Source organism: Nonomuraea sp. NPDC049028 (assembly GCF_043197735.1).
GTDB lineage: Bacteria > Actinomycetota > Actinomycetes > Streptosporangiales > Streptosporangiaceae > Nonomuraea.
Genome location: NZ_JBICTR010000013.1, coordinates 342,242 through 398,379, shown reverse-complemented (window position 1 = coordinate 398,379; position 56,138 = coordinate 342,242). Strand labels below are relative to the sequence as shown.

General features: G+C 72.0%; 54 protein-coding genes and 2 riboswitches (2 of these 56 running past the window's edge). Of the genes, 29 read left to right on the top strand and 25 right to left on the bottom strand.

Features of this window, described 5'->3' with window-relative positions; genetic code table 11:
• Positions 1 to 170, bottom strand: partial view of a LacI family DNA-binding transcriptional regulator gene (locus ACGFJ2_RS45235; RefSeq protein WP_358183983.1) — the start only. 826 nt of this gene lie to the left of the window's left edge; the window shows 170 of its 996 coding nt (coding positions 1–170); its start codon is at positions 168 to 170; its stop codon lies off the left edge, out of view.
• Between the two features lie 68 nt (positions 171 to 238).
• On the opposite strand from ACGFJ2_RS45235, the gene ACGFJ2_RS45230 reads away from it, so the two are divergent.
• Together ACGFJ2_RS45230 and add are read left to right on the top strand one after the other, a co-directional pair.
• A complete protein-coding gene (locus ACGFJ2_RS45230; protein ID WP_393479171.1) occupies positions 239 to 1,213 on the top strand; it encodes a nucleoside hydrolase in 975 nt (324 codons plus the stop codon).
• The gene (gene add / locus ACGFJ2_RS45225) at positions 1,210 to 2,154 is read left to right on the top strand and encodes an adenosine deaminase (protein WP_393479168.1); all 945 of its coding nucleotides are present in this window, start codon (positions 1,210 to 1,212) and stop codon (positions 2,152 to 2,154) included. The genes ACGFJ2_RS45230 and add overlap by 4 nt, the downstream gene beginning before the upstream one ends.
• Before the next feature lie 13 nt (positions 2,155 to 2,167).
• Here the strand turns inward: add and ACGFJ2_RS45220 are convergent, their stop codons facing one another.
• Complete coding sequence (locus tag ACGFJ2_RS45220; RefSeq protein WP_393479166.1) at positions 2,168 to 3,313, bottom strand: FAD-dependent oxidoreductase; 1,146 nt, start codon at positions 3,311 to 3,313, stop codon at positions 2,168 to 2,170.
• Between the two features lie 115 nt (positions 3,314 to 3,428).
• Between ACGFJ2_RS45220 and ACGFJ2_RS45215 the strand changes: the two genes are divergently transcribed.
• Positions 3,429 to 4,115: a TetR/AcrR family transcriptional regulator gene (locus ACGFJ2_RS45215; RefSeq protein WP_393479163.1), complete on the top strand. Its 687-nt coding sequence runs from the start codon at positions 3,429 to 3,431 to the stop codon at positions 4,113 to 4,115.
• Positions 4,116 to 4,124: 9 nt separating this feature from the next.
• Here the strand turns inward: ACGFJ2_RS45215 and ACGFJ2_RS45210 are convergent, their stop codons facing one another.
• Positions 4,125 to 4,286, bottom strand: coding sequence for a hypothetical protein (locus ACGFJ2_RS45210; protein ID WP_393479161.1), 162 nt, complete (start codon positions 4,284 to 4,286; stop codon positions 4,125 to 4,127).
• Positions 4,287 to 4,415: 129 nt separating this feature from the next.
• Here ACGFJ2_RS45210 and ACGFJ2_RS45205 point away from each other — a divergent pair, with 129 nt between their 5' ends.
• Complete coding sequence (locus ACGFJ2_RS45205) at positions 4,416 to 5,081, top strand: ABC transporter permease (protein ID WP_393479158.1); 666 nt, start codon at positions 4,416 to 4,418, stop codon at positions 5,079 to 5,081.
• A 115-nt stretch (positions 5,082 to 5,196) separates the two neighbouring features.
• Here the strand turns inward: ACGFJ2_RS45205 and ACGFJ2_RS45200 are convergent, their stop codons facing one another.
• The 6 genes from ACGFJ2_RS45200 to crcB form a co-directional block, all read right to left on the bottom strand.
• Positions 5,197 to 5,625 (bottom strand): DUF1232 domain-containing protein, encoded by a 429-nt coding sequence (locus ACGFJ2_RS45200; RefSeq protein ID WP_357960458.1) that lies wholly within the window; start codon positions 5,623 to 5,625, stop codon positions 5,197 to 5,199.
• Positions 5,622 to 6,272, bottom strand: a complete 651-nt coding sequence (locus ACGFJ2_RS45195) for a Chromate resistance protein ChrB (protein ID WP_393479155.1) — start codon at positions 6,270 to 6,272, stop codon at positions 5,622 to 5,624. The genes ACGFJ2_RS45200 and ACGFJ2_RS45195 overlap by 4 nt, the downstream gene beginning before the upstream one ends.
• A gap of 151 nt (positions 6,273 to 6,423) precedes the next feature.
• Complete coding sequence (locus ACGFJ2_RS45190) at positions 6,424 to 7,245, bottom strand: sulfite exporter TauE/SafE family protein (protein WP_393479153.1); 822 nt, start codon at positions 7,243 to 7,245, stop codon at positions 6,424 to 6,426.
• Between the two features lie 5 nt (positions 7,246 to 7,250).
• Positions 7,251 to 7,613 (bottom strand): CrcB family protein, encoded by a 363-nt coding sequence (locus tag ACGFJ2_RS45185; protein ID WP_357960631.1) that lies wholly within the window; start codon positions 7,611 to 7,613, stop codon positions 7,251 to 7,253.
• An 11-nt stretch (positions 7,614 to 7,624) separates the two neighbouring features.
• On the bottom strand, positions 7,625 to 7,978 hold the full coding sequence (locus tag ACGFJ2_RS45180) for a DUF190 domain-containing protein (RefSeq protein WP_357960450.1): 354 nt from the start codon (positions 7,976 to 7,978) through the stop codon (positions 7,625 to 7,627).
• Positions 7,975 to 8,454, bottom strand: a complete 480-nt coding sequence (gene crcB, locus ACGFJ2_RS45175; protein ID WP_393479150.1) for a fluoride efflux transporter CrcB — start codon at positions 8,452 to 8,454, stop codon at positions 7,975 to 7,977. Before crcB ends, ACGFJ2_RS45180 begins: the two co-directional genes overlap by 4 nt.
• 170 nt (positions 8,455 to 8,624) lie before the next feature.
• Between crcB and ACGFJ2_RS45170 the strand changes: the two genes are divergently transcribed.
• From ACGFJ2_RS45170 to ACGFJ2_RS45135, 8 genes are all read left to right on the top strand, one after another.
• Positions 8,625 to 9,581, top strand: coding sequence for a hypothetical protein (locus tag ACGFJ2_RS45170; RefSeq protein WP_393479147.1), 957 nt, complete (start codon positions 8,625 to 8,627; stop codon positions 9,579 to 9,581).
• A gap of 240 nt (positions 9,582 to 9,821) precedes the next feature.
• Positions 9,822 to 11,372, top strand: coding sequence for a M28 family metallopeptidase (locus ACGFJ2_RS45165; protein WP_393479144.1), 1,551 nt, complete (start codon positions 9,822 to 9,824; stop codon positions 11,370 to 11,372).
• Positions 11,350 to 11,479: riboswitch (cobalamin riboswitch) on the top strand. It overlaps the preceding gene by 23 nt.
• 34 nt (positions 11,480 to 11,513) lie before the next feature.
• Complete coding sequence (locus ACGFJ2_RS45160) at positions 11,514 to 11,702, top strand: CbtB-domain containing protein (RefSeq protein ID WP_357960438.1); 189 nt, start codon at positions 11,514 to 11,516, stop codon at positions 11,700 to 11,702.
• Positions 11,703 to 11,710: 8 nt separating this feature from the next.
• A complete protein-coding gene (locus tag ACGFJ2_RS45155; protein WP_393479141.1) occupies positions 11,711 to 12,451 on the top strand; it encodes a CbtA family protein in 741 nt (246 codons plus the stop codon).
• Between the two features lie 6 nt (positions 12,452 to 12,457).
• Positions 12,458 to 13,060 (top strand): histidine phosphatase family protein, encoded by a 603-nt coding sequence (locus ACGFJ2_RS45150; protein ID WP_393479138.1) that lies wholly within the window; start codon positions 12,458 to 12,460, stop codon positions 13,058 to 13,060.
• A 19-nt stretch (positions 13,061 to 13,079) separates the two neighbouring features.
• Positions 13,080 to 15,221: a VWA domain-containing protein gene (locus tag ACGFJ2_RS45145; RefSeq protein WP_393479136.1), complete on the top strand. Its 2,142-nt coding sequence runs from the start codon at positions 13,080 to 13,082 to the stop codon at positions 15,219 to 15,221.
• Between the two features lie 2 nt (positions 15,222 to 15,223).
• Complete coding sequence (gene cobO, locus ACGFJ2_RS45140; protein ID WP_393479134.1) at positions 15,224 to 15,826, top strand: cob(I)yrinic acid a,c-diamide adenosyltransferase; 603 nt, start codon at positions 15,224 to 15,226, stop codon at positions 15,824 to 15,826.
• Positions 15,827 to 15,834: 8 nt separating this feature from the next.
• On the top strand, positions 15,835 to 17,214 hold the full coding sequence (locus tag ACGFJ2_RS45135) for a cobyrinate a,c-diamide synthase (protein WP_393479287.1): 1,380 nt from the start codon (positions 15,835 to 15,837) through the stop codon (positions 17,212 to 17,214).
• Here the strand turns inward: ACGFJ2_RS45135 and cobN are convergent.
• Positions 17,169 to 20,756 (bottom strand): cobaltochelatase subunit CobN, encoded by a 3,588-nt coding sequence (gene cobN / locus ACGFJ2_RS45130; RefSeq protein ID WP_393479131.1) that lies wholly within the window; start codon positions 20,754 to 20,756, stop codon positions 17,169 to 17,171. The two genes, ACGFJ2_RS45135 and cobN, sit on opposite strands and share 46 nt — an antisense overlap.
• Positions 20,757 to 20,790: 34 nt before the next feature.
• Positions 20,791 to 20,979, bottom strand: a riboswitch (cobalamin riboswitch).
• 28 nt (positions 20,980 to 21,007) lie between these two features.
• Between cobN and cobG the strand changes: the two genes are divergently transcribed.
• From cobG to cobJ, 3 genes are read left to right on the top strand one after another with little or no spacing between them, the layout of a single operon-like run.
• Positions 21,008 to 22,255, top strand: a complete 1,248-nt coding sequence (gene cobG, locus ACGFJ2_RS45125; RefSeq protein WP_393479129.1) for a precorrin-3B synthase — start codon at positions 21,008 to 21,010, stop codon at positions 22,253 to 22,255.
• 37 nt (positions 22,256 to 22,292) lie between these two features.
• Complete coding sequence (locus ACGFJ2_RS45120; protein WP_393479126.1) at positions 22,293 to 22,913, top strand: precorrin-8X methylmutase; 621 nt, start codon at positions 22,293 to 22,295, stop codon at positions 22,911 to 22,913.
• A gap of 5 nt (positions 22,914 to 22,918) precedes the next feature.
• Entirely contained in the window at positions 22,919 to 24,400 is a 1,482-nt protein-coding gene (gene cobJ, locus ACGFJ2_RS45115; protein WP_393479124.1) for a precorrin-3B C(17)-methyltransferase, read from the top strand.
• Here the strand turns inward: cobJ and ACGFJ2_RS45110 are convergent.
• From ACGFJ2_RS45110 to ACGFJ2_RS45095, 4 genes are all read right to left on the bottom strand, one after another.
• Entirely contained in the window at positions 24,391 to 25,131 is a 741-nt protein-coding gene (locus ACGFJ2_RS45110) for a cobalt-precorrin-6A reductase (RefSeq protein WP_357960412.1), read from the bottom strand. The two genes, cobJ and ACGFJ2_RS45110, sit on opposite strands and share 10 nt — an antisense overlap.
• Before the next feature lie 73 nt (positions 25,132 to 25,204).
• On the bottom strand, positions 25,205 to 25,960 hold the full coding sequence (gene cobM, locus ACGFJ2_RS45105) for a precorrin-4 C(11)-methyltransferase (protein WP_393479121.1): 756 nt from the start codon (positions 25,958 to 25,960) through the stop codon (positions 25,205 to 25,207).
• Positions 25,957 to 27,162 carry a precorrin-6y C5,15-methyltransferase (decarboxylating) subunit CbiE gene (cbiE, locus tag ACGFJ2_RS45100; RefSeq protein WP_393479119.1) on the bottom strand — a complete coding sequence of 402 codons (1,206 nt, stop codon included), beginning with the start codon at positions 27,160 to 27,162 and terminating at the stop codon, positions 25,957 to 25,959. Before cbiE ends, cobM begins: the two co-directional genes overlap by 4 nt.
• Positions 27,159 to 27,545 (bottom strand): pyridoxamine 5'-phosphate oxidase family protein, encoded by a 387-nt coding sequence (locus ACGFJ2_RS45095; protein WP_357960405.1) that lies wholly within the window; start codon positions 27,543 to 27,545, stop codon positions 27,159 to 27,161. The genes cbiE and ACGFJ2_RS45095 overlap by 4 nt, the downstream gene beginning before the upstream one ends.
• Before the next feature lie 63 nt (positions 27,546 to 27,608).
• Here ACGFJ2_RS45095 and cobF point away from each other — a divergent pair, with 63 nt between their 5' ends.
• Positions 27,609 to 28,367: a precorrin-6A synthase (deacetylating) gene (gene cobF, locus ACGFJ2_RS45090; RefSeq protein WP_357960403.1), complete on the top strand. Its 759-nt coding sequence runs from the start codon at positions 27,609 to 27,611 to the stop codon at positions 28,365 to 28,367.
• A gap of 1 nt (position 28,368) precedes the next feature.
• Here the strand turns inward: cobF and ACGFJ2_RS45085 are convergent, their stop codons facing one another.
• From ACGFJ2_RS45085 to ACGFJ2_RS45075, 3 genes are read right to left on the bottom strand one after another with little or no spacing between them, the layout of a single operon-like run.
• The gene (locus tag ACGFJ2_RS45085; RefSeq protein ID WP_393479115.1) at positions 28,369 to 30,552 is read right to left on the bottom strand and encodes a xanthine dehydrogenase family protein molybdopterin-binding subunit; all 2,184 of its coding nucleotides are present in this window, start codon (positions 30,550 to 30,552) and stop codon (positions 28,369 to 28,371) included.
• Positions 30,549 to 31,529: an FAD binding domain-containing protein gene (locus ACGFJ2_RS45080; RefSeq protein WP_393479113.1), complete on the bottom strand. Its 981-nt coding sequence runs from the start codon at positions 31,527 to 31,529 to the stop codon at positions 30,549 to 30,551. Before ACGFJ2_RS45080 ends, ACGFJ2_RS45085 begins: the two co-directional genes overlap by 4 nt.
• Entirely contained in the window at positions 31,529 to 31,981 is a 453-nt protein-coding gene (locus ACGFJ2_RS45075; protein WP_263655841.1) for a (2Fe-2S)-binding protein, read from the bottom strand. Before ACGFJ2_RS45075 ends, ACGFJ2_RS45080 begins: the two co-directional genes overlap by 1 nt.
• A 457-nt stretch (positions 31,982 to 32,438) precedes the next feature.
• Here ACGFJ2_RS45075 and ACGFJ2_RS45070 point away from each other — a divergent pair, with 457 nt between their 5' ends.
• The 3 genes from ACGFJ2_RS45070 to ACGFJ2_RS45060 all read left to right on the top strand — a co-directional run bounded on the left by ACGFJ2_RS45070 (position 32,439) and on the right by ACGFJ2_RS45060 (position 34,902).
• A complete protein-coding gene (locus ACGFJ2_RS45070; protein ID WP_393479110.1) occupies positions 32,439 to 32,921 on the top strand; it encodes a hypothetical protein in 483 nt (160 codons plus the stop codon).
• A gap of 282 nt (positions 32,922 to 33,203) precedes the next feature.
• On the top strand, positions 33,204 to 34,376 hold the full coding sequence (locus ACGFJ2_RS45065; protein WP_393479108.1) for an MFS transporter: 1,173 nt from the start codon (positions 33,204 to 33,206) through the stop codon (positions 34,374 to 34,376).
• Positions 34,377 to 34,734: 358 nt separating this feature from the next.
• Positions 34,735 to 34,902, top strand: coding sequence for a hypothetical protein (locus ACGFJ2_RS45060; protein ID WP_357960392.1), 168 nt, complete (start codon positions 34,735 to 34,737; stop codon positions 34,900 to 34,902).
• A gap of 234 nt (positions 34,903 to 35,136) precedes the next feature.
• Here ACGFJ2_RS45060 and ACGFJ2_RS45055 read toward each other — a convergent pair whose 3' ends face one another.
• The 6 genes from ACGFJ2_RS45055 to ACGFJ2_RS45030 form a co-directional block, all read right to left on the bottom strand.
• On the bottom strand, positions 35,137 to 35,454 hold the full coding sequence (locus ACGFJ2_RS45055; protein WP_393479105.1) for a glyoxalase/bleomycin resistance/dioxygenase family protein: 318 nt from the start codon (positions 35,452 to 35,454) through the stop codon (positions 35,137 to 35,139).
• A gap of 144 nt (positions 35,455 to 35,598) precedes the next feature.
• The gene (locus ACGFJ2_RS45050) at positions 35,599 to 36,843 is read right to left on the bottom strand and encodes an NAD(P)/FAD-dependent oxidoreductase (protein ID WP_393479103.1); all 1,245 of its coding nucleotides are present in this window, start codon (positions 36,841 to 36,843) and stop codon (positions 35,599 to 35,601) included.
• A gap of 187 nt (positions 36,844 to 37,030) precedes the next feature.
• On the bottom strand, positions 37,031 to 38,629 hold the full coding sequence (locus tag ACGFJ2_RS45045) for a PucR family transcriptional regulator (RefSeq protein ID WP_393479100.1): 1,599 nt from the start codon (positions 38,627 to 38,629) through the stop codon (positions 37,031 to 37,033).
• A 57-nt stretch (positions 38,630 to 38,686) separates the two neighbouring features.
• Positions 38,687 to 39,028 (bottom strand): TraR/DksA C4-type zinc finger protein, encoded by a 342-nt coding sequence (locus ACGFJ2_RS45040; RefSeq protein WP_357958594.1) that lies wholly within the window; start codon positions 39,026 to 39,028, stop codon positions 38,687 to 38,689.
• 32 nt (positions 39,029 to 39,060) lie between these two features.
• On the bottom strand, positions 39,061 to 39,834 hold the full coding sequence (locus ACGFJ2_RS45035; RefSeq protein WP_357958596.1) for a rod shape-determining protein: 774 nt from the start codon (positions 39,832 to 39,834) through the stop codon (positions 39,061 to 39,063).
• Between the two features lie 288 nt (positions 39,835 to 40,122).
• Positions 40,123 to 40,500 (bottom strand): hypothetical protein, encoded by a 378-nt coding sequence (locus ACGFJ2_RS45030; protein ID WP_393479097.1) that lies wholly within the window; start codon positions 40,498 to 40,500, stop codon positions 40,123 to 40,125.
• 122 nt (positions 40,501 to 40,622) lie between these two features.
• Here ACGFJ2_RS45030 and ACGFJ2_RS45025 point away from each other — a divergent pair, with 122 nt between their 5' ends.
• Together ACGFJ2_RS45025 and secD are read left to right on the top strand one after the other, a co-directional pair.
• Complete coding sequence (locus tag ACGFJ2_RS45025) at positions 40,623 to 40,955, top strand: hypothetical protein (protein WP_225302036.1); 333 nt, start codon at positions 40,623 to 40,625, stop codon at positions 40,953 to 40,955.
• 37 nt (positions 40,956 to 40,992) lie between these two features.
• Positions 40,993 to 43,284, top strand: coding sequence for a protein translocase subunit SecD (gene secD / locus ACGFJ2_RS45020; protein ID WP_393479093.1), 2,292 nt, complete (start codon positions 40,993 to 40,995; stop codon positions 43,282 to 43,284).
• A gap of 89 nt (positions 43,285 to 43,373) precedes the next feature.
• Here secD and ACGFJ2_RS45015 read toward each other — a convergent pair whose 3' ends face one another.
• Complete coding sequence (locus tag ACGFJ2_RS45015) at positions 43,374 to 43,517, bottom strand: hypothetical protein (RefSeq protein ID WP_357958607.1); 144 nt, start codon at positions 43,515 to 43,517, stop codon at positions 43,374 to 43,376.
• Between the two features lie 157 nt (positions 43,518 to 43,674).
• On the opposite strand from ACGFJ2_RS45015, the gene ACGFJ2_RS45010 reads away from it, so the two are divergent.
• The 6 genes from ACGFJ2_RS45010 to ACGFJ2_RS44985 all read left to right on the top strand — a co-directional run bounded on the left by ACGFJ2_RS45010 (position 43,675) and on the right by ACGFJ2_RS44985 (position 51,312).
• Positions 43,675 to 44,592: an ABC transporter ATP-binding protein gene (locus ACGFJ2_RS45010; RefSeq protein ID WP_393479090.1), complete on the top strand. Its 918-nt coding sequence runs from the start codon at positions 43,675 to 43,677 to the stop codon at positions 44,590 to 44,592.
• A 34-nt stretch (positions 44,593 to 44,626) separates the two neighbouring features.
• Positions 44,627 to 46,870, top strand: a complete 2,244-nt coding sequence (locus ACGFJ2_RS45005) for an alpha/beta fold hydrolase (protein WP_393479087.1) — start codon at positions 44,627 to 44,629, stop codon at positions 46,868 to 46,870.
• A gap of 371 nt (positions 46,871 to 47,241) precedes the next feature.
• Complete coding sequence (locus tag ACGFJ2_RS45000) at positions 47,242 to 48,663, top strand: alpha/beta hydrolase (RefSeq protein WP_393479084.1); 1,422 nt, start codon at positions 47,242 to 47,244, stop codon at positions 48,661 to 48,663.
• 1 nt (position 48,664) lies between these two features.
• A complete protein-coding gene (locus tag ACGFJ2_RS44995) occupies positions 48,665 to 49,738 on the top strand; it encodes a sensor histidine kinase (protein ID WP_393479081.1) in 1,074 nt (357 codons plus the stop codon).
• A complete protein-coding gene (locus ACGFJ2_RS44990; protein ID WP_357958622.1) occupies positions 49,735 to 50,391 on the top strand; it encodes a response regulator transcription factor in 657 nt (218 codons plus the stop codon). Before ACGFJ2_RS44995 ends, ACGFJ2_RS44990 begins: the two co-directional genes overlap by 4 nt.
• Before the next feature lie 204 nt (positions 50,392 to 50,595).
• Positions 50,596 to 51,312 carry an alpha/beta hydrolase gene (locus tag ACGFJ2_RS44985; protein ID WP_393479078.1) on the top strand — a complete coding sequence of 239 codons (717 nt, stop codon included), beginning with the start codon at positions 50,596 to 50,598 and terminating at the stop codon, positions 51,310 to 51,312.
• A 104-nt stretch (positions 51,313 to 51,416) separates the two neighbouring features.
• Here ACGFJ2_RS44985 and ACGFJ2_RS44980 read toward each other — a convergent pair whose 3' ends face one another.
• A complete protein-coding gene (locus tag ACGFJ2_RS44980; protein WP_393479075.1) occupies positions 51,417 to 54,287 on the bottom strand; it encodes a BTAD domain-containing putative transcriptional regulator in 2,871 nt (956 codons plus the stop codon).
• Between the two features lie 158 nt (positions 54,288 to 54,445).
• Here ACGFJ2_RS44980 and ACGFJ2_RS44975 point away from each other — a divergent pair, with 158 nt between their 5' ends.
• Together ACGFJ2_RS44975 and ACGFJ2_RS44970 are read left to right on the top strand one after the other, a co-directional pair.
• Positions 54,446 to 54,898, top strand: coding sequence for a carboxymuconolactone decarboxylase family protein (locus tag ACGFJ2_RS44975; RefSeq protein WP_357958631.1), 453 nt, complete (start codon positions 54,446 to 54,448; stop codon positions 54,896 to 54,898).
• A gap of 257 nt (positions 54,899 to 55,155) precedes the next feature.
• Positions 55,156 to 56,138: the 5' portion of an FAD-binding oxidoreductase gene (locus ACGFJ2_RS44970; RefSeq protein ID WP_393479072.1), read on the top strand. 322 nt of this gene lie beyond the right edge of the window; 983 of the gene's 1,305 nt are visible here — the first part of the coding sequence; it begins with the start codon at positions 55,156 to 55,158; the stop codon falls past the right edge of the window.

The following is a 56,138-nucleotide window of genomic DNA, read 5'->3' as shown; positions in this document are numbered from 1 at the left end:
CGGTTGGGCCGGTAGCGCAGCTCGGCCGCGGCCGCCAGGACGCGTTCGCGCGTCGCGGCGGCGACGGGACGCGGACCGTCGTTGATCACATAGCTGACCACCGCCGTGGAGGTCCCCGCCCGGCGGGCCACATCGGCGAGCGTGATGGGCTTGTCTGCGCGTTTCGTCATAGCGGTTTACATCCTGCCAGCTAATCGATTAGATAGCGTGGTCTAACCGATTAGATGAAAGGTGAGCAGTGCCGGCTCTTCCCTTGATCATCGACACCGACACCGGGTCGGACGACGCGGTGGCGCTGCTGCTGGCCGCCGCCGGCGGTCTGGGCGACATCCGCGCCGTGACCACGGTGGCGGGCAACGTACCCCTGGCGACGGGGACCCGCAACGCGCTCTTTTCCCTGCAGGTGGCCGGGCGCGTCGACGTCCCCGTCCATCCGGGATGCGAACGCCCGATGACACGTCCGCTGTCCACCGCCCAGCAGGTGCACGGCCAGGACGGAATGGGCGACATCGGCTTACCCGACCCCCTGCGGCCGGCCGAGGAGCGGCACGCCGTCGAGATCCTGCTGTCCTCCCCGCGCGGTCATCCGGGCGAGTTGACGCTGGTCACGCTCGGCCCGCTCACCAATCTCGCGGCCGCGCTGGTCCGCGACCGCGATCTGCTGACCCGCTACCGGCATGTGTACTGCATGGCCGGCGCCGCGGACCTGAGCGGCAACATCACGGCCACCGCCGAGTTCAACGCCTGGGCCGACCCCGAGGCGGCCCGGGTGGTGTTGGAGAGCGCCACGCCCGACAAGGTGACCTGGATCGGCTGGGACGTCTCCCGCCGGGACGCCGTCATGACGCCCGAGGACCAGTCCCGGCTGGAGCGGCTCGGTACTCCGATGGCCACCTTCGCCCACCGCGTGAACCGTACTCTCGCCGACTGGGCCCGCGACGTCACCGGCCTGGCCGGCTATGACCTCCCCGACCCCGTCGCCATGGCCGTGGCACTGCGACCCGAACTGATCACCGAACAGGAGCGGGCCCATGTGGACATCGCCCTCGGCGACGAGACCCGCGGCCAGCTGATCATCGACCGCCGCCGCTCCGCCCCGGCGCCCAATCTGACGCTGGTCCGCCGGGTCAATGAAGCCGGTTTCAAGGACCTGCTGTTCACCACCTGCGCCGGAATACGCCAAAGCCGACATGACGTGAAAGAGCACCAATGACCGCCGCTTCCGTACCGCGTCACGAACTGCACTGTCATCTCGACGGATCGGTACGCCCCGGCACTGTCGCCGACCTGGCACACCACCAGGGCATCGCCTTGACCGCCCCCGTCGAGCAACTGGTCACGGCACCCGCCTCCTGCGGCAGCCTGGCCCACTTCCTCACCTACATCGACCTGCCGCTACGCGTACTGCAGACCCCCGACGCCCTTCACCGGGCCGCCCGCGAGCTGGTCGAAGACTGGAGCGCCGATGGGGTGGTCTACGGCGAGGCGCGTTTCGCCCCGCAGTTGCACGGCCATCGCGGTATGACTCTGGACGAGGCGGTCCAAGCGGTCTCCGAGGGGCTGGCGGCGGGGCGGCAGGCCACCGGCGTACGCACCGGGCTGCTGTTGTGCTGCCTGCGGCACCAGACGCCCGAGGAGAGCCTCGCCGTCGCCGAGACGGCGCTGCGGCACCGCGACAAGGTGGCCGGACTCGATCTCGCGGGCGATGAGCGGCTGCACCCCGCGACCCCGCACCGGGCCGCCTTCGATCTCGCCCACGGGGCGGGGCTCCCCTGTACGGTCCATGCCGGTGAGGCGGCGGGCGCTGACAGCATGTGGGAGGCGATCGACGTGCTCGGCGCGCGCCGGATCGGCCATGGCGTCAGGTGCGTCGGCGAGCACGCGCTCCTCGAGCGGCTGCGGCGCGACGGTATCGCCTTGGAGATGTGCCCGACGAGCAATGTGCTCACCGGCGCGGTGTCCAGCCTCCAGGCGCATCCGGCGCCCCGGCTCCTGGCCGACGGGCTGGCCGTCACCATCAGCACCGACGCGCGCACCACCTCGGGGAGCACCCTGTCCCAGGAGTTCGACCAGCTGCGCGCGGCGACCGGGTGGACGGCTGAGCAGGACAGGCTCGCGCAGGATCACGCGGCCGCCGCGGCCTTCACCCCGTGATCGGCGCTGTGGCTCAGGGCTGCCCCTGGGAATCACCGTTGATGAGGTCGATGAGTCCGAACGGTGCCCGGTCGCCGAGGCAGAGGTCCAGCATTTCGTGGGCGTCGGCGTAGAAGGCCTCGGTACGCGGGAACAGCTCCTTCTCGTAGGCGGTGAGTGCCGCTTCGATGTCGCCGGGGTGTGCGGCGATCGCCTTGGCGAGTTCGGCGCCGTCGAACATCGCCAGGTTCGCGCCGTCGCCTGACGGCGGCATCAGGTGCGCGGCATCGCCGAGGAGCGTCACGCCGGGCACGCGATCCCATCGGTGTCCGTCCGGGAGTGTGTGGATCATGCGCGCGACCGGAGCGGTCTCGCCGTCGGTGATCAGCGCGGTGAGTTCCGGCGCCCACCCGTCGAACTCGGCCGCGACCCGAGCGGTCACGGCGGCGGCATCGGTGAAGTCGAGGTCGGCGATCCACTCGGCGGGGCGGTTCAGCTCGACGTAGGTGTGCAGGATGTTCCCCGCCTCGCGGTGCGCGATGATCCCCTTTCCCGGGGTCAGCGCGTACATCGCGCCGGCGCCGACCGCCTCGGCCGTCGCGGGGTGCCGCTCGTCGGCGTCGTACAGGTAGGTGTCGATGAACGTCGTGCCCGTGTACTCGGGCTCGGCGTCGGACAGCAGTGGGCGGATCTTCGACCAGGCGCCGTCGGCACCCACGAGCAGGCCGCTGGTCACGCTCGCGCCGTCGGCGAAGGTCAGCTCGTGCCGGCCGTCGCCGAGGGGCCGGACACCGGTGACCTTGCGCCCCCACTGGACCGTCTGGCCGGGCAGGGAGTCGAGCAGGATCCGGCGCAGGTCTCCGCGAAGCACTTCGGGACGCCGCGCCATGCCGTCGTCGGGGGCCTCGAACAGCGGCTTGCCGTGCTGGTCGAGCACGCGCAGCGCCTCAGCGCCCTCGTGGATGATCGCGCGGAACTCGGCGGTGAGACCGGCGTCGGCGAGCGCGCGCTGCCCGTCGTCCTCGTGGATGTCGAGCTGGCCGCCCTGCGTACGGGACTTCGCCGAGAGGTCGGCCTCGTAGACCGTCGCGGGGATGCCGTGGACGTGCAGGACCCGGGCGAGGGTCAAGCCGCCGAGGCCGGCGCCGACGATGGCGATCGGGTGGTGGCTGGTGTTCATGGGGCTTCCTCGTTCCCGTACGGGCGGAGCGCCGGGCGGCTGCCCGGACACCAATATGGATCGGCGTTCCATAAGTAATATGGAACGCCGATCCAGGATGTGTCAAAATGAGGTCATGCCACGGACCCGCGGAAGAGCACCCACCGGGGGACGCGCCGGCGCCCTTTCGCGAGAGGTGATCGTCGACGCGGCCGTCGCGCTGCTGGACGAGCACGGCGAGCGGGGACTCACCTTCCGGCTGCTGGCCAAACAGCTGAACACCGGACCCGGCGCGCTCTACTGGCACATGACGAACAAGGACGAGCTCGTCGCCCTGGCCGCCGACCAGGTGCTCGGCCACGCCTTCGCCGCGGTTCCGCGCCTCGAGGAAGGCGCCGGCGCCGGGCTGCGCGCGCTCGCCATCGCCGTCTTCGACGCCCTTGATCGGCACCCTTGGGCGGCCTCCCACGTCACCGCGCCGGCCACGCTGGCGAACGCGCTGCGCCTGCTCGACCGCATCGGCACCCTTGTCGCACGGACCGGGCTGCCCGCCGAACGGCATTTCGCGGTCGCCACCGCGATCTCCTACTACATCACCGGCGTCAGCGCCCAGATCATCACCCCACGCGCCACCCTCGACGCGGCCACCAGCCGCGACGCCTACCTCGCGCAGACCGCCGAAAGCTGGGCAGAACTCGACCCCGCCGACTACCCCTTCCTGACGCGCACCACCACGGACCTGCGCGAGCACGACGACCGCGACCAGTTCATCACCGGCCTCGACCTGCTCCTGGACGGCCTGAACACGACCGCGGACCCGTGATGCCGCGCTTCAGGCGGTGCGGAACCCCGAAGGATGTGCCCAGTGCGCGCCCACGACCTGCTCGCCGCCTTTCCCGTGGTCGGTCTCGACTGCCCACCAGCACGGCACCACCGTGTTCCTGTCCAGCCACCTGCTGGCCGAGGTCGCCCGCCTGGCCACCCGCATCGGCATCCTGCACCACGGCCGCCTGATCGGCGAGCACGACGCCGACCACCTGGACCGGCACCGCCGCCGCCACCTGCGCCTGGCCACCCGCGACGACCACGCCGCCCGCGCGGTGCTCCGCGCCGACGGATGTTCATGTTCATCCTGGCCGACCCCGCCCGCGCCCGGGCGTTCGGCCTGCTCGGCGACAAGGCCCAGCTGTCCGGCGCCGGCGCCGACTGGTCCGGCTATCTCGCCCTGCTCGCCCAGGCCGTCGCGGTGGGCGGCCTGGGCCTCTACGGGATGATCGCGATCTGGCTGTTCGGCCGCGAGTTCAGCGACCACACCGCCACCGACCTGCTGGCCCTGCCCACCTCCCGCACCGCCATTGTGGCCGCCAAGTACACCATCGCCGCCCTCTGGGCACTGCTGCTGGCCTTGCTACTCGCCGGACTCGGTCTGCTGATCGGCACCTTGCTCGCCCTGCCCGGCTGGTCAGGGCCGACCGTGGGAGACGGCGTCGCACGCGTCGTGGCCGCGGCCGCGCTGACCACCACGCCATTGGCCCTGGCCGCCAGCGTCGGCCGCGGCTACCTGGCCGCCGTCGGCGTCCTGCTCGCCATCGTCTTCACCGCTCAGGTGATCGCCGCGCTCGGTTATGGCGCCGCCTTCCCCTGGTCGGTGTCCGCCCTGTACGCCCGCATCGCCGACCCCGGCCAGGACCCGCCTGGCCTCGCCGGACTGCTCCTGGTCACGGCCACCGGCGCGGCCGGAGCCGTCACGACCGCCCTCTGGTGGAACCGCGCCGACCATACCCGATGACGAGCACGCAGCCTGCGGGACAGAAGAGTGCTGCCCATACCCGCTGACCGGCAGTCGGCAAGATGCCACAAAGCTGGCCAGCGGTCGGCAGGATGCCACCCGCTCTCAGCGAGACTCAGGACGCCGAGCCGCGCTCGGCCAGGCCGGTCAGGCGGCACAGCGCGGTGAATCCGTCCTCGGTGCCGGGCCAGTGGCGGCGCACAGCCTGCAGCCCGGCGCGGCGGACCACCGAGCGCAGCACCGCCGTGACGATGATCGCGTCGTCGGCGTAGCCCAGGACCGGGATGAAGTCGGGCACAAGGTCGAGAGGCATGGCCAGGTAAGCGAGCAGCAGCCCCAGACGTACCCGCACCCCACGTGGCAGCTCGCGGTCGGCGGCCAGGCGGCGCACCAGCCGCAGCACGTCGGGCAGCAGCCGCAACGCCTCGCGCAGCAGCCCGCCGCGCGGCCGGAGGACTGCCAGCGCCGCGATCAGCGCCAGCCAGGTGACCAGCAGCGCGACGGCGACCCCGATCAGCAGATCCCATCCCCACCAGCCGGTCATGCCCGCTCCCCCGTTCCGTTCTCCGTCACGGGGAGACCGCTCTCGGTGGCGGGCACTTCGGCCGCAACCCGCGCCGGCACAGTGAGACCGCTCTCCGTGGCCGGGGACTCGGCCGCGAGCGCGTCCTGCTCGAAGGCGGCCAGGTCGGCTGCGGCCTCCTCGACCCCGGCTCGCGCCGCCGCGCCGGCCGGAGCGGCGAAATAGTCGCGGGCGGCGATCTTGGCCAGCCAGGAGCGGAAGCGCTCCAGGTCGGCCTCCGACTCCTCGACCTCGGCGTAGGTGGCCCTGCCGCGCTCCCGCTCGCGCGCCAGTTCCTGCCGGAAGGCCGGCAGGCGCTCCAGCACCTCGGCGTACTCGGCGTCTCGGGCGGCGTTGAATTCGCCGATGACCTGCCGCTCCTCGGCCTGATCGGTCATCGCCACGTGCAGGAGGCGGCCGGTGCCGCCCTGCTGACGCACCCGGTCGAGCAAGCGGCGTACCTGCCGCAGGGTCTGCTCATGTTCGGGCAGCAGGCACACCGACTGCTGCAGATACAGCGCGCCCAGCGAGCGCAGCTTGCGCCACACCTGCACCCGCAGCGTGGGGGCGGCTCCCGCCGTGGACACGCTGATCAACAACCAGCCCTGCTCGTCCGCGCTCTCCGTCACGCGCCCATGTTACATCCGTAACAATCAACAGCAACGAATAGCTCCGGCGTCACGGCTGGCTCTCCCTGATCGCCGAGTCGCGTCGCCGCCGCCATTCGCGGCCAAGCCGACACCGGCCGTTGTAAGCCGCCACCACGGGAATCCGCCCGGGTCAGAGACCGATCAGCAATAACACGCCGGCCACCACCAGCCCGGCCTCCACCGCCACGACGAACACCCCGTCGCTGACCCGGGCGACGATCTTCTTGCCCAGCCAGGCGCCGGCCAGCGTGGCCGGGGTCAGGGCCGCGCCGTAGGTCAGCACGCGCCAGCCGAGCAGATCTCCGGCACCATAAGCGGCGATCTTGGCCAGGTGCATGACCAGGGCGCTGGCCGCTTCGGTGCCGATGTAAGCGGCTCGCGTCAGGCCGTACGCCAGGAAGAACGGCGCGGTGAGCGGTCCGACCGAGCCCAGCAGCGCCGAGCCGAGACCGGAGGCCGCGCCGACCGCCGCGAAGGCCGGGTCGGCCGGCGAGCGGGGATGGGGACGCAGGCGCCGCCAGGCGACCACGACCAGCAAGAAGACGCCCAGCAGCCGCTTGAGCGGCCCCAGCGGAGCGTGCGCCAGCAGCAGGCCGCCGGCCACGGCCAGTGGAACGGCGCCGAGGGCGAACCAGCCCACCAGCGACCAGCGCAGCTCACGCCGATTGAACACGACGCGGGAGCCGTTGCTGGCCAGTTGGGCCAGCGTCAGCATCGGCACCGCCACGCGTAACCCGAACAACGCGGTGAAGACCGGCAGCAACAGCACCCCACCACCGAACCCGGCCACCGCCGAGACCACCGCCAGCACGAACGCCGCCGCGCACGCGGCGGCAAGCGTCAGCGCGAACCTGGCATCGATCATCGACGTCAGCGCGAACGTGCCGTCGATCACCGACGTCGGCACGAACGCCGCATCCGAGGCCGACGCGTACACGGCATCGATCACCACCGGGCTCAGCCCGTTACGGCATGGGCCAGCGCGAACCCGAACACGCCCGCGCCCAGGCCGCCGGCCACGCTGGCCACCACATTGGCCCAGGCGACGAAGCGAGCGCCATCCTGGGCCAGCCGCAGGGTCTCATAGCTGAAGGTCGAGTAGGTGGTCAGCGCGCCACAGAACCCGGCGCCGGCGAAGGCCATCACCGCGCCGTCGGCGGGCAGTCCGGCCAGGAAGCCCAGCAGCGCCGAGCCGGCCAGGTTGACGGTGAAGGTGCCCCACGGGAACAGGGAATCGTGGCGCGCCTGGACGAACCGGTCGGCCAGGTAACGCAGCGGCGCGCCGATCGCCCCGCCGAGAACGACCAGCGCCACTGTCAGCGGGCCGCCGCTCACTGGGCCGGCCCGCTGCTGGGGCGGCCGACATAGCGGATCACCTCGACCTCGTCCAAGATGACCAGCCCCTCAGAGATCAGCTCGTCCAGCTGCGGCAGGAAGGCCCGGATCCGTTCGGCGGCGTCGACGATGACGACCGACACCGGCAAGTCCCCCGACAGCGACAGGATGCGCGAGGTGTGGATGTGGTTGGAGGCCCCGTAGCCCTCCATGCCGCGAAACACGCTCGCGCCGGCCAGCCCGGCCGCATGCGCGCGATGGACGATCTCGTGATACAGCGGCTTGTGGTGCCAGGTGTCGGTGTCGCCGACGTAGATGGTCAGCCGTAGCGCCGCTCCGGCCAGTTTCATGCCCGCCTGCTCTTTCCGACGCACCAGCGGACCACGGCGCTGCCCGCCCATACCGCGGTCAAGGCCAGCACGGGGGTCAGCGCCAGGTACGCCAGCGCCATGCGAGCCGCGTCGCCCGCCAGCAGCTGGCTGGTCTCCAGGATGTACGTGGAGAAGGTGGTGAACCCGCCCAGCACGCCGACGCCCAGCAGCGGGCGCACCCATCCGGGCGCGGACCAGACCTCGGTGATGGCCACCATGAGCACCCCGATCAGCAGACACCCGACGGTGTTGACGGCCAGCGTCGTCCACGGAAAGGCCCCGGCCTGGCGCGGAAAGGCCACGCCCAGGCCGTAGCGGGCCAGCGCACCCGCCGCGCCGCCGAGCGCGATCACCCCCAGCGTCGCCCACGGAGCCCGGCGCAGCTCGGCACGCTGGGCGGCCACGCGCAGGTCGACATCGGCGTCCACGGGACGCTCCGTTTCGGGACGGGACATGAAGATCCTCCTACCAGCAGCACAAAACAACCTCTGGTAGGGACCGTTGGCGGCTGGGTGCCACGGTTACCCGCCACCTGGTCGGCGGCGAGGCGGTGGGCCCCACCACCGCGACCTCCCCCGGGGAGGTTCCCCTCGACTATACCGATCGGCCGAAACAGGACCCGGTAGTGGCCTCTCCTGCCGGCGCCTCCGCAAGACGTCAGGCCGCGGTGATGGTGGAGTTCCTCAAGGCCGCCCGCGACATGCGGCAGAAGCCGCTGGTGATCGCGCACCACGCGGCGCGGTCGGCGACCGGGCTCGGCGTGTGGGGGCAGGACACTCCGCGCGAGTTCCGCAACGGCAACAACACCGCCCCCGACGTGTACGTGGGCTTCGAGGGCGCCCCCGGGCACCAGGCCGGCCCGCTGAACGGCGGCGCCCGCGGCGGGTACGGCAACCACCCCACCTACGGCGGCTTCGACCAGATGACCGCGCGGGTCGGCGGCCTGTGGGACTCGCTGCTGGGCGAGGGGCGGCACTGGTGGATCACGGCCACCTCCGACTCGCACGTGCACTGGACCCGCGGCGGTTCGGACTTCTGGCCGGGCGAGTACAGCAAGACGTACGTGATGGCCCGCCAGGACTACGGCGACATCATGGACGCCCTGCGCAACGGCCGCATCTTCGTCACCACCGGGGACCTGATCACCGCTCTCGACGTCACCGCCGGCAACCAGGGCCGCCAGGCCACCGTGGGCGAGACGCTGGTGGTCAACCGGCGCAACCGCACCGACGTCGAGGTCGAGATCCGGTTCCGGCCGCTGGAGGGCAAGAACGGCAACGGCGACCGCCCGGAGGTGCGGCGCGTCGATCTCATCACCGGGCAGGTGAGCGGCGTGAGCGCCAACCTGGACGCCGACACCAACCCCACCACCAAGGTCGTGGCGCGCTTCGGCCCGGGCGACTGGCGTCGGCAGGGCCGGGACTACGTCATCCGGCACACGCTGAGCGACGTGCAGACCGACAGCTACCTGCGGGTACGCGGCACCAGCACCGACGAGATGGAGCCGGCGGCCGACGGCAAGGAGAGCCCGTGGCAGGACCTGTGGTTCTACTCCAACCCCGTCTTCGTCCGCGTCCGCTAGCCCGCCGGCCTTGGGCGGTCCCGTTCATCCGCGTCCGCTGACCCGCTCACCCCGGCCGGCCCGCTGACCTGGGGCGGTCCCGCGTACCACGCGGGGCCGCCCTCTCTTCGCACCAATCGCGGCGCCGGGGGTCTTTCAACTGGGGGTCTTTTCAACGGCTACGGGGCCGGGTTACGTTCGCGTTCGGCGAGACTCGGGGATCGTCTGCCTTCCCGTTCCTGTCCCACAGGGGGAATCCGAATGCGCAGAGTCATCACCATCCTGGTCACCGCGCTCTCCGTGACCATCGCCATGGCCGTGCCCGCCAACGCCGACGGCCTGGACGACGTCTTCGCCAAGCTGCTGGTCAAGCAGGTCAAGGGGACGAACGTCGCCAAGCACCTGCAAGCCCTGCAGGACATCGCCACCGCCCACGGCGGCATCCGCGCGACCGGCACCAGCGGCTACGACGCCTCCCGCGACTACGTGGCGAACAAACTGCGCAAGGCCGGATACAAGGTCACGCGGCAGCCGATCAACTTCGTCGAGAGCTGGGCCGAGAACGCCCCGCCGACGCTGGCGCTCACCGCGCCGAGCGCGAAGACGTACCTACCGAACGAGGACTTCTTCACCTTCCAGCCCTCCCCGTCGGGCGAGGTGACCGCGCCGGTCCAGGGCGTGGACCTCACGCTGCCACCCACCCCCACGCCGACCTCGACCAGTGGCTGCGAAGCGGCGGACTTCGCCGGGTTCGTGGCCGGACGTATCGCGCTCGTCCAGCGCGGCACCTGCCCGTTCGTCACGAAGGTGCAGAACGCGGCCGCGGCGGGTGCGACCGGGCTCATCATCTTCAACGAAGGCCAGCCGGGTCGTACTGACGCGTTCCCGTTGGACATCGGCGAGTGGCGGGGCGGGATCCCCATGGTGTTCGCCGACTTCGCCGTGGGCAACGAACTCGCGAGCACGCCGGGCGCGACCGTACACCTCAAGGTCGACGCCAACCTCGTGCTCGGCAGCACGGACAACGTGATCGCCGAGACCCGCTTCGGCGACCCGCGCAATGTCGTCATGGTGGGCGCGCACCTCGACAGCGTGACGGCGGGGCCCGGCATCAACGACAACGGCTCGGGCAGCGCGGCGATCCTGGAGGTCGCCGAGGAGATGGCGCTCTACCCGGTCAGGAACAAGGTCCGCTTCGCCTTCTGGGCGGCCGAGGAGATCGGGCTGCTCGGTTCCGATCAGTACGTCGGGTCGTTGTCGCAGGCGCAGCGGGACCGCATCCGGGTGTACTTGAACTTCGACATGGTGGCCACGCCGAACTACGCCTACAAGCTGTACGACGGCGACAATTCCGACAACGTCGGCTCTCCCGCCGGTCCGCCCGGTTCGGCCGAGATCGAGCAGCAGCTGGCGGCGTTCTACGGCTCCCGCGGCCTGCCCACGGTGGGCACGGACTTCGACGGGCGCTCGGACTACGGGCCGTTCATCGCGGTCGGGATCCCGGCCGGCGGCATCTTCACCGGCGCCGAGGGGATCAAGACGGCCGCTGAGGCGGCGCTGTTCGGCGGGACGGCCGGGGTCGCCTACGACGCCTGCTACCACCAGGCGTGCGACACCATCGCCAACATCAACGCCACAGCGCTGGACGTGGACACGGACGCCATCGCCGACTCCGTCGCCCGTTACGCGTTCAACCTCCGCTCCATCCCGCCGCGAGTGGCACCCGCGACCAGCCGTGCGCGCTTCACCCCGCCAACGTCAGCCTTCCTCGATGTGTTGACGCGAACGGGAGGAAAGGATACGTTCCGGTAGATTTCACGGTTGTCCAAGGGAAATCCGGTGAGATGCCGGTGCGGACGCGCCACTGTATCCGGGACGTAGATCCCGGGAGCCAGGTCGCTTGGGCCTCCGTGACCTCATTTGTTGGGACGCGTCATCCCTGAGGAGGCACTGATGAGTGGCCTGTCCGCTCCTACCGTCATTCCGTTCCCCCGTCTGCGGCTGTGGTTGCTGGCCGTACCGGTACTGCTGCTGGTCGCCTACCTGGTGCTGATGGACAACGGCGCCATCTCGCAGACGGGTGCGTACCTGCACGAACTCATGCACGACGGGCGTCACCTGCTCGGCGTGCCCTGCCACTAGACCTCGGCATGGTACGCACCCTGCTGGTCAGGGGCCTGCTTCTGGGCCTGCTGGCCGGATTGATCGCGGGCGGCTTCGCCTTCGCCTTCGGGGAACCGCAGGTGGACAGTGCCATCGCACTGGAACAGGCGCACGCCGCGCAGGAACCTGGCCATGACCACGGCGAGGAGGAACTGGTCGGCAGGCCAGGCCAGAAGGCCGGGCTCTTCCTCGCCACCGGCCTGTACGGACTGGCCGTGGGAGGGGTCTTCGCCCTGGTGTACGCGGGTCTGCGGGGCCGGGTCGGTCCCCGGTCGGAGGGCGGGCTGGCGCTCGCCGCCGCCGGGTCGGCGTTCGGGGCGATGATCCTCGTACCGTTCGTGAAATATCCGGCCAATCCGCCGGCTGTCGGAGACCCGGAAACGATCAACAGCCGGACCGCCCTCTATATCGTGATGATCCTTGTCGGCCTGGCCGCGATCGCGATCGCGGTGGCGACCGCGCGCCGGGTGACCGCCGGGCCATGGGCGCGGTGGGTCGCGGCCGGGGTCGCGTACCTGGTCCCGGTGGTCGCCGCGTGGCTGCTGCTGCCGACCGTGGACGAGGTGCCCGAGGGCTTTCCTGCCACGTTGCTGTGGCAGTTCAGGCTCGTGTCGTTAGGGACGCAGCTCGTCTTCTGGACGGCCTTCGGTGTGCTGTTCGGGTGGGTGAGCGACAGGGCGGCGCGGCGGGCGGCGGCCGTACCCGCGACTGCCGTCTCGCCGGGCTGAGCCGGCGTGCTGTTCGTCCGGCACGCCAGCACGCCGGGGATGCGGACCGCCTGCTTTCCCCTGGCCGATGAGGACGCCGACGCGGCGAGCCTGGCCAGAGCACACGGCTTGGCTTCGGTGGTGGCCGACTCGGCGGCGACCGGCTCGGCGCTGACCGGCTCGGTGGTGGCCGACTCGGTGGCGTGGGTCGCTCCCAGTGTCGCGGCGCGGCAGACCGCCGCCGCGCTCGGCCGGGAAGTGTGCGTGGTCGCCGCGCTCGCCGAGGCGGATCACGGCCGGTGGCGCGGCCTGCCGTACGGGCGGGTCGCGCGGGAGGAGCCGGACGCGCTGGCGAGCTGGCTGGCGGATCCGGACGCGGCGCCGCACGGCGGGGAGAGCCTGGCCGTGCTGGCGGCGCGGGTGGCCGGCTGGCTCGACTCGGTACGCGCGGAGCCCGAGGCGGTCGCCGTCTGCGACGCGGGCGCCATCCGGGCGGCCCTCGGCCATGCGCTGGGGCTGGACCCCCTGCGCGCCGCCCGTTTCGATCTCGCGCCGCTGTCCGTCACCGAACTGACCGTCACGCGAGGCGGCTGGCGGGTCGCCCACGTCAACCGGAAGATCCTGTCTTGAACGTACGGAAGGTCCTGTCTTGATCGTCTCGTATCCATTCAGCGCCGTCGTCGGGCTCGACGACCTGAAGCTGGCGCTGGTGCTCAACGCCGTCTCGCCCCGGGTGGGCGGTGTGCTGGTACGAGGTGAGAAGGGCACCGCCAAGTCCACCATCGTGCGCGCGCTGGCCGCCCAGCTTCCCCCGGTGAACGTGGTGCCCGGCTGCCGGTTCGCCTGCGATCCGGCCGCGCCCGACGCCGAGTGCCCGGACGGCCCGCACGAGCCTGATGCCCAAGGGCTTCGCCGTCCGGCCGCGTTGGTGGAGCTGCCGGTCGGCGCGTCGGAGGACCGCCTGGCCGGCTCGCTCGACGTCGAGCGGGCGCTGACGGAGGGGGTGAAGGCGTTCGAGCCGGGCCTGCTGGCGGCCGCGCATCGCGGCGTCCTGTACGTGGACGAGGTGAACCTGCTGCACGACCACCTTGTCGACCTGCTGCTGGACGCGGCGGCCCTGGGGACCTGTTACGTGGAGCGGGAGTCGGTCTCGGTCCGGCATCCGGCCCGGTTCCTGCTGGTCGGGACCATGAACCCGGAGGAGGGTGAGCTGCGGCCGCAGTTGCTGGACCGGTTCGGGCTGACGGTGGAGGTGAAGGCGTCCAGGGATCCGGTGGAACGCGCCGAGGTGGTACGACGCCGGCTGGCCTTCGACGCGGACGCCGAGAAGTTCGCGGCCCGGTGGGCGGCCGAGGAATCGGCGCTCGCGGCCAGGATCGCCCGGGCTCGCGGCCGGGTGTCCGGCGTGCGGCTGCCCGACGCGCGCCTGCGGCAGATCGCGACGGTGTGCGCGGCGTTCGAGGTGGACGGATTGCGAGCCGACCTGGTCACGGCGAACGCCGCCATCGCCCATGCCGCCTGGCATGGGCGCGAGAGGGTGACGACCGAGGATGTACGGGCGGCGGCCCGCCTGTCGCTGCCGCATCGGCGGCGGCGCGACCCCTTCGACGCGCCGGGGCTGGACGAGTCGCTGCTCGACGAGCTGCTGGAAAGCACGTCGGAGGACGACGATCCGGACGGTCCGGAGGGTCCCGATGGCGGGAATCCTGGCGCCTCTGGGCCTCCTGACGTCTCCGGGCCTGCTGACCATTCCGGGCCTGGGGAGGACGGCGGCCCGGCGAGCGCCGCGCCACCGGCGGGTGACGGAGAAACGCCGATGCGCGATCAGCCGACCGGTCCCTCCGACGGCCGGATGATGAATGACAGCCGCGTCCCGGATGATGGCCGCCTACCGAATGACGGCATGCCGGATGGCAGGGGATCGGCGAAGCAGCCGGCCGACGCCGGGCAGCCATCGGACTCCGAGGGCACACGCGAGCAGGAGCCGCCGGGCCGGGTGGCCGGGCTGGCGGCGCCGTACCGGGTGCCGTTGCTTCAGGTGCCAGGGATCGGCGAGGGCGTGGCGGGGCGGCGCTCGCGCTCACGCACCACACGCGGCCGGGCCACCGCCTCGCGCCGCCCCGGCGGACGGGTCCGCGATCTCCACATGCTGGCGACGGTGCTGGCGGCGGCGCCGCACCAGGTGAGGCGCGGGCGTACCGGTCCCGGGCTGGTGCTGCGCCAGGACGACCTGCGCGAGGTGGTGCGTGAGGGCAGGGAGGGCAACCTCGTGCTGTTCGTGGTGGATGCCAGTGGCTCGATGGCGGCTCGCCGGCGGATGAGCGCCGTCAAGACGGCGGTGCTCAGTCTGCTGCTCGACGCCTACCAGCGGCGCGACAAGGTCGGCCTGGTCACCTTCCGTGGCGCGGGCGCCGTGCTGGCGCTGCCGCCGACCTCGTCGGTGGAGGCGGGCGCGGCCCGGCTGCGCTCGCTGCCGACCGGCGGCCGTACCCCGTTGGCGGCCGGGCTCGTGCGGGCGGCGGAGGTGCTGCGCGTGGAGCGGCTGCGCGACCCCGCACGGCGGCCGCTGCTGGTGCTGGTGACCGACGGGCGGGTGACGGCGGGCGGCGATGTGGAACGGGCCGCCACCCTGCTGGACGGCACGGCGAGCGTGGTCGTGGACTGCGAGAGCGGCCCGGTGCGGCTGGGCCTGGCGGTCCGGCTGGCGGCACGGCTGCGGGCGCGCCTCGTCCCGCTCGACGCGCTCTCCGACCTGAGTTCGGTCGTACGCGATCACCGGAAGGCGGTCTGATCATGCCGCAAGGGAAGCCCGCCACCGTCCCCGACGACGGTCTCACGACCCGGCAGCGCCGGACGCGGCCGCTGCTGATCGTGCACACCGGGCCGGGCAAGGGGAAGTCGACGGCCGCGTTCGGGATGGCGTTGCGCGCCTGGAACCAGGGGTGGCCGATCGGGGTGTTCCAGTTCGTGAAGTCGGCCAAGTGGCGCATCGGTGAGGAACGGGCGCTCAAGGTGCTCGGCGACACGGCCGAGGGGGGCTCGGTGACCTGGCACAAGATGGGCGAGGGCTGGTCGTGGATCCAGCGTCCCGGCACCGAGGAGGATCACGCGGCCGACGCCCGTGAGGGCTGGGCGCAGATCAAACGCGACCTGGCGGCCGAGACGTACCGGTTCTACGTGCTGGACGAGTTCACCTACCCGCTGAAGTGGGGGTGGCTCGATCTGGACGACGTGCTGGAGACGCTCGCCGGGCGGCCGGGCAGCCAGCACCTGGTGATCACCGGCAGGGACGCGCCCGAGCGGCTGGTCGAACTCGCCGATCTGGTGACGGAGATGGGCAAGGTACGTCATCCCATGGACGCCGGGCAGAAGGGTCAGAAAGGCATCGAGTGGTAGTGCCGCGGCTGGTGATCGCCGCGCCTGCCTCGGGCAGCGGCAAGACGACCGTGGCCACCGGGCTGATGGCGGCGCTGCGGGCGCGCGGGCTGGCGGTCTCGCCGCACAAGGTGGGCCCCGACTACATCGATCCGGGCTATCACGCGCTGGCCGCCGGGCGTCCCGGGCGCAACCTGGATCCGTGGCTGGTGGGCGAGGAGCTGGTGGCGCCGCTGTTCCTGCACGGTGCGGCCGGGTGCGACGTGGCGGTGGTCGAGGGCGTGATGGGGCTGTTCGACGGCAAGGGCGACGGCGACTTCGCCTCCACCGCGCACGTCGCCCGGCTGCTGGACGCGCCGGTGGTGCTGGTCGTGGACGCGGCCCGGCAGAGCCGGTCGGTGGCGGCCGTGGTGCACGGGTTCGCCACGTTCGACCCGCGCGTACGGGTGGGCGGGGTGGTGCTCAACCGGGTGGCCTCGGATCGGCACGAGGAGCTGTGCCGGGCCGCGCTGAACGCGGCGGGCGTGCCGGTGCTCGGCGCGATCCGCCGCGACGACGCCGTCTCCACGCCCTCCCGCCATCTGGGTCTGGTGCCCGCCGCCGAACGTGAAGCCGAGGCCGTACAGGCCGTGGAACGGCTCGGCGCCCTGGTGGCGCGCTCCTGCGACCTGGACGGGCTGATGCGGCTGGCGACGACGGCGCCCCCGCTGACCGCCACGGCATGGGACCCCGCGACGGCGTCTGCCCTCACTGGCCCGGTATGGGACCCGACGAAGGAGAGCGCCGGCGTCGAGGAGAGAGCGCGCGTCGGAGAGGGTGTCGTCGTGGCGGTGGCGGGCGGGGCGGCCTTCACGTTCGGGTACGCCGAGCACGTCGAGCTGCTGCGCGCGGCCGGTGCGGACGTGGCGACCTTCGACCCGTTGCGCGACGAGAAGCTGCCGGACGGCACCGCCGCGGTGGTGCTCGGCGGCGGCTTCCCCGAGGTGTACGCCGCCGAGCTGGCCGCCAACGAGCCGCTGCGTGAGCAGGTGGCCTCCTTCGGCGGCTCGATCGCCGCCGAGTGCGCGGGGCTGCTCTACCTGTGCGAGGAGCTGGACGGGCGGCGTATGTGCGGGCGGGTGCCGGGCCGGGCGCGGATGACCGGCAGGCTCACGCTCGGCTACCGGGACGCCGTGGCCCTGAAGGATTCACCCCTGACGCGGGCGGGCGAGCGCTTCCACGGGCACGAGTTCCACCGGACCACGGTCGAGCACGGGGGCGAGCCGCTGTTCCGGAACCGGGGTGGCGGCACGGACGGACACGGCGACCCGCTGGTCACCGCGTCCTACCTGCACCTTCACTGGGCCGGATCGCCGGCCCTCGCTCACCGGCTCGTGTCGTCCTCCAGGTCCCCTTCGGTCTTGAGATAGACCTCCTGCAGACCGCGCAGGATCTCCGGGTCCGGGTGCTCCCACATGCGACGTTCGGCGGCCTCCAGGAGCCGTTCGGCGATCCCGTGCAGCGCCCACGGGTTGGACCGGGCCATGAACTCCTGGTTCTCCCGGTCCAGCACGTACGTCTCGGCGAGCTTGTCGTACATCCAGTCCGCCACCACGCCCGTCGTGGCGTCGTAGCCGAACAGGTAGTCCATGGTCGCGGCCAGCTCGAAGGCGCCCTTGTAGCCGTGCCGCCGCATCGCCGCCAGCCAGCGCGGGTTGACCACCCTGGCGCGGAAGATCCGTGAGGTCTCCTCCGACAGGGTGCGGGTGCGCACAGCGTCGGGGCGGGTGCTGTCGCCCACGTACGCGGCCGGGGCCCGGCCGGTGAGCGCGCGGACGGTGGCGATCATGCCGCCGTGGTACTGGAAGTAGTCGTCGGAGTCGGCGATGTCGTGCTCGCGCGTGTCGACGTTCTTGGCGGCCACGGCGATCCTGCGGTAGGCGTCCTCCATCTGCGGGCGCGCGGCCACGCCGTCGAGGTCGCGGCCGTAGGCGTAGCCGCCCCACACCGCGTACACCTCGGCCAGGTCGGCGTCGTCGCGCCAGTTGCGGCTGTCGATCAGCGGCAGCAGCCCGGCCCCGTAGGCGCCCGGCGCGGAGCCGAAGATCCGCATCGTGGCGTGGCGTTCCTCGCCGCCGGTCGCGGTCACGTGGGCGCGTACGTAGTTGTGCTCGGGCGGCTCCTCCAGCCCGGCGGCCAGCCGTACGGCGTCGTCCAGCATGGCCACCACGTGCGGGAACGCGTCGCGGAAGAAGCCGCTGATGCGGACGGTCACGTCGACGCGCGGCCGGCCCAGCTCGGCGAGCGGGATCGGCTCCAGGTCCGTGACCCGGCGCGACGCCTCGTCCCATACGGGGCGGATGCCGAGCAGGGCCAGCACCTCGGCCACGTCGTCGCCGGCCGTACGCATGGCGCTGGTGCCCCAGACGGACAGTCCCACCGAGCGGGGCCAGTCGCCGGTGTCGGCGCGGTAGCGCTCCAGCAGAGATTCGGCCATCGCCTGGCCGGTCTCCCAGGCCAGGCGGCTGGGCACCGCCCGGGGATCGACGGAGTAGAAGTTACGGCCGGTCGGCAGCACGTTGATCAGGCCGCGCAGCGGCGATCCGCTCGGCCCGGCGGGCACGTAGCCGCCGTCGAGGGCGTGCAGGACGTGGTCGAGCTCGTCGGTCGTCCGGGCCAGGCGCGGGACCACCTCCGTGGCGGCGAACGCGAGCACCCGCGTGACGAGCTCGCGCCGATCGGCGGGCAGCGTGCGAGCGACCTCCTCGGCCGCCTCCGGTGCCCAGCCTCGCTCCTCCATCGCCTCGACCAGGGCACGAGCGGTCGCCTCGGCCCGGTCCGCCTCGGCCAGCCCCGCCGTGCCGTCCTCGGCCAGGCCGAGCGCCTCACGTAAGCCGGGCAGGGTCTCGCGGCCCGACCACATCTGCCTGGCGCGCAGCATGGCCAGCACCAGGTCCACCCTGACCTGCCCGGCCGGCGCCTGGCCGAGCACGTGCAGGCCGTCGCGGATCTGCGCGTCCTTCACCTCGCAGAGCCAGCCGTCCACGTGCAGGATGAAGTCGTCGAACTCGGTGTCGTGCGGCCGATCGGCCAGCCCGAGGTCGTGGTCGAGCCGGGCGGCCTGGATCAGTGTCCAGATCTGGGCGCGGATCGCCGGGAGCTTGGCCGGGTCCATGGCGGCGATGGTGGCGTGCTCGTCCAGGAGCTGTTCCAGCCGGGCGATGTCGCCGTATGTCTCCGCCCGCGCCATCGGCGGCACCATGTGGTCCACCAGCACCGCGTGCGCCCGCCGCTTGGCCTGGGTGCCCTCGCCCGGATCGTTGACCAGGAACGGGTAGATCAGCGGCAGGTCGCCGATGGCCGCGTCGGTGCCGCACGAGGCGGACATGCCGGCCGACTTGCCCGGCAGCCATTCCAGGTTGCCGTGCTTGCCCACGTGCACCATCGCGTGCGCGCCGAACTCGGCCGACAGCCAGCGGTAGGCGGCCAGGTAGTGGTGGCTGGGCGGCAGGTCGGGGTCGTGGTAGATGGCGATCGGGTTGTCGCCGAAGCCGCGTGGCGGCTGGACCATGACCACCACGTTCCCGGCGCGCAGCGCCGCCAGGACGATGTCGCCGTCATGGACGAAGAGCTCGCCGGGCGGGGGTCCCCAGTGCCGCTCGATCCCGGTGCGCAGGCCGGCGGGGAGTGTGCGGTACCAGCGTTCGTAGGAGGCGGCGGAGATGCGTACCGGGTTGCCCGCCAGGTGCTCCTCGGTCAGCCAGTCCTGGTCCTGGCCGCCCGCGGCGATGAGCGCGTGGATGAGCGCGTCGCCGTCCTGCTCGGCCACGCCGGGGAAGCCCTCGCCCAGGTCGTAGCCCGCTTCGGCGAGCCGGGCCAGCAGCCGTACGGTGCTGGCGGGGGTGTCCAGCCCGACGGCGTTGCCCACGCGCGAGTGCTTGGTCGGGTACGCCGACAGCATCACCACCAGCCGCCGCCCGCCGGGCGGGGTGTGGCGCAGCAGCCCGTGGCGTACGGCGATGCCCGCCACCCGCGCGGCCCGCTCCGGGTCGGCGACATAGACGGTCAGCCCGTCCGGATCGATCTCCTTGAAGGAGAACGGCACCGTGATGATCCGCCCGTCGAACTCGGGGATGGCCACCTGCGAGGCGGCGTCCAGCGGCGACAGGCCGTCGTCGTTGTCCTCCCACGCCTGCCTGGACGTGGTCAGGCACAGACCTTGCAGGATCGGCACGTCGAGCGCGGCCAGCGCGCCCACGTCCCACGCCTCGTCGTCCCCGCCCGCGCCCGCCGTCGCGGGACGCGAGCCGCCCGCCGCCAGCACGGTCACCACCAGCGCGTCGGCGGCCCGCAGGGTCTCCAGCAGCTCGGGTTCGGCGGTGCGCAACGAGGAGCAGAACACCGGCAGCGCCTGCCCGCCCGCCTCCTCGACGGCGGCGCAGAGCGTCTCGACGAAGGCCGTGTTGCCCGCCATGTGGTGCGCCCGGTAGTAGAGCACCCCGATCACGGGCCCCTCGTGTGACCGTGCCTCGCGCTCCAGCCGCCCCCAGGACGGCGTGGGCGCCGGCGGCGCGAACCCGCGCCCGGTCAGCAGGACGGTGTCGGACAGGAAGGCGTGCAGCTCGGTCAGGTTGGCGGGCCCGCCGTGCGCCAGGTACGCGTGCGCGTCGGCGCAGACGCCGCCGCTCACCGTGGACAGCTCCATCAGCTCGGCGTCCGGCGCCTGCTCGCCGCCCAGCACCACGACCGGACGGGGCCCGGCCAGCAGCGCGTCGAGCCCCTCCTGCCAGGCGCGGCGACCGCCGAGCAGCCGTACGACGACCAGGTCGGCCCCCTCCAGCAGGCCGGGCAGATCGTCGGGGTCGAGCCGGGCGGGGTTGCCCAGACGGTAGGCGGCGCCACAGGCACGCGCGCTCAGCAGGTCGGTGTCGGAGGTGGAGAGCAGCAGGACGGTATGGCTGTCGCCAGGCACGGCACGATCCTCCCTCGGGGTCCTCGCCCCGGTCGTGGGTGTCGCGACGGCAGGAGTCTCCTGGCTCCCGGATCAGCGCTCACCCCGGCCTTCCCACCCGTTGCCGGGCAGTGGCCTGCGGTGGGGTTCGCTCCCCGGTCACAGTGGCGGGACCGCGCCGGATTCGCACCGGCTTCCTCCCTTTGCCATCGCCTACCCAGGAGCCTACGGCAGGAGCAACCTCCACCAGAAGTGGCGTTACCATCCTCATCGTGTCCATAGCCGACTTTTCCGGACGGGTCCGGCCCGACGCCTGTCCGGGAGCGCTCCAGGTGCACGAGGCCGCCGACGGCCCGCTGGCCCGGGTCCGCCTGCCCGGCGGCGCGGTCTCCGGCGTCCAGCTCCGCGAGCTGGCGGCCTGCGCGGCGGAGCTGGGCTCCGGGGTGGTCGAGCTCACGTCGCGGGCGAACGTACAGGTGCGGGGCCTGCGCGCGCCGGCCGTCTTCGCCGAACGGATCGCCGGCGTCGGGCTGCTGCCCTCGGCCGCGCACGAACGGGTACGCAACATCGTCGCATCGCCGCTCGGCGGCCGCGGTCCTGCGGGTTTGGTGGACACGCAACCCCTGGTCGAGGCCCTGGACCTGGCGCTGTGCGCGCGGACCCGGCTGGCCGGGCTGCCAGGGCGCTTCCTGTTCGCGCTGGACGACGGCACAGGTGACACGCGGCCGCTGGCCGCCGATGTCACTCTCGTGCCTGCGGCAGTGAATGATGACGCCTGGGCGGCACTGCCCGACGGCGCGGTGGCGGGCGGTGACGCCTGGGTGTCACTGCTGCTGGCGGGCGTGGACACCGGGCTTGTCGTGCCTCGTGACGCGGCGGTCGGGCAGATGATCGCCGCCGCCGAGGCGTTCCTCGACGAACGGGAGCGCGGGCTTTCCGATCGTGACCGGGGCGCGTGGCGGATCGCGGAGTTAGCGGACGGTCCCGCCCGAATCGCCGCCCACCTCGGCGTTGCGGGCGAGCGTGCGACGACCGCTCTGGACGCATCCTCTCCCCGCTCGGCCCATCGTCCCGGACCTGTCGATCAGCGGGACGGCCGCGTGGCGCTGGAGGCCGTGGTGCCGCTCGGGCGGCTGTCCGCCGCTCAGGTACGCGCTGTCGCCGACACCGCCGACGACGGCGGGGCGGTTCCCGTACGGCTGACGCCGTGGCGGACGGTCGTCCTGCTGGACCTGTCCCCCGCCGCGGCCGAGACGGCGGTGCGGCAGCTGTCCGCGGCAGGGCTGGTGACCGATCCGGCGTCGCCCTGGGTCGGGGTGAGCGCCTGCACCGGACGTCCCGGCTGCGCCAAGTCGCTGGCGGACGTGCAGGAGGACGTACGGCGGTGGGTGGCGACCCTGGACGCGCCCGCTGCGACGCCGGTGCATTGGGCGGGTTGCGAGCGGCGCTGCGGGCTGCCCCGCGGCCGGGTGGTCCAAATGGTGGCCACCGCCGACGGCTACGAGGAACGACCGCTTTGATGGCGGTCAGCTTCGACCGATACGAGGAAAGGCAGCAGTGACCGACTACCTGCGCGACGGCGCCGAGATCTACCGGCGCTCATTCGCGACCATCCGTGCCGAGGCCGACCTCACCGGGATGCCCCCGGATGTGGCCCAGGTGGCGGTGCGGATGATCCACGCGTGTGGCATGACCGACCTCGTCGCCGACCTGGACTGGTCGCCTTCGGTGGTCGTCCGGGCCCGCGAGGCGCTGCGGCGCGGCGCGCCCGTGCTGTGCGACGCGCAGATGGTCGCCTCCGGCGTCACCAGGCGCAGGCTGCCCGCCGGCAACGACGTGGTGTGCACTCTGGGCGAGCCAGGCGTGCCGGAGCTGGCCGAACGCCTCGGCACCACACGCAGCGCCGCCGCCCTGGAGCTGTGGCGCGACCGGCTGGACGGCGCCGTGGTGGCGATCGGCAACGCCCCGACCGCCCTGTTCCGGCTGCTCGAACTGGTCGCCGACGGGGCCGGCAGGCCGGCGGCGGTGCTCGGCGTGCCGGTCGGCTTCATCGGCGCGGCCGAGTCCAAGCGGGCCCTGGCGGACAGCGACCTGGAATACCTGGTGGTGCACGGGCGCCGCGGCGGCAGTGCGATGACGGCGGCGGCGGTCAACGCCATCGCGAACGAGACGGAGTGACGGCGATGACGGGACGGCTGTACGGGGTCGGACTGGGCCCGGGAGACCCTGAGCTGGTCACGGTCAAGACGGCCCGGCTGATCGGCGAGGCGGACGTGATCGCGTACCACGCCGCCAGGCACGGCCGCAGCATCGCCCGCTCGATCGCGCTGCCGTACCTGCGGGAGGGGCAGATCGAGGAGTTGCTGCTGTACCCGCTGACCACGGAGACCACCGACCACCCCGGCGGCTACCAGGGCGCGCTGGACGACTTCTACGCCGACTGCGCCGAACGGCTGGCCGCGCACCTGGACGCGGGCCGGATAGTGGTCGTGCTGAGCGAGGGCGACCCGCTGTTCTACGGCTCCTACATGCACATGCACAAGCGGCTGGCCCACCGCTATCCGACCGAGGTGGTGCCGGGCGTGACCTCGGTCAGCGCCGCCTCCGCCGTGCTGGGGCGGCCGCTGGTGGAGCGGGACGAGGTGCTGACCGTACTGCCCGGCACGCTGCCCGCCGAGGTGCTGGCCGAGCGGCTGCGCGGCACCGACTCGGCGGCGGTGCTGAAGCTGGGCAGGACGTTCGAGAACGTCCGCGACGCCCTGGCCGAGGCCGGGCGGCTGGACGACGCCTGGTACGTCGAGCGCGCCACCATGGGCGCCGAACGCGTCGCGCCGCTCAAGGACGTGGACGCCGACGGCGTTCCGTACTTCTCGCTGGCCCTGCTCGCCAGCCCGGCCGAGCGCACCTTCGTCCCCGAGCCCTCATCGACCGAGGGGCGCGGCGAGGTGACCGTCATCGGTCTCGGCCCGGCCGGGCGGCCGTGGCTCACGCCGGAGGCACAGGAGGCCCTCGCCGCGGCCACCGACCTGGTCGGCTACGGCCCGTACGTGGACCGGGTGGCGCCCAACCCGCGCCAGCGCCGCCACCGAACCGACAACCGGGTCGAGGCCGAACGCGCCAGGCACGCGCTGGAGCTGGCCGCGGCGGGCGCGCGGGTGGCCGTGGTGTCCTCCGGCGATCCCGGGGTGTTCGCCATGGCCAGCGCGGTGCTGGAGGAGGCGGCGGCCGGGTTCCCCGACGTGCCGGTACGGATCGTGCCCGGCCTGACGGCCGCGCAGGCGGTGGCCAGCAGGGCGGGGGCGCCGCTCGGCCACGACTACTGCGTACTGTCGCTGTCGGACCTGCTCAAACCGTGGGAGGTGGTGGCCGACCGGCTGACCGCGGCCGCCAAGGCCGACCTGGTGCTGGCGCTGTACAACCCGGCCTCGCGCAGCCGTACGTGGCAGCTCGCCGCCGCGCGTGACCTGCTGCTGGAGCATCGCGACGCGGCCACTCCGGTGGTGATCGGCCGCGACGTCGGCGGCGCACAGGAGAGCGTCACCGTCACCACGCTCGGCGAGCTCGACCCGGCCCAGGTGGACATGCGCTGCCTGCTGATCGTCGGCTCCTCCACGACCCGGGTCACCGCTCGCGGCGTCGTCTACACCCCCCGCCGCTACCCCTGAGCCCAGAGCGCCGCCGCGTTCACGGTCTCCACCAGGCGGACACCCGTCGGCAGCGGCGGCCGGTCCACCATGATCACCGGTAGCCCCAGCTCGCGGGCCGCGACGAGCTTGGCGGCCGTGAGCCGGCCGCCGCTGTCCTTGGTGACCAGCACGTCCAGACGGTGCTCGCGGATGAGGGCCAGCTCGCCCTCGACCGTGTAGGGCCCACGGTCGAGCAGTACGTGTACGTGGGGCGGGACCGGCGATTCGGGCGGATCGACGGACCTGGCCAGCAGCCACACCCCGGCCAGCCCGGTGAAGACGGGCAGACTCCGGCGCCCGGTAGTGAGAAACACCCGCACCGGCCCGGCCGACTCGGCGAGGCGGGTGGCGGCGGCCTGCAGGGAGTCGACGCGCTGCCAGGTGTCGGCTGGTCCCTGCGGCCAGCCCGGTCGGCGCAGGACGAGGAGCGGCACGCCCGTGCGCGCCGACACCTCGGCCGCCGAAGCCGTCATCCGCGCCGCGAACGGGTGGGTGGCGTCCACCATGGCGTCGATCCGCTCGGCGGCCAGCCACGTGGCCAGCCCGTCCGGCCCGCCGAATCCGCCCGCGCGCACCTCGCCGACCGGCAGCCTCGGGTTCGTCACCCGCCCGGCCAGCGACGACACCACGTGCACGCTCGGGACGTCGGCCAGCTCGGCGGCCAACGCCCGCGCCTCCGCCGTGCCGCCCAGGATCAGAACCCGTCTCATGCCGCCATCCTGCGCGCCTGCGCTGTGCCGCTGCCCCTGCGGCACCGCCTGCCCTGCCGCAGGGGCAGCGCGATCAGGTCCCGTCGCATGATCGTTCCCGCTCCGCGCTGTACAGGTGGCTGTCGGGAAACTGTGTCGCCGACAGCGCCCGGCCGACGACGATCACCGCGGTGCGGCGGATCCCGGCCTCGTGGACCTGCTCGGCGATGTCCCTCAACGTGCCGCGCAGAACGACCTCATCGGCCCGGCTCGCCCGCGCCACCACCGCGACCGCGCAGTCGGCCCCGTAGGAGGGCAGCAGCTCCGCCACCACCGCGTCGATCCGCTGTACGGCCAGGTGCAGCACCATCGTGGCACGGCTGGCGCCCAGCGTGGTCAGGTCCTCGCCGTCGGGCATCGGCGTGGCCCGCGCCGACGTACGGGTCAGGATGACCGTCTGGCCGACACCGGGCACGGTCAGCTCCCTGCCCAGCGCGGCCGCCGCCGCCGCGAACGCCGGAACGCCCGGCACCACCTCGTACGGCACGCCGAGCACGTCCAGCCTGCGCATCTGCTCGGCCACCGCGCTGAACACCGACGGGTCCCCCGAGTGCAGCCGCGCCACGTCCATGCCCTTGGCGTGGGCGGCGGCCAGCTCCGCGACGATCTCGTCGAGCGTCAGGTTCGCGGTGTCCACCAGCCTGGCGTCTGCCGGGCAGGACTCCAGCAGTTCGCGGGGTACGAGCGAGCCCGCGTACAGGCAGACCGGCGACGATTCCAACCGCCGCAACCCCCGCACCGTGATCAGATCCGCGGCACCGGGGCCAGCCCCGATGAAGTACACGGTCACGACACGTCCTCCCTGACGATCGACCACACGGTCACCGGCATCGCGGCCCGCCAGCCGGTGAACCCGCCGACGGGCGCGGCCCGCTGCACGGACAGGCGCACCAGATCGCCGCCCAGCCGGGCGTACCATCCGGCGACGAGGGACTCCGACTCCAAGGTCACGGCGTTCACCACGAGCCTGCCGCCGGGCCGCAGCGCCGCCCAGCAGGTCTCCAGCATTCCGGGCGCGGTGGCGCCGCCGCCGACGAACACCGCGTCCGGCGCGGGCAGGCCCTCCAGCGCCACCGGCGCTCGCCCCTCCACGACGCGCAGGGCGGGAACCCCGAGCCGGTCGGCGTTGCGGCGGATGGCGGCGACGCGATCGGCCCTGCTCTCGACCGCCACGGCGGCGTTCGACGGGTGGGCGCGCAGCCATTCGACGGCGATGCTGCCCGCGCCCGCGCCCACGTCCCACAGCAGTTCGCCGGGCAGCGGCGCCAGCCGTGACAGGCTGACGGCCCGGACCTCGCGCTTGGTGAGCTGCCCGTCATGCTCGAAGGCCGTGTCCGGCAGTCCGGGCACGCGAGCGAACGGCTCGGCGCCGGGTCCGGCGACGCACTCGACCGCGATCACCTGCAACACCGATGTCGCTCCCGCCCATTTCTCGGCCGTTCCCGTCCGGATGGACTCCGACGCCGCGCCCAGGTCCGACAAGACCGTCATCGGGCTCGGACCGTACCCGAGCCCGGTCAGCAGCCCCGCCACCAGAGCCGGGGCGTCCCGACCGGCGCCCAGCACCAGGACCCGGCGCCCGGGAAGGATCGCGGCGTTCAGCGCGGCCAGCGGGCGGCCCACCAGGCTGACCACGTCCACCTGCTCGACCGGCCAGCCCAGCCGAGCGCACGCCAGCGACAGCGACGACAGATGCGGCAGCACCCTGACCCGGGCCGCGCCGAGCAGCCGCACCAGGGTGGAGCCGATGCCGTAGAACATCGGATCGCCGCTGGCCAGCACGCACACCTGGCGATCGGCGTACCGCTCCATGAGCTCGGGCAGCGCGGGCAGCAGCGGCGAGGGCCAGGCCACCCGCTCAGCACCGGACCGGGGCACGAGGCCGAGTTGGCGGGAGGCGCCCATGAGCACCTCCGCCGCCTCCAGTACGCGTCGCGACTCCGCCGGCAGGCCGTCCCAGCCGTCCGCGCCGATGCCGACGACGGTGATCACACGTTGCCCAGCACGCGCGTCACCTGGATCTCCACCACCACCCGCGCCGGATTGGGCCGGGGCGGCTTGTAGCGGGCGGTGTAACGGCGCTCGGCGTCGGCCACCTGCTCCGGTTCGGTACGCACCACGGCCCGCCCCTCCAGCGTCGACCACCGCCGGCCGTCCACCTGGCTGAGCGCGACCAGCGCGCCGTCCGCTCCGATGAGCCGGGCTTTGTACGAGGAACCGGAGGTGATCACCCGGGCGACGCCGGTCTCCAGATCCAGCGTCGCGCCGACCGGCACCGCGTGCGGCGGCCCGCCGGAACGCGCCGTTGAGAGCGTGCACAGGTGCCGTTCCTGCCAGAACGCGGCGAAAGCGGCGCCCTGCTCGACCAGATTCACGAGCCTCCTCGAGGGAATTGCGGAGGCATATCGTATATCCAGCTCTCTGGCAGACTCGTGCGGGTGAAGCGGCTACTCATCATCGGCATCGGCGCCGGAGATCCCGACCATCTCACTCTGCAGGCGGCCAAGGCCATCTCCGCCACGGACGTGTTCTTCATCGTCGACAAGGGCGAGGTCAAACAGGATCTCGTACGTCTCCGGCTGGACCTGATCGACCAGCACGGCCGCCCGCCGTACCGGATCGCCGAGGCCCGCGACCCCGAGCGCGACCGCACCACCCCCGCCTACACCGCCGCCGTCGAGGACTGGCGCTCCCGCCGCGCGCTGGCCTGCGAGGCGCTGATCCGTGAGGAGCTGAAGGAGGGCCAGACGGGGGCGTTCCTGGTGTGGGGCGACCCGGGCGTGTACGACAGCACGCTGACCATCGTCGAGGAGATCCTCCAACGCGGAAACGTCACGTTCGACTACGAGGTGATCCCAGGGGTCAGCAGCGTGGCCGCGCTCACCGCCCGCCACCGCACCAGCCTCACCCAGGTCGGCCGCCCCGTGCACCTGACCACCGGCCGCCGCCTGGCCGAGGACGGCCCGTCCGCCGACGATGTCGTGGTCATGCTGGACGCCCACTGCTCCTTCGCCGGCCTCGACGACTTCCACATCCACTGGGGCGCCTATCTGGGCAGCCCCGACGAGATCCTGGTGTCCGGCCCGGTGGCCGAGGTCGGCGACCGGATCCGCGAGCTTCGCGCCGAGGCCAGGGCCCGCAAGGGCTGGATCATGGACACCTACCTGCTGCGCCGCCTTCCTCGTACGGACAGTTGAGTCAAAGCAGCGCATCGGCGGTGATGGGCAGTTCGCGGACGCGGCGGCCGGTGGCGTGGAAGACGGCGTTGGCGATGGCGGGCGCCACGCCGGTGTACACGACCTCGCCGAGGCCCTTGACGCCGATGGGGTCGGCCTCGCGGTCGTCACCGTCGAGGTAGATCGCGCGCAGGGAGGGCACGTCGGCGTTGACGGGGACGAGGTAGTCGGCGAGGTTGGCGTTGACGATCCGGCCGTCGCGAGGATCGGTGACCGTGTGCTCCAGCAGGGCGGCGCCGATGCCGCCGACCATCCCGCCGATCGCCTGGCTGTCGGCGAGTTTGGGGCTGATGATGCGTCCCGCGTCGTAGACGCCGAGCATCCGCCGGATGCGGACCAGGCCGAGACGGTGGTCGACGGCGACCTCGGCGAACGTGGCGTTATAGGCATACATCGAGAAACGACTCTCTCCCGGGGTGAAGGAGCCGAGCGTTTCGAGGTGGGTGCGGTTGTTACGGGCAAGGAGCTGCTGGTACGTCTCCCCGCGCGCGGAATCGCCCTTCACGTGCAGCCGGCCGTCACCGGCCACGACGTCGCCCGCGTCGACGCCGTGCAGCGGCGACCGCTCATCCGCGACGGCCAGCTCGACGGCCTGACGGCGCAGCTTGTCGCAGGCGTCCTGGACGGCGGAGCCGACGCTGGCCATGGTCATGGAACCGCCGTGGGGCGGGGTCGGCGGCATGATGGAGTCGCCGAGCCGGAAGGTCACGGCGCTCACGCTCAGCCCGAGGGCGTCGGCGGCGACCTGGGTCATGGAGGTGTACGTGCCGGGTCCCATGTCGCTGGACGCGGCTTCGACCAGGGCGCTCCCCCGGGCGTCGAGCCTGGCCCGCGCCTGGGCCGCGCCGCGCTGGGTGTCATAGACGCCGGCGGCCATGCCCATGCCGATCAGCCAGTCGCCGTCGCGGGTGGAGCGCGGCTTGGGGTCACGCCGGTCCCAGCCGAATTCGCGGGCGCCGACGGTGTAGCACTCGCGCAGCCGCCGGGTGGAGAACGGCCGCCCCGTCGCGGGATCGTCGTCGGGTTCGTTGCGCCGGCGTAGCTCGATCGGGTCGAGGCCGAGCTCGTGGGCGAGTTCGTCCATCGCCGACTCGACGATGTAGGAGGTGGTCGAGTGGCCGGGGCCGCGCATGTACAGCGGAGTGTTCACATCCAGCGGCACCCTCTCATACGTCTGCGAGACGTTGGGCATGCTGTAAAGCATCTGCCCGGTCGTCAGGACGCCCTCCTGGTAATCCTCGTGCGTGGAGGTCTCGGCCCTGATGTCGTGCGTCATGGCGAGCAGGCGCCCCCGCCGGTCGCCGCCCAGCCGCACCTTGTACTCATAGGCGGGCCGGTAGCCCGTCCCGAAGTACTGCTGCCTGCGGGCCAGGACGAGTTTGACCGGGCGGCCGGTCTCGCGGGCGGCCAGGGCCGCGATGGTGACGTGCGGCCAGGCCCGCAGGCCGCTGCCGAACGCGCCGCCGACGAACGGCGAGATGACCCGCACCGACTCCTTCGGCATGCCGAACACGGCGGCGAGCTCTTCCTGGGTGCCGTTCACCCACTGGGTCTTGTCCCATACCGTGAGCCGATGGCCGTTCCAGCGGGCGATGGTGGCGTGCGGCTCCATCGCGTTGTGATGGTTGCGGGCGGTACGGTACGTCATCTCCATCCGTACGTCCGCCGAGCGCAGGGCCTGCTCCGCGTCACCCCGCGCGTAGGTCACGGGCTTGTTCGTCCGGTGACCGGCCAGGCCGGTCGACGGTTTCTCGGCGGCGTAGCGGACCTCGACCAGGTGGGCCGCGTGCTGCGCGGCCTCGAGCGTGGTGGCCACCACGACGGCGACCGGCTGACCGAAGAAGCGCACCCGATCGTCCTGGAAGACGTGCAGCCGCTCACCGCCCTCCGGGTTGTTCGATCCCGCGTTGGGACGGTAGGCGAGCTTGGGCGCGTTGAGGTGACTGATCACCTTCAGGACGCCGGACTGACCGAGGGCGGCGCGCGCGTCGAGGCCGGTGATGCGGCCTCGCCCGACGCCGCTGTCGACGATGGCGGCGTACACCACGCCCTTGATGTCATGCTCGGCGGCGTACGTCGCCCGCCCGGTCACTTTCAGCCGCCCATCCACCCGGGACAGCGGCGCCCCCACGGCTCGCCGGCTCATTCGCTTCCTCCCACGATGCGCAGTTGCCGTTCGACGGTACGTTTCAGCAGTTCGACCTTGAAGCGGTTGTGCGCGAGCGGGCGGGCCCCATCCGCCGCGTGCTCGGCCGCCTCAGTCCACAGCGCCGGCGACGGCCGCTCACCGATGAGGCGGCGTTCGACGGCGGGCAGCTTCCACGGCACGGTGCCCACGCCTCCGGCGGCGACCTTCGCCTCCCGGATCACCCCGCCCTTGACGTGCAGCGCGACCGCCGCCGAGGTCAGCGCGAACTCGTACGACTGCCGGTCACGCACCTTGAGGTAGCCGGACCTGAGCGGACGCGGCAGGGCAGGAAGCTCCACGGCGGTGATCAGCTCGCCGGGCCGCAGGCCCTGTTCCCGGTCCGGGGTGCCGCCCGGCCGCAGCAGGAAGTCGGCGAAGGCGACGCCGCGCTCCCCGTCCGGGCCCCGCAGGCGCACACTCGCCTCCAGCGCCGCGAACGCCACGGCGACGTCGGAAGGGTGGGTGGCCACGCACTGGTCGGAGCCGCCCATGATCGCGTGAGCGCGGTTGAACCCCTCCAGCGCCGCGCATCCCGAGCCGGGCTCGCGCTTGTTGCAGGGCGCTGTCACGTCACGGAAGTACGTACACCGGGTGCGCTGCATGATGTTGCCGCCGATGGTGGCCATGTTGCGCAGCTGAGCCGACGCGCTCAGCTCCAGCGCCTGCGACACGACCGGGAAGGTGGCCCGCACCTTGGCGTCGGCGGCGGCCTCGGCCATCGAGACCAGCGCGCCGATGCGCAGGCCCCCGCCCGCGGTGGCGGTGACCTCCCCCAGAGGCAGGGCGCTGATGTCGACCAGCGCGCCGGGGCGCTCGACGCTCTCGCGCATCAGGTCGACCAGGGTGGTGCCGCCGGCGATGTAGCGCCCGCCCCGCCGCCCGGCGGCAAGGGCTCCCTCGAGGTCGGAGACCTTGGTGTAGGAGAAGGGATGCATCAGGTCCTCCGCGCCGCTTGCTCAACCGCTCTGACGATCTTCACGTAACAGCCGCAGCGGCAGATGTTGCCGCTCATCCACTCCCGGATCTCCGCCGGCGACCCGGCGTGACCCTCCCGGATGCAGCCGATCCCGGACATGATCTGACCCGGGGTGCAGTAGCCGCACTGGAAGGCGTCCTGCTCGACGAACGCCTCCTGCAACGGATGCAGCTCGTCACCCTCTCCCGGGGCGAGCCCCTCGATGGTGGTGACCTCCGCGCCCTCCAGCCGTACCGCCAGCGTCAGGCACGCATTGACCCGGCGACCGCCGACCAGAACCGTGCACGCTCCGCAGGCCCCGGCGTCGCAGCCCTTCTTGGTGCCCGTCAGCCCGAACCGCTCGCGCAGCAGGTCCAGCAGCGAGGTCCGATTGTCGATCATCGCGGCGTGCCGCTCACCGTTGACGGTCAGCGAGACGCGCCCGCTGAGCGGCGCCTCGGCGGCGCCCGCCGCCTCCGCGACCGCCGTCTCCGCGCTCACCAGGTCGCCCGCGACGACGACCGCCGCGGTGGTCGTGGCGATGAACGTACGCCGAGACACCGTCGAGGCGGGCCCCGGAACACATGAGTCAGGAAGTTCGGAAGACATAGGCACCCTCTCGGTTGGGCGAAGGACCGGCGTACACACTCATCCGCGCGCCGGAGGCATGGCCGCGCCACGCGATTCAAGGATTGCGGCGCCGCGGCCGTAGCCGTATCCGCGCCCGGCGGCCAGCGGCAAGAGGCGGCGACGCCAGCCGTCTCTCTGGGCCGCTCCCCATGAAAGCACTGGTCAGCGGCCTGAGGGAGACCCTGCTGAGACATGTACTGACAGGGCACCTTTGAGTCTGGCCATGCGGCGACGTCGGATGGACACGACGTAGACGATCATGGCGAGGACGACCGTGGAGGTGACCGGTCAGCGGCCGTTGGGCTTCATCACCGAGGCCGACGTCGTACTCCTCGGCAGCGGCATCAAGACCCGTGATGTCGTGGCCGATGACACCCTGCTGACGCGTCTCCCCCTTGATCCCGCACGTCAGTTGATCGGCTCGCAGTGCTCCGGAGCCCTGGTGCTCGCGCACCTCGGCCTCCTCACCGGACGACCCGCCTGCACCGACGCCATCACCCGGCCTTGGCTCGAAGAGCGCGGAGTGACGGTCCTGGACGCGCCGTTCCACGCGGAGGGCGCGATCGCGACCGCGGGCGGATGCCTGGCCTCTGTCTATCTGGCGGCGTGGACACTCCTCCACACGGTCGGCGAGTCCGCCGCCCGGGCCGCGATCGAGTACGCGGCGCCTGTAGGTGAGAAGCAGGAGATCGTTCAGCGCGTCATGTCCAGGGTGCGTACGGTCGAAGCGGCGCTGCGCTGACCGGTCTCACGAGGACCGCAACGGGATAGGGGCGGGGTCGGCTTACGCGGCTCGGGCGGGCTCTCCGTGCCAGACGCTGCCGCCATCACCGAAGTAGTACGCCACCCATGACGAGGCCGGCCGTCGGGCCTGCCGCCGCCCGACCGGCGAACGCCGAGCCTGGCCGACCAGCCGAGCCGCAGATCGCCGAGCTCTCACGGTGCCGCCGGGCTCCAGGAGGGCGCTGGAATCGTCGGTGGCGTCTGTGAGGATGGCGTATTTGTCGGCGTCTCTGGGGGTTCCATGTGGAGGTCGCTGCCGGTGGCGGCGCGGGTGCTGTTGTGGGTCCGGATTCTCAACGCGCTCGGCGCCTACGCACTGTCGTTCCTGGCGGTGCTGGCCGGGCCGGAGCTGGCCGCGGCGGCGCTGGCCCTGTTCGGGGTGGCCGCGCTGCTCTCACGCTGGGCGGGGGCGCTGCTGCTGGAGCGGTTCTCGCCGCGCGGTGTACTGAGTGCCGGGCTGGCCGCGACCGGCCTGGCCCTGTTCACGCTCGTCCTGGCCCAGGGCCCGGCGCAGGTGCTGATCGCCATCGCGTTGGTCGGACTGGCCTTCGAGGTGTACGAGCCGCCCTCGCAGGAACTGCTGGCGCGGGCGAGCGAGGGTGAGCAGCGTCATGCCACCTTCGCCGTCCTGGGAGTGGCACTGTCGGCCGCCGGGGCCGCGGCGGGACTGCTGGCGGCGGTGCTCCTGCCGCTGGGAGTGCGCTGGCTGGTGGCCGCCGACGCGCTCACCTGCCTGGTCGCGGCGGCCGTCGCTGTGTCGTTCCTACCACGCGATGATGCCCGATCCGGCGGGCGCCGCGCCGCGCGGCAGACTGGGAAGAGCGACCGCCGCACCGAGCGGCCCGCCGGGCTGAGCGGGCGCTTCCGGCCACCCGCCGTCTTGATGCGGCTGACCGTGGCGGGCACCGCGTTCGCGATCGGCTCTCTGGCGGTGATGATGTACGTGCCGCTGGCGCTGCTGGAGCGGGGCGCCGCATCGTGGCTGCCCGGCCTGACGCTGGCGAGCGCCGCCGCGCTGGCCCCCCTCACGCTGTGGGCCGCCCGCCGGCTGCCGGCCGGGCGCTCGCACGGGCTGATCCTCGGGATGGGCGCACTGCTGCTCGGGGCGCTCGCGCTGGTAATGGCCGCCACCACCAGTGTGCCGCTCACCATCGCCGCCTACCTGGGCTGTACCGCGACCAACAGCGTCCTGCTCGGCCGCTGGCAAGCGGCGGTCGCCGATGCCGCGCCGGAAGACGACCGGCCGCGCTGGTTCGCCGTACAAGGATCGTCGTGGGGCGTGGCGCAGCCCATGGTCCCACCGCTGGCCGCGGCCGCCGCAACCATCGCCGGCGCTGTCGGAGCCGGTGCTTTCCTGGCTGCCGGCTTAGCGTTCCTGCTGGTGCCATTGATGCTGCGGCGCCTGCCAGGTTGACGGCGAAGATCTGCCTGACGGTTGTCGTGCTCGTTGATGGGTTGGCGCGTCGCGGCCCGGGCCGGTTGCCGGCGGATGCCGTGGCCGAACGTTAGGTGGCCCGTGGCGGGCCGGGCCAGGTCGAGGGCGTCGGATGACGTCCGGCAGAGCGGTGTAGTTTTTGACGCGCTCAGCCCTGTTCGCCTACGTAGGAAACACAACAAGATCGTTGATCCACCATGGGGTGGTACACAACTGGGCGTCGTCGTTGTCCGGGGGGTTTGTGATGAGTGAAATCCTTCAGACCTAGCCCTTTACATTGTAGATTTATTTGACTTGCGCCGCGCAGGGCTGCGCGGTCACGCGATCGCAGACGACCGTGCTTCTCGACGCCTTCGCCAGTGATCCGATCGGCATCATCGACCCGCTCGATATTTCCTGGGAGTCTGAACCCCTTGAAGTCGGTGGCCGAGTCTCCGCCGAGGTGATCGCCGTTGATCTCCGAGGGCAGCATGCACCTGGGAATCCGGGCGATCCCGCAGGCTGATCTGTCTCCCAGCCGCCATCTATGGGTGGTGGTCACAACGCAGTTTCGTTCCGGACGAGAAGCCCGCTCCAGGGGGTTCTGAAGCGGGCCGACCTCTTGGCTGGGTGCCGGGGGTCGAGCAAGCCCAGGAGACGTTGTTGGGCCTGCAGCACGGCTAGACGGGCGGGACTGCTCGCGATGACGGGCCTTTTGAACGTCCCCGCCGAGGGTGGCGGCGACGGCTTGCCGGGCGCGCTACTCGTTGATGTTCGTCTCCTTGATGATCTCCAGCTCTACCATGCGGCCGTCTGGGTCGGTGAGAAGGTGCCTGCCGGTCGGGAGCCCGCGGACGACCGCGTGCGCGGGGACGCGGAAACCCAGACGCAGGCTGCCTGTGGGGGGTCGGCGGTCGGAGGCCGGGTAGACCTCGAAGACCGTCCCGCCAAGCTCGGCGGCGTAATGCTCGGGGCCGTTGCCGTGCTGTTCGAGCTGTAAGGGCAGACCAAGGCCGATGTAGAAGTCGGCGCACTCCCGCAGGTGGCCGGTGTACAGGACGATCAAGCTGGTGTGCATGGTGCTCCTTGTGCGCGCCGGTGCCTGACCTGCCCAGCCGACCGATCAGGGTATTTCCTTTGACGATCTCTCGGCTCCGGCGCTCGGCAGCGAAACTTCGACACAGTGGCCGGCCCGCGTGCTCGGCCGGACAGGAGAAGCCCGTCAGCGCAGGGGGGCGAAGTCGGCAAGGGCGGTGGGCTGCTTGCCGGTGGTGATGTGCTCGGCGAGCAGCCGTCCCGTAATGGGGCCGTGGGCCAGACCCCACATGCCGTGACCGCCGGCCACGTAGATACCGGGGGCTTTGGTCGCGCCGATGAGCGGCCGGCCGTCCGGGGTGATCGGGCGAGGGCCCACCCAGACATCCGTGCGTTCGTCCCAGTGCACACCGCGCAGCAGGGGCTGGGCGGAGGCGACGATGGCCGCCAGCCGGGCGGGCACCTGAGGGGCGTCCGGGTCGCGGAATTCCATGGTGCCGGCCACGCGCAGCCCGTTGCGATACGGCGTGCACGCCACCCGTACGTCGGGCAGGTAGATCGGGCCGGGGACGGGGTGGTCCACCGGCACGGTGAAGGAGTAGCCCCGGCCGGCCCGGACCGGGACGCGCACGCCCCACTGCCGGGCCAGGCGGGGCAGCCACGCGCCGGTGGCCAGCACCACCGCGTCGGCCGACAGGACGGTGCCCTTGCCCGAGCGCACGATCACCTTCCTGCCGTCGGTGCGCACCTCGTCGACCTCGAAGGCGTACACGGTCGCGCCGCGGCTCATCACGGCCTTGCCCAGGGCGTGCGCGAACGCGCCCGGGTCGACGTAGCGCTGCCCGTCGATGCGCACCCCCACGCCCAGCGCCTGACCGGCGAGCGGCACGTGCTCGGCCAGTCGCCGGGCGTCCAGCACGGTATGGTCGACCCGCTGCCCGGCCGCTTCCAGTCGGCGCAGCTCGCGCAGCAGGCTCTCGGCATGGCGTGGTGTGCGGAACGCGGCGGTGATCGGCGCCGCGATGACCGGGGCGGACACGCCGTTGGCGGCCAGTACCTCGTAAGCCTCTACGCATTCCTCGTTGAGCGGCAGGTTGGCGCGCACGGCGCGCATCCACGATCGCCAGCGGCAGTTGGCGGCGAACCGGGCCAGAAACGCCCACAGCCCCGCATCGAGGCTCGCCGGCACGTGCAGCGGCGCGTCCGTGTTCAGCAGCGAGCGCAGGCCGTAGCGCAGGACCGCGGGCTCGTTCAGCGGGATGGCCAGGCCTGGGGCGACCCATCCGGCGTTGCCCCAGGATGCGCCGGCCGCCACGCCGCCACGGTCGACCACCTTGACCTCGACGCCGCGCTCCTGCAGGAACCACGCGGTCGACAGGCCCACGATGCCCGCGCCCACCACGATCACCGATCGCGGCCAGTTGCCGACCATGCCCAACCTCCAACGGGTACGAATGCCGATGTCCAAGCCAGCATGGCGCGCGCGGCAGCCGGCGGCGTTGTGGGCGGCCGACAATCACTTCGCGGCCGTTGTGCCATCGTCACAACGCCCGGCCCCCAGCCACGCCTCGACGGCGTTGACCGGCCGCGTCGGCGTCAGTGACAGGCCTGGTACAAGATCATCGGCGGGGGTCGTCCTCGGCGTCGGAGGCGGCCAGCATGATGATCATGGCGAGGCGTTTACGGGGGTCGTCCAGGTCCAGGAGAGTGACCTCGCTCATCTTGCGCAGCCGGTTGCGGACGGTGTTGGGATGCACCTGCAGTCGTTCGGCGGCCAAAGCGGGGTCGCCCTGGGTTTCCAGCCAGGCCCGCAACGTGGGCACGTAGCGTGTGCCGTGGCGGGCGTCATGTCGCAGCAGCGTGCTCAGCGGCCCGCGGGCCGGGACACGGCCGGTGCGCGAGGCCGCGCGTAGCCGCCGCAGCAAGATGTCGTCCCACGACTCGTCATAGGCGGGCGCGACAGTGCCGGGCCGGCCGGTCTCGGGCAAAGCCAGGCACTCGTCGGCCTCCTGGCGGCCGGCGGGCAGTTCCTCGGTCGCGGCGGGCGCGCCGATTCCGGCCGCGATGCGTACCCGGGCGGGCAGTTCGACCCGCAGCGCGGTGATCCAGTGGCGGGCCATGTCCGCCTGCTCGGCGGGCAGGATCGTGTACAGCGTGTCGCCGAGCAGGGTGCTGCGGCCGGGTCTGGACCAGCCGAAGCCGGTGGTGGCCTGTTCGAAGGCCAGCAGCAGCGCGGCATGGGGCTCCTCGCCGTCGGTGTGGGCGCGGATCGCGATGACCCGCAGCGCCTGCGACGGCAGGCCCAGCCGGCTGATCACCGTCTCCGCGTCGACGCTGCCCTCCAGTAGCCGGATGACCAGGTCGGACTCCACCTGCCGCTCCAGGTCGGCGCTGGCCCGCGAGCGCAGCAGGTGCAGCGCCACCGTGCGTGCGCCGTGCGCCAGCGCGCGCCGGCGGGCGCCGGTCAGCGGGCGCTCGCAGCTCACCCAGACCGAACCGAGCAACTCGCGGCCGGCCCGCACCGCCACCGCCATCCGCCCGGTCAGGCCGTGCCCGGGATCGGCGGGGACGAACACCGGCTCGTCCGTCGCCGCCAGCTGGGCGAACACCCCCCGCTGCTGGAACAGCTCGCGTAGCCGGTCCGGGACGCGCCGGCCGAGGATCGTCTCCACCCGGGCCGGATCCCCCGCCTGCTGGGAGCGGGAGTAGGCCAGCACCCGCGAGTGCCGGTCCTCGATGGTCACCGCCCCGCTGATCGTGTCGGCCAGGCTGTCGGCCAGGGCGAACAGGTCGGTCGGGCCGCGTCCCGAAGCGGTCTCGCGGCTCTCCAGCACCAGCCCGTACACCACGCCGGCGAGCTGGCTCCAGGAGACCGCGGAATCGGCCACCAGCACAGCCACCCCGAACTGGTCGCCGAGCGCGGCGGCCGCGCGCTCGGCCGCCGCGCTCGGCGAGGCGCACGGGGAGTCAGCGCCGGTCCCGGTCGCGGTCTCGACGGGGCGGACCAGGACCGCCGCGGCGCGGGCGGCGGCCGCCCACCGCACCGCCTCGGCGATCGAGGAGGTGCCGACGGCCAGGAGCAGATCACCGGTGACGTGGCGGTCGGTGGCATCCGGCACCGCCACGCTGCGCAGCCAGGCCGAGCGGGTCTCGGGACGGCCACACAACCGTACGCCGTACCCGCCGAGCACGTTCACCAGGCGGTCCAATGTGATCATGTGCGGCTCCGGATGCCAAGAGGGGGCGGGGCGACCCCGCTCCCCTCTCACTGGTTGTCAGGCGGCCTCGTGCCGCCGCTGGCAGTCGATGCAATTGCGGGCCAGCGGCCGGATCTTGAGCCGTTCGAACGGAATGGCCGCCTGGCAGTGGCCGCAACGGCCGTAGGTGCCGGCCTCAAGCCTGTCGTAGGCCTGAGCGAGTTCGGCGACGGCGCGCTCGGCGGCGGTGATCGAGGCGAGGAGCTCCTGCCAGGTGCCGTCGGCGCCGCTACCGTCCTGCTCCTGTGCCCTCAGCCTATCCAGGTACCGGCTGCGCTGCTCCCGTTGCTGGGTCAGCTCCTGGCGCAGCGACTCAAGCTGCACGCTGCTGAGGTGTGAGGTCGCGTGGCTGTCGGTCATGATCGAAGGTCCTTTCTTGCGAAGCGAAGACGTCAGCGGACGCGCGGGGCGAGGGCGGCCGTCAGAGCCGGCTGCAGGCACAGGCGCATCAGGCCGCGGATGGTGGCGTGCTGCGGCTGGTGCGTCGCTGTGACCGGCAGGCGAAGCGCGGCGCGGAGGCGGGCCAGCAGCTGCTCTTGGTGAGCGCCCCCGCCGGTGACCGTCAGACCCCGCTCGCGCGCGGCCGGACGCGAAGCGGCGGGCAGGCGACGCACCAGGCCCGCCGTCATCTCGATGACGCCCTCCAGCGCATACGACACCAGCCCCTCGCCGGTGGTGGCGTTGAGCTGGAGGGCGACCGCGTCGGTGACGGCCCCGTCCGCGATGGCGACGGCCTCGACAATGCCCGCCCCCACGTCCAGGACCAGGCAGGGCCGGGAATCGAGGATGTCCAGGCCGGCGCCGACGGCTGCGGCCAGCGGCTCCTCCATCAGGCCCACTTCGCATCCGGCGGCCTCGGCGACCGCGGCGCGGACCGCCCGGCGATCGCCCGGCGAGGCCGCCACCGGCACGCCGGCCAGCACCCATCGCGGCCGGCTCCCCGATACCTGGGCGTCCTGCAGCAGCCGCTGCACCAGCCGCCGGCAGGCGTCCGGGTCGGCCACCATGCCGTGCCGGACGGGCCACAGCGCGGCCGCCAGGCCGGAGCCGGCCGGCGGCCGGGTGACCGACGACGGCCGGTCCACGATGGCGAACCCGCTCAATGACAGCGACCGGGTACGCGCGGTACCCAGGTCGAGCGCCACGAAGCGCTGCGCGGTGCTCACCTCGCACCTCCCGGCGATGCCGGATGTGGCCGCTCCGGCCGCGGCCAGGCGTGAACTGATTCGACAACGGACATGACGATGATCGGCTCCTTGCTGAGGCCAAAGGAAGGCAGTACAGGAACAAGGCAGTACAGGAACACGGCCCTGCTGCAGGGACCGCGAGAGGGCTCCGAAGGCGACGGCGAGCATGGACCAGCCCCACCAGGGCGCGGTCCATGGGCTCGGGACATGCGGCGTCAGGATCCACGGCACGAGCGGCCGCAGCCCTTCGGAGAGAGGTAGCGTCAGCTAGATGAGCGGCGGGCTGCGCGATCCCGCAGTGCGGTGCGCGAGCTGTTGCGGATCGCGGAGCTCATCGACCTTCGAGCCAGGCGACGCCGACAGCGCCAGATAAGCGGGCTCATCGTGACGCTCGCCGCGCAACGGCGGCCACAGCGCCAGCACGTGGTGCTCACGGGCGCTACCCGCCTGCGGGGGCAGACCGGGCAGGTCACCGCCCCCACCGTCCGGGCTCCATGCCAGGCCGGACAGCGAATTCTCAGGTGCGATCGGGCCTTCGGCGCTCGCACTGCCGGTGGCGCCGGCCAGCACCAAGCACAGCAGGACCAGACCCATCACGCCGGCGAACGCGATGGACCCTCGTGGTGTTCTCCACGGTCCCGTCATAGGGCAGACCATAGCCCAGACGGCGCGAAAAAGGGCATGCCGTTCCATCGCAGGTGCGATCCGCGCCGGGGCCGGGGTACGGTGACCGCCAAGAGCCGACCCGTGACCTGTCAGGAGGAGACGTGCGCAGCAGACTGCCCGCCGTCCTGCTCCTGCTGCTGTCGGCCTTCCTGCTGGGCCCCGCGCCTGGCAGCGCCCAGCTGCCCGTCACCGCAACGCCTGCGACCTGGTGGAGCGGCCCGTCCGAGCACGCCGTGCAGGACGCGGCCCTGCCCCGGCTGCATCCCGCCCGCAGCGCGCCCGCGCTGCCGATGTGGCCGGCCGTACTGCCGTCCACCGAACGGCCCGGGCCACGGGCGCGGCCCCTGACGACCCTCGCCCGGCCTTTCACCGCGGCACCTCAGCCGCCCGCCCGTCAGGCGCCGGCCCGAGCGCCACCCTCCACGACGCGCTGACGTCCCCTTTCCTTCTTCGACAGCCCGTGGAGGCTTCATGTCCCGCGCGCCCTTTTGGCGCGCGGTGGCGGCGTGCGCCATCGCCGCCACCGCACTGCTGTTCACCGTCACCACACCGCCACGTCTAGGGCTGGACCTGCGCGGTGGCACTCAACTCGTCTTCGAAACCCGAGACGCCTCAACAGTCAAGGCCGACGCCGAGGCCACTGACCGTGCCCTGGACGTGCTGCGCCGGCGCGCCGACGCGCTCGGCGTGGTCGACCCCACCCTGTTGCGCTCCGGCGATCGGCGCATCATCGTCGAGCTGCCCGGGGTGCTCGACCCTCGCCAGGCCGCCGAAGTCATCGGCAAGACCGCCCAGCTCACTTTCCACCCGGTCCTGGAACAAGCCGACGACACCAGCGCCGATCAAGGCACCCCCACCAGCAGAGACATCGGCGCATCCGGGCAAGTCCTGGCCGACGAAGGCGGGCAACGCCTGCGGCTCGGCCCTGCCGCGATCACCGGCGACGGGGTGAGCGACGCCACCGCACGCAACGACCCGCAGCAGGGGCCGGGCTGGTTCGCCACCGTCGACTTCCGCGACGCCGCCGCCTGGCAGCGGCTGACCGGCGAGGCCGCCTGCCACAGCCCGAGCAACCCCCAGCGGCGGCTCGCCATCGTCTTGGACAACGAGATCATCTCTTCGCCCCAAGTCGATCCGAGCGTGCCCTGCCAGATCGGCATCCCCGGCGGATCCACCCAGATCAGCGGCTCCTTCACCCACCAGGAGGCACAAGACCTGGCCGTGCTGATCAAGGGCGGCGCCCTGCCCGTCCCGCTCACCTTGATCGAGCAGCGCACCGTCGGCCCCACGCTCGGCGCGCAGGCCATCGAGGCCAGCGCCAAGGCAGGCATCGCCGGTGTCCTGCTCACCGCGTTGTTCATCATCCTCACCTACCGGCTGTCGGGGCTGCTGGCCACCCTCGCGCTGGCCGCCTACGGGCTCATCTCCTACGCCGCCCTGCTCGCCCTCGGCGCGACGCTCACCCTGCCCGGCCTAGCCGGGTTCGTTCTGGCCATCGGCATGGCGGTCGACGCCAACGTGCTGGTCTTCGAGCGAGCGCGTGAAGAGTACGGCCGCGCGCCGCGCCGCGGCCTGCGCGCCGCCCTCGACCGAGGCTTCGCCAACGCCTGGAGCGCCATCGCCGACTCCAACATCACCACGCTCCTGGCTGCCGGATTGCTGTTCTGGCTGGCCTCAGGGCCGGTGCGCGGATTCGGTGTGACGCTGGCCGTCGGCGTCCTTGCCTCACTCGTCTCCGCCATGCTCATCACCCGTGTCCTGACCCACCTCATCCTCAGCGGGACCAGCCCCCGGCTGGCCCGGCTGTCCGGGCTGGCGGTGCACGGCCGGGTCAGGGCCTGGATCACCCGGCGCAACCCGTCCCTGATGGCCGGGCGCCGACGGTGGCTGGCCGCGGCCGCCACCCTGGTCGCCGCAGCCGTGACCGGGCTGGCCCTGCACGGGCTCAACCTCGGCATCGAGTTCACCGGCGGTCGGATGCTCGAGTACACAGCCGCGCAACCGGTGAGCGCCGAGACCGCGCGGCAGGCGGTGGCCGAGGCCGGCCACCCGGCGGCCAACGTGCAAAGCTCCGGCACCAGCGTGTCCGTGCGTGCCGGCCAGATCAGCGCCGACGACACCTCCGCCATCGAGCGGGCACTCGATACCCACCTCGGCGAAGTGACCAAGCAACGCGACGAGCTCATCGGCCCCAGCCTGGGCGACGAACTGCGCCGCAACGCGCTCATCGCGCTCGCCGTGGCGCTGGCGGCACAACTGCTGTACCTGGCCGTCAGATTCCGCTGGACGTTCGGCGCCGCCGCCGTGATGGCCCTCGTCGTGGACACCCTCGCTGTGCTCGGCCTGTTCGCCTGGCTGGGCAAACCCATCGACGGGGTCTTCCTGGCAGCCATGCTGACCATCATCGGCTACTCAATCAACGACAAGGTGGTGGTTTTCGACCGCGTCCGCGAACTATGGCAGGCCTCGCGGCAGGCACGCTTCCCCGGCATCGTCAACGCGGCGATCCTGCAGACCGTGCCGCGTACCGTCAACACCGGCCTGGGCGCCCTGTTCATCCTCACCGCGCTGGCCGTCTTCGGCGGTGACACGCTGCGCGACTTCGCCATCGCGCTCATCTTCGGCATCGTGGTGGGGACCGCGTCGTCATCGTTCGTGGCCGGCCCCCTCGCGATCGAGCTCGAACGCCTCAGCAAGCAACCCCCACCCCAGCCGCCCCAGCCGCGCAAACGCCGCCGGCAGGGCACGGGCGCGGTCCTGTAGCACCGCGCGGGGCGCCCGGTGGAACCATGCAGAGGAGTCATCCACGCCACAGGAGCGCCCCGCCCTCCGCCCCCGTCACCAGCGCCGGCTCAGCGGGGCGGCAGCCGCACATCGACCACGGCGACATCCGGACGACCATGAACGAGCGCGTCGAGCAGCGAGCAGCACCAACGCGGCCACACGTTGAGCAGCAGCCCACCACCTGCGGCGATGAGGTGTCGAATGCCGGTCACGCCAGAAGTCTGCCCGATGCGCGGCGCGCGGTCGGTAGGTCTAGGCCTACCTCCGGAGGTGGGAATCTTCGCCCCGGCCGGTGGGCGCACGCCCATCGAGATCGACGGCCCGAGCCGGAAAGCTGGCGGCCGTCAATCGACGAAGGGAGGCCAGGCCGTGATCGAAGTGAGCGGGCTGACCATGAGATATGGCGACAAGGTCGCCGTGGACGACCTGACGTTCAGCGTGAAGCCGGGACTGGTAACCGGTTTCCTCGGCCCGAACGGCGCGGGCAAATCCACCACCATGCGCGTCGTGCTCGGCCTGGAGGTGCCCCTCGCGGGCAAGGCCCTGGTGAACGCCCGTCCATACGCGTCAATGTCCAGGCCCATGCGCTCAATGGGAGCGCTGCTCGACGCCGGGGCGGTGCACGGGGGCCGCAGCGCGCGGGCGCATCTCGCCTGCCTGGCCCGCAGCAACGGCATCGGCCGGGCCCGGGTGGCCGCCGTGCTCGAGCAGGTCGGCCTGACCGGCGTCGCCGACGAGCGGATCGGCGGCTTCTCGCTGGGCATGCGGCAACGCCTGGGGATCGGGGCTGCGCTCCTCGGGGATCCGGGGGTGCTGATGTTCGACGAGCCGCTGAACGGCCTCGACCCGGAGGGCATCCGCTGGCTGCGCGACCTGCTGCGCTCGCTGGCCGACGAGGGCCGCACCGTGCTGTTGTCCAGCCACTTGATGAACGAGATGGCGCTCACCGCCGACCATGTCATCGTCATCGGACGGGGCCGGTTGATCGCCGACACCCCCCTCGATGCGCTGGCCGGCCACTTCCAGCGCGACGTGCTGGTCCGCACGCCCGACCCGGCCCGCCTGACCGCCCTTCTGGACACGCACGGTGCGACAGTGATCCCCGAGGACGACGGCGCCCTGTCCGTACGGAATCTCGACGCGGCCAGAATCGGCGCACTGGCGCTCTCCGGCGGCATCGCGCTGGCGGAGCTGTCCCCGCGCGGCGCCTCCCTGGAGGAGGCCTTCATGCGGCTCACCGAGGACAGCACGGAATACCGGGCCGGTGCCGGGGAGGCCATCCGATGACGGAATACAAGGCCGGTGGCAGGAAGGCCGTCCGATGATCGATGTGATCGCTTCCGAGTGGCTCAAGCTCCGCTCGCTCCGCTCGAACCTCTACCTGCTGGCCTGCTCGGTGGCGGCCGTCCTGGCCTGCGCCGGCGTGGCGTTCATGATCGGCCGCGGGTTCGACAACCAGTCGCCTGACGAGCGAATGGCCTTCACCGGCAACGGCGACGGCCTCGGCAACGGGATCGCGGTCGCCTACTTCGTGTTCGCCACGCTGGGCGCCCTCACGATCACCTCCGAGTACAGCACCAAGATGATCCAGACGAGCCTGGTAGCCGTGCCGCGCCGGCACGCGTTATTGCTGGCCAAGATCCCGGGTCTGGCCGCGGTCGCGCTGGTGGCGGGTCAGATTCTGGCGTTCGCCATGCACGCGGCCGCCATGGTGGTGCTCGGCGGCCGAGCCGGCCAGTTGCTCCGCGACGGCCAGACGCTGGGCACGCCGCTGTCGGAGCCGGGCGTGCTCGCCTCGGTGATCACCGCTGGGTTGTCGATGGCGGCGTTCGCCTTGATCGGGCTGGGCGTCGGGGCCGCCGTCCGCTCCACCCCTGGCGCCCTCGTCGTGCTGACCGTGATCATCGTGGTGCTGCCGGTGGTGGCCAAGACATTGCCCTCGCCCCTGCGCGCCCAGGTCGGCTCGTTCATGATCGAGAATCTGCCGCTCCAGATCGCGGGGGTCGGCGGTGGGCAGCTGTCGCCCGTGGCCGCGGCGGGGCTGCTGGTCGCGTACGTGATCGCCGCACTGACGGCGGGCGCGACGGCGATCACGCTCAGGGGACGCCGGATCAGGGCCCTGGCCATCGGTGCGGCTGTCACCGTCCTGGTGTCGGCGGTGCCCGCCGCCGCGTCCGGTTCGCCCGGCTCTGGCCCGTCCTCGCTGGACTGGGCGGCCTGCGCGGACAAGGAACTGTCCAAGGAGATGAGGTGCGCCTCGATCGAGGTGCCCGTGGACTGGTCCAAGCCATCCGGCAGGAAGATCCGCCTGACCGTCGGCATGCTGCCGAACACAGGTGTCCAACGCCGCATCGGCGCGGTGTTCGCGGTCCCCGGCGGCCCGGGCGGCTCTGGTGTCAAGGACTTGAGCAGGTACGCGGGCAGCTTCTCCGAGCTGCGCGAACGTTTCGACATCGTCACCGTCGAACCGCGTAACACCGTCGACAAGGGCGTGCTGCCGGACAAGTGTCTGATCGGTGGCCCGTGGATCGCTCTGCCCGACAGCCCTGCCGAGTACGCCGAGCTGGGCCGTCGCAACCGGGAGGCCGCGCAGCGCTGCCGCGCCGCCGACCCGGAGTACTTCGACCACCTCGACTCGGCGTCCGTGGCGCGTGACATGGAGGCGATCCGTGTCGCGCTGGGCGAGGAGCGGCTGAGCTTCATCGGCTCCTCCTACGGCGGTATCCCCAGCGTCACCTACGCCCGCCTGTTCCCCGCCCGCGTCCGGGCGGTGGTGGTCGACGGCACGATGAGCCCGACCATGGACAACGCGGAGTTCATCATGCTCACCAGCGAGAAGTCCTTCGAACGCTTCGGCGCCTGGTGCGCGGCGACCACCGCCTGCGCCCTGCACGGCCAGGACGTCGGCGAGGTCTGGCGGGCGCTGATCAAGCGCGCCGACCGCTCGCCGATCCCGATCAGAGGAGAGCAGTCGCAGGTCGCCTACAGCGGGTTCGACATCAAGGAGGCCGCCGCACCCAGCATCATCTCGCCTGGTCAGAAGCCCGACTATCCGCGATGGACGCAACTCGCCGAAGCGATCAAACGGGCCGTGGGCGGCGACGCCTCCGGATTCGCCGACTATGTCCGGCAAGGCACGTACAGCCTCAAGGTCCCGTCGGTCGTCGGCGGGAACATGACCCACTGCCCTGATGGCATGGGATACAACTCCTATGAGGAATACCGCGAAAAGCGCCGTAAGGGGGAGCGGCTGCTGCCCAACTTCTCCGGTATCGAGTTGTGGCACCGGCTCGGCTGCGTCGGCTGGCCCACCCCCGTCACCAACCCGTTCGAGCCGCTGCCCACCAAGGGACTGCCGCCATTCCTCGGCGTCGGCTCCTGGAGCGACTTCGTCTCGTCCGCGGACCTCGTACGGCACGTACCCGGCTCGGTGGCGGTCCAATACCAGTCGAACGGCCACGCGCTCTACAACAGCGACGTCTCCTGCATCATCGGCCACGTCAACCGCTACCTGACCAGCCTGCGCCTCCCTCCACCCGGCACCGTCTGCCGCCCCGCCGAGTGAAGCTCTCAGCATGGCGGCGAACCTACACGCCTGGCCGGTGGCCTCCGGCAACGCCGAACAAGACATGAAGAGATGAGGTGAGCCGGCCGGCGGAAACGCGCCCCCAGCCGCCGACGTGAACATCAAGAACCCCGGCGATCTCCCGCACATTGCCGGGGTCTTCCCGCTTCCACAACTCCTCATTTCTGAGAATGCGAGTGTGGTCATCGTCACGCTTAGCTACTAATCAGTCTTTACGGGTACGTCCGATGCAACGCGGGCGGAGGGCCATACCCAGGGCAGGCGCGGGTCGCCGCGCTCGCCAGTGCGCACGCGAGGATCTATCGAAAGGTGGACGACCGGCAGCAGGCCGTCCGGCAAGGCTGAGGGTCATGAAGAAGACGATCCTCGCCGTGCTCGGCACGATGCTGCTCTCCACGGTGGCGGCGGCACCGGCGACAGCGACGGCAGGCGCCAAGCTTTCCTGGCAGGACTGCGGAGACGGCCTGCAATGCAGCCGGCTCACCGTACCCGCCGACTGGGCCGTCCTCAAGGGTGAGCAGATCACGCTGGGGCTCGCCAAGCTGCCCGCCAGGGACCCGGCCGCCAAGAAGGGGACGCTCGTGCTCAACATGGGCGGCCCCGCCCAGCAGATCTCGGTCATGCGTCAGGCGAAGCAGGCCTTCGCCGACCTGACCCGATGGTTCGACATCGTGGTCTTCGACCCGCGCGGATTCGAGGCGAGCACCGGGGTGCGCTGCCCCGACCCGGCGCCGTGGGCTGCGAACGCGGAGTGGGTGTTCCCCGACCGCGCCACTTACGCCCGGTACACAGAGGAGAACCACCGCTTCGGCCTCGGCTGCGCCGAGGCCGCCGGCCCGCTCGCGGGCAACCTGGACTCCGGTCAAGGGGCCCACGACCTGGAGGCCGTCCGGGTGGCGCTGGGCGAACAGAAACTCCACTATTACGGCAACTCCTACGGCACCGTCCTCGGTGTGGCCTACGCCGAGAAGTTCCCCTCTCGTGTCGGCCGCATGTACCTGGACAGCCCGATCGACCACACCAACCGATCGTGGGCCGAATGGCTCCTGCCCAAGGCGAAGGTCAAGGAGGACAACCTCCATCGCTTCGCCGAGTGGTGCGCCACCGACCAGAGCTGCGCGCTCCACGGCCGCGACGTACTCCAGGTTTGGGACGAGGTCATGGACCGCGCCGCCAAGCGGCCGATCCCCGCGCCCGGTGCCGGCGCCGGAGCAGCGGCCAGTGCGACCCTGATCGCCTCCCGCGCGACTGTCACGTTCGATGCGACGTGGCCCGAACTGGCCAAGTCCCTGGCCGAGGCGTACGCCGGCGACGCCACCCGGTTCGCCAAGCCGTCCACCGGCGCGGCCGATCCGGACTTCAGCAGGATCACGATGTGCGCCGACTTCCCGTACCCGACCGCATATGGCGAGGTCAAGGCCATGGAGAAGCGGCTGAAGCGCGCCGCGCCGCGCATCGGCTGGACCATCGCGTGGCCGCTGGCCAACTTCTGCACCGGACTCCCGCGAAAGACGCCCTTCCCGCCCCATCCGGTACAGCCTCGCGGCCTGCCGCCGATCCTGATCGCCGGCGGCCTGTACGACGACGTGGCGCCGCCCGCGTACGCCCGCCGGATCACGGCACAACTCGACGGCGCCCGCTATATGGCGGTCAAGGGCGGTCACGCGCTCTACCTGAGCGGCAACCCCTGCATCCGCGATCATGTGCACCGCTACCTGACCACCGGACAACTCCCGCCCATGGGCACGACCTGCGGTCCGGCATCATCGTGACATGCGCTGGCTGAGGGAGGTTCTGCTCGTCGCCGGCGCCGCGACCGCTGCGGCGCTGCTGACGGCGCTGGAAGGGTCGGTCCCGCCCGACATGCCGCTCCTGATCGTCTTCAGCGTCGGCGTCAGCCTCCCCTTGTTCGTCCGGCGGGCGCTGCCGTTGGCCGCCGCGGTGGCCTCCGCGGTGATCGCGCTGGCCGGGATGGTCCAACTGCACCGATGGGAAGGGATGCTGGTCACGATGGCCGTGTTCTGCACGGCCGTCTACCACCGGCCGCGGCGTCCCGCTCTGGTGCTGGCGATCTCCACGTGCTGGGTGACGGGCATCGGCATGGTGACCGGCGGAAAAGGGTTGGCGCTCACCAGCATAGTGATCATGAGTGTCGCCCCGGTGGCCACGGGCTACGCGCTGCGGCTGCACCGGGACCGGGCCGGTCAGTCGCTGCGCGTGCAGCGGGCCGAGGCGGAGCGCGTGCTGGCCGAGGAGCGTACCTGGCTGGCCAGGAACGTGCACGACAGCGTGGGCCACCACCTGACGGCGATCCGGCTACAGGCCGCGGCGGCCCGGCGAACACGCGACGAGACCTCGGCGACGCGGGCCCTGGAAGTGATCTCGAACCTGTCGCTGTCCGCGCTGACGGAGGTGCGTGACCTGCTACGGACGCTCAGCGAGCACCCGGCCGCCCTTCAGCCCGGCACCGCCGACCTGGAGCGGCTGGCCGGGCAGCTCACCTCCGCCGGCCGAAGGATCACCATCCGCCGTACGGGGACAGCAGGAGTCCTGCCGCCGGCCGTCGACCACACCGCCTACCGGGTGGTCCAAGAGGCGCTGACGAACGTCGTACGCCATTCGACCGCGAGCGAGGTCACCGTCGACCTACGTCAGGACGACCGCGGCCTGCGCGTTGAGGTCCTCGACAACGGCGCCCCTGCGCCGGCGTCCCAGGCTGAGGGCCAGGGCATCCGCGGCATGCGGGAACGGGTGCGCCTGCTCGACGGCACACTGTCGGTGGGACCGGTCGAAACGGGCGGCTGGCGGGTCCGTGCCGATCTGCCCGGGGAAGGGAGTGCGTGGTGACGATCCGGGTGCTGGTCGCCGACGATCAGGAGGCGGCGCGGGAGGCGCTGCGGTGCATACTCGACGGCGAACCCGACATCGACGTGGTCGCGACGGTCGCCGACGGCGCCGAAGCGGTGCACCAGGCGCTGTGGCGGCGGCCGGATGTGGTGGTGATGGACCTGCGGATGCCCGGTATGGATGGCATCGCGGCCATTGACCGTCTCGCCGGCGCCCAATCCGCTTCCCGTGTGCTCGCTCTGACCACGTTCGACCTCGACGAGTACCTGTTCGGCGCGCTGCGCGCGGGAGCGGCCGGTTTCCTGCTGAAGGACAGTGATCCCGACGTGCTCGTCACGGCGGTCCGCGAACTGCACCAGGGCCGGGGGTTGATCGACCCGCAGGTCACCGGCCGCCTGATCAGCCGCTTCGCCGCACTGTCCCCGCGCCCCGCCACACCTGAACTCGACCTGCTGACCCCGCGCGAACACGACGTGCTACGCCTCCTGGCCCGAGGACTGAGCAACGGCGAGATCGCCGCGGCATGCACCATCGAGGAAGGCACGGTCAAAACCCACGTCAACCGGATTCTCACCAAACTCGGCCTGCGGACCCGCGTGCACGCCGCGATCTACGCCCACGAACACGGCCTCGTCGCCCGCGACGTTCCTTGACCGTCCGCCGGCCCTGATGCCGCGTCAGGCATCGCTCGCCCTCGCGGAACGTGAGCGGCCCCCTTGTGATAACTTCGGCGTCGCCGTGCACCGCATCAAACCGCAGGAGGTGAGACCGATCAACGCTGTGACAGGTCGGGGCTCCCTCCCTCGCATGGCCTAGGGAGCGCCCGCGCAAGGCATCCCGAAAGGCGTGAAACGCGCATGCGCTTCATCTCTCAGACGTCTACCGACGGCGTCACCGAACGACCCTTCACCCTTGGCGAGATCCCCGGCGTACTGTGGACGCCGGACGAAGCCGAGCCCCGTGCCCTGATTCTCATCGGACACGGCGGCGGACAGCACAAGCAGGCCCCTGGCGTGGTGGCCCGCGCCATCCGGCTGGCGGCCGAGTGCGGGTACGCGGCGGCGGCCATCGACGCCCCCGCCCACGGCGACCGGCCCAAGAGCGCCGAACACGAGCGGATCATCACCGAGATGCGCGCCCGCATGGCCGGCGCGGGCGACCCGCTCCCGCTGCTGGCCGAGCTCCACACTCTGCTGGCCGCCCAGACCGTCCCGGAATGGCGCACGGTCCTGGACGCGCTCGGGGATGTCGGCCCAGTGGGCTACTGGGGCATGTCGCTGGGCTGCGCTCTCGGCATTCCGCTGGTCGCCGCCGAGCCGCGCGTCCGCGCGGCGGTGCTGGGGCTGAGCGGGACGTCGCCGGCCTCGGCCGAGGCCGCCGCCGGGGTCGCGGTGCCCGTGCGGTTCCTGGTGCAGTGGGATGACGAGCGGGTTCCGCGCGAGGATGCCCTGGCGCTGTTCGACGCCCTGGCTTCGAGTGAGAAGACGCTGCACGCCAACCCCGGCAAGCACGGGGACGTGCCGGCCTTCGAGGCCGACAGCGCGCTGCGTTTCTTCGCCCGCCATCTGTGCTGATACCGCCGTCGGCCGCGAGCCCGTCGTGGCGACCGTGGCCGGTCCGGCGGTAGGACATGTACCGTTCGCAAGCGTCGTCGTACCGGTGACCGCCGGCCCCCTGGTCACTTTCGGCGAGAGGTCTCCGGTGCGGAGAGGAGCTGGGCGATGGCCTCGCGGGCGCGATTCTCCTCGCTCCGGTTGCTCAGCTCCACCGCCAGATCGAGAGCCGCGCTGTGCAGGCGTACGGCCTGGCCGAGGTCTCCCAGGGTCGCCGCGATCTCGGCCAGGCTGTTGAGTGCCTTGGCCTCGCCTCGCCGGTAGCCGAAGAGCCGATAAAGCTCCAGCGCCTGCTCGTGATGGTCGCGCGCCTCGGTGAGCCGGCCCAGCCGGGTGCAGGCCACCCCGAGGTTGTCCAGAGCGTCGGCCTCACCGCCTCGGCTGCCGATCTCCCGGGACAGCTCCAGCGCCTGACGATGCAGGTCGGCCGCCCGCGCGTACCGGCCCAGCCGCTCGTGGACGATGCCGAGGTAGTCCAGCGTCACGGCCTCCCCGAACCGGTCGCCGATGTCGCGGAACAGTTCAAGGGCACGCAGGTTCGCCTCCTTGGCCCGCTCGTGGTCGCCTTCGTCCGTACTCACCCTGGCCAAGCCGAGCAGCGCCCGCGCCTGACCTCGCCGGTCTTCAGCTGTACGGCAGGCGGCCAGCGCCCGGTCGAAGTGCTCACGGGCGACGTCATGGCGCCCCCGCACCTGATGCACCCAGCCGAGATCGGTCAGCGCCCGCCCTTCGTCGGCCGGATCCTCACGGCGCCGGGCGGCCCGCAGTGCCTTGCCGTACAGAGTGAGGGCGTCGTCGTGGTGGGCGTGGTCGTAAAGATAGCGGTACAGCGTGGTGGCCAGCAGGCTGGTGTGCGCCACGTCGCGATCGGCGGCCAGAACGAGGTTGGCTCGTTCGGCGTCCAGCCACGCCAATGCCTGCGGCGCGTCATGGAGCGGGACCGGTGGGAGCGTGGCTCGTTCGATGCGCGGTCGCCGGTGGGCGCTGTCGGGGTAGAGCACCTCCATGGCGGCCGCCGCAGTTGTCAGCTGGTGGCCGAGCAGCCGGGTCAGCGCCGCGTCCCTGGCCTGCGGCGGCTCCTGCTCGGCCACCAGGTCCGCGGCGTACCGGCGGAGCAAGTCGTGGAAGACGTACCGGCCGAAAACGCGCTGCTGAAGCATGTGCGCGTCCAGCAGGTCCTCCAGTACGTCCTCGGTACGCTCCATGGGGAGATCGGCGAGCGCGGCGGCAGCGTAGGGTTCGAAGTCGCGGCCGGGATGCAGTCCGAGCAGGCGGAAGAGCCGCTGCTGGTCAGCGGTGAGCTGGCGGTACGACAGGGTGAACGCAGCCGCCACGCCGCGTTCCGACCTGGCCAGCTCGGTGAGCCTGCGGCGCTCATCACGCAGGCGTTCGGCGAGATGGTCCACGCTCCAGCGAGGGCGGTGCCGCAGACGGGTGGCGGCGATGCGTACGGCCAACGGCAAGAACCCGCACAGCAGCAGAACCTCGGTGACCGCCTCGGGCTCGGCGGCCGCACGCTCGCCCACGATGCCGGTGAAGAGCGCCAAGGCGTCGGGCAGGGGCAGTACGTCCATGGACAGGGCCCGCGCGCCATCCAGGTCGGTGAGCCGCTGGCGGCTGGTGATGAGCACCAGGCTGTCCGAAGCGCCCGGCAGCAGGGGCCGGACCTGGGCGGCGTCGGCGGCGTTGTCCAGCACCAGCATTACTCGGTGGCCGGCCAGCTCGGCTCGCCACAGCGCGGCCCGCTCCGTCATGGACGCGGGGATGCGCTCGGTCGGCACGCCGAGCTGCCGCAACAGCACCTCCAGCGCTTCCCCGGGCTCAAGTGGCCGCTGGCCCGCTGTGTGAGCGTGCAGGTCGATGAAGAGCTGACCGTCGGGGTATCGCTCGGCGAGCCGATGCGCGGCATGGACGGCCAGCGCCGTCTTGCCGATGCCGGCCATGCCGTCGATCGCGGAGATCGTCACCGCCTGGCCGGCGGGCTCGCACAACTCCTCCACCTGGACGGAGCGGCCGGCGAAGTCGGCGATGTCGTAGGGCAGGAACGCCGCCTCGCGCCGGGCCGTGACGGCGGCGGGCAGCACGGCCTCCGCGGGCCTCGCCGTGGCGAGTAGGTCGGCCGCCGCGGGCCGGATCGTAGCGGCCGCAGACGGCTCACCGCGCAGGACGGTCTCCTCCACTGCCAGGAAGTCAGGGCCCGGATCCAGCCCCTGCTCATCGGCCAGTCTGCGGCGGTAGTCACGGCCGACGGCCAGCGCGTCCGTCTGGCGCCCGGCGCGGCGCAGGGCCAGCATCAGTTGCCCGGCCAGTCGTTCACGCAAGGGATGCGCGGTCAGCTCGGCGGCCAGCTGATCAATGAGCTCCTCGTGCCTTCCGGCGGCGAACTCGAGCTCCACCAGCCGCTCGATCGCGGCAAGCCGCCGATCCTCCAGCCGTGCCCTGGCGCTCTCGGCGAAATGGGCCTGGACGTCGGCGAAGGCGGGCCCGCGCCACAGGGCGAGCGCTCCACGCAGCGTCCGTACGGCCGCAGCCGGCTCGGACCCCCGCTCGGACCCCGGCCCGGACCTCAGTTCGGACCTCGCCTCGGACTCCGCCTTGGCCACGAGCGTGGTGAACTCCTGTAGGTCGAGCTGTCCCGGCTCCGGAGTGATCACGTATCCGGCCGGCCGGGTCTCGACCAGGTGGCCCGTGTTCGCCGCGCGCAGCGTGCGCCGGATCGCCGTCAGCGCGGCGTGTACCTGTGCCCGGGCGGTGTCCGGCCGCGTCGGGCCCCACATCGCCTCGCTCAGCCGCTCGACGCTCAGCACCGTGCCGGAATGCAGCAACAGGTACGCCAGGAACGCACGGTGCCGCGGGGCGAGCGAAGGAAGCTCCAGGCCCTCGACCGACACCTCCACGGCACCCAGGACCACAAACCGTACATTCCAGCCGAGCATCGCAGGAGTCTATATCCGCGGCGGATCACCACATCGTCGATGCATCGCGGATGTATTAATCGCCCTCGTGATGCTGGTCGTACGGCGCGGCGGTCACATTTCCCCGCTCGCCTCAGTCATATGAGCGACAACGTTCAGAACTCTCCAGGAGACAGACCATGCAAGCACGCATGAAGAACCCCGCCATCGTCCTGCCCGGAGCCATGCAGGCGCTGATGAACCTCCAGAAGGCCACCGACCAGGCCGGGCTGCCCAAGGTCACGTCCGACCTGGTGCTGCTGCGGGCCAGCCAGATCAACGGGTGCAGCGTCTGCGTCGACATGCACGCCAAGGACCTGCGCAAGCAGGGCGAGAGCGACGAGCGGCTCTTCGCCGTGGCCGCCTGGCGCGAGGCCCCGTACTTCACCGACGCGGAACGCGCCGCGCTGGCACTGGCCGAGGCCGTCACCCGGCTCGCCGACGGCGGCCAGGTCGGCGACGACGTGTGGGACGAGGCCGCCGACCACTACTCCGAGACCGAGCTCGCCGCCTTGATCATGACGGTCTCCACCGTCAACCTGTGGAACAGGCTCAACGCGACCACCAGGCAGATCGCGGGCGCGGCATGGTAGCGGTCGCCCTCGTCACCGGCGCGAACAAGGGCATCGGCTTAGATGCGGCCACTGCTGCGCCGCTCGGCGGCGGGCCGCATCGTGAACGTCTCCAGCGAGCGCGGCTCGATCGGCCGCACCCTGGACCGGAGCCAAAGGCGCCGCACCGATCGTGGCCATGGCCCTGCTGGAAGCCGACGGCCCCACCGCCACCTTCGTCCAGCACGAAGGCCCTCTTCCCTGGTAGTCCCTGGTAATTCCTGAAGGAGATGACAGCTATGGATCTGCGTAATGCCGTCCGAGGGCGTGTACTGCTCCCCGGCGAGGACGGGTTCGACGAGGCGGCCCGGCCGTGGGCGGTGGGCGTGCACCAGCCGGTGGCCGCCGTGGTGGCGGCCGAGAACGCCGCGGATGTGGCGGCGCTGGTGCGATACGCCCGCGAAGCCGGGCTGACGGTCACCGCCCAGCCGTCGGGCCATGGCGCCTCGGGCGATGTGCAGGGGGTGATCCTGCTGCGTACCGGCCGCCTGGACCGGGTGGAGGTCGACGCGGAGGCGCGTGTCGCCCGGGTCGGTGCCGGCGTGCGGTGGGGCCGGGTGCTGGCCGAGACCGGCAAGTACGGCCTCACCGGGCCGGCCGGCAGCAGCCCGGCGGTGACGGTCGCCGGGTTCGTCGCCGGCGGCGGGATCTCGTGGTTCGGCCGCAAGTACGGCTGGGCCGCCGACTCGGTACGCGCCTTCGAGATCGTCGACGCCGACGGCGAGCAGGCGCGGGTCACCGCCGAATCCGACAGCGAGCTGTTCTGGGCGCTGCGCGGTGGTGGCGGCGACTACGCGCTGATCACCTCGATCGAGCTGGCGCTGTACCCGGCGCCCAGCGTGTACGGCGGACGGATCGTCTGGCCGGCGGCCCGCACGGCCGCGGTGTTCGACGCCTTCCGCCAGGTCACCGCGGACGCGCCGCGCGAGCTGTCGGTGTGGGTCAACCGCGTGGCTCCGCCGCCGCCCGCCCCGCCGATGGTCACGGTGGACGTGACCTACCTCGGCGACGACGCCGAGGCCAAGGCGCTGCTGGCCGTCTTCGACGAGATCGGCGGCAGCCTCTCCGACAGCCGTGGCCTGATGGACCTCGCCGACCTGGGCACGATCGCCGCTGAGCCGATCGAGCCCAGCCCGATGCTGGCCCGCACCGAACTGCTGGGCGGCCTGGACGAGGCGACGCTGGCGACGCTCGCCGGTTCCGACCTCGCGCCGCTGCTGAA

Bases quoted from the DNA above. Each gene is read 5' to 3' on its own strand.
- ACGFJ2_RS45055 (WP_393479105.1), bottom strand. From the start codon at position 35,454: ATGCACACCAGCTTGATCGTCCTGTACACCGGCCACCTGCGGGAGTGC.
- secD (WP_393479093.1), top strand. From the start codon at position 40,993: ATGTCCCGCGCGCCCTTTTGGCGCGCGGTGGCGGCGTGCGCCATCGCC.
- ACGFJ2_RS44995 (WP_393479081.1), top strand. From the start codon at position 48,665: ATGCGCTGGCTGAGGGAGGTTCTGCTCGTCGCCGGCGCCGCGACCGCT.
- ACGFJ2_RS45220 (WP_393479166.1), bottom strand. From the start codon at position 3,313: ATGAACACCAGCCACCACCCGATCGCCATCGTCGGCGCCGGCCTCGGC.
- ACGFJ2_RS45085 (WP_393479115.1), bottom strand. From the start codon at position 30,552: ATGAGCCGGCGAGCCGTGGGGGCGCCGCTGTCCCGGGTGGATGGGCGG.
- crcB (WP_393479150.1), bottom strand. From the start codon at position 8,454: ATGTCCCGTCCCGAAACGGAGCGTCCCGTGGACGCCGATGTCGACCTG.
- ACGFJ2_RS45050 (WP_393479103.1), bottom strand. From the start codon at position 36,843: ATGGTCGGCAACTGGCCGCGATCGGTGATCGTGGTGGGCGCGGGCATC.
- ACGFJ2_RS45065 (WP_393479108.1), top strand. From the start codon at position 33,204: ATGTGGAGGTCGCTGCCGGTGGCGGCGCGGGTGCTGTTGTGGGTCCGG.
- ACGFJ2_RS45080 (WP_393479113.1), bottom strand. From the start codon at position 31,529: ATGCATCCCTTCTCCTACACCAAGGTCTCCGACCTCGAGGGAGCCCTT.
- ACGFJ2_RS45040 (WP_357958594.1), bottom strand. From the start codon at position 39,028: ATGACCGACAGCCACGCGACCTCACACCTCAGCAGCGTGCAGCTTGAG.
- ACGFJ2_RS45165 (WP_393479144.1), top strand. From the start codon at position 9,822: ATGCGCAGAGTCATCACCATCCTGGTCACCGCGCTCTCCGTGACCATC.
- ACGFJ2_RS45210 (WP_393479161.1), bottom strand. From the start codon at position 4,286: ATGCCGATGCGGGTGGCCAGGCGGGCGACCTCGGCCAGCAGGTGGCTG.
- ACGFJ2_RS45180 (WP_357960450.1), bottom strand. From the start codon at position 7,978: ATGAAACTGGCCGGAGCGGCGCTACGGCTGACCATCTACGTCGGCGAC.
- cobO (WP_393479134.1), top strand. From the start codon at position 15,224: ATGCCGCAAGGGAAGCCCGCCACCGTCCCCGACGACGGTCTCACGACC.
- ACGFJ2_RS45200 (WP_357960458.1), bottom strand. From the start codon at position 5,625: ATGACCGGCTGGTGGGGATGGGATCTGCTGATCGGGGTCGCCGTCGCG.
- ACGFJ2_RS45160 (WP_357960438.1), top strand. From the start codon at position 11,514: ATGAGTGGCCTGTCCGCTCCTACCGTCATTCCGTTCCCCCGTCTGCGG.
- ACGFJ2_RS45000 (WP_393479084.1), top strand. From the start codon at position 47,242: ATGAAGAAGACGATCCTCGCCGTGCTCGGCACGATGCTGCTCTCCACG.
- ACGFJ2_RS45005 (WP_393479087.1), top strand. From the start codon at position 44,627: ATGATCGATGTGATCGCTTCCGAGTGGCTCAAGCTCCGCTCGCTCCGC.
- add (WP_393479168.1), top strand. From the start codon at position 1,210: ATGACCGCCGCTTCCGTACCGCGTCACGAACTGCACTGTCATCTCGAC.
- ACGFJ2_RS44975 (WP_357958631.1), top strand. From the start codon at position 54,446: ATGCAAGCACGCATGAAGAACCCCGCCATCGTCCTGCCCGGAGCCATG.
- cobJ (WP_393479124.1), top strand. From the start codon at position 22,919: ATGACGGGACGGCTGTACGGGGTCGGACTGGGCCCGGGAGACCCTGAG.
- ACGFJ2_RS45155 (WP_393479141.1), top strand. From the start codon at position 11,711: ATGGTACGCACCCTGCTGGTCAGGGGCCTGCTTCTGGGCCTGCTGGCC.
- ACGFJ2_RS44980 (WP_393479075.1), bottom strand. From the start codon at position 54,287: ATGCTCGGCTGGAATGTACGGTTTGTGGTCCTGGGTGCCGTGGAGGTG.
- ACGFJ2_RS45205 (WP_393479158.1), top strand. From the start codon at position 4,416: ATGTTCATCCTGGCCGACCCCGCCCGCGCCCGGGCGTTCGGCCTGCTC.
- ACGFJ2_RS45045 (WP_393479100.1), bottom strand. From the start codon at position 38,629: ATGATCACATTGGACCGCCTGGTGAACGTGCTCGGCGGGTACGGCGTA.
- ACGFJ2_RS45215 (WP_393479163.1), top strand. From the start codon at position 3,429: ATGCCACGGACCCGCGGAAGAGCACCCACCGGGGGACGCGCCGGCGCC.
- ACGFJ2_RS45070 (WP_393479110.1), top strand. From the start codon at position 32,439: ATGGCGAGGACGACCGTGGAGGTGACCGGTCAGCGGCCGTTGGGCTTC.
- ACGFJ2_RS44985 (WP_393479078.1), top strand. From the start codon at position 50,596: ATGCGCTTCATCTCTCAGACGTCTACCGACGGCGTCACCGAACGACCC.
- ACGFJ2_RS45030 (WP_393479097.1), bottom strand. From the start codon at position 40,500: ATGACGGGACCGTGGAGAACACCACGAGGGTCCATCGCGTTCGCCGGC.
- ACGFJ2_RS45110 (WP_357960412.1), bottom strand. From the start codon at position 25,131: ATGAGACGGGTTCTGATCCTGGGCGGCACGGCGGAGGCGCGGGCGTTG.